The following is a 51,247-nucleotide window of genomic DNA, read 5'->3' as shown; positions in this document are numbered from 1 at the left end:
GCACGGTACTGCGTACCCGACAGACCCGCCGACACCTTCGCAAGCCGCAACGTCGACGACGTCGCACCCGCGACCGGCGCCCACGAACCCGAACCCTTCCTCGACTCCCACCGCACCGACGGCACCGGCGAACCCGAAGCCTTCGCGGTGAACGCGGCCGGAGAGCCGTCCACCACCGACACGCTCTTCGGGCCGGCGGTCACCACCGGGGGCGTGGCACCCGGATCCGGCGCGGCGGTCACCGAGAACGCGGACGACTGCAGCGTGCGGGAGCGGTCCCCCGTTTTCAGACTCCCCGTGAGCAGGCGGAGCGTGTGAGCGGACCCGGGGACCAGCGCGGGCTGGGAGCCGAGCGTCGCACCCGAGTCGGCCCCGGTGCCGTTCGGGACCGGCATGTCGACGGAGAACGCTCCGTTCGCGTCGGCGTCGACGATCCACCAGATCGTCCGGTTCTGATGCGTCGAGGAGTCGAGCCGCGAGTAGGCGCCGTCGTCGATCTTGATCGCCACCCGCGATCCCTGCTCGCCATCGGGATGCAGGAAGCCCTCGCCGCTCACGCGGACCGTGCCGCCGATCTGCGCGGACGACGCGACCGTGACGACGGCCTCGGGCGGGGACTCGATGACCAGAGTGCGGGAGAGCTGCGTCTCCCCATCGCCGAACGTCACCTCGAGCGGCCCCTCCGGCGCGGTCTCGGGAAGCTGCACGCGCGTGAATCCCTCGCGCGAGGTATCCCCGTTGGCATCGAGTCGCCAGGCCTTCTCCGAGGCGCTGATCTGCCCGATCCCGCCGAGCTCGACCGTCTCTCCGCCGATCTCCGCGGTCGCGGTGAGCGTACCGCCCGGTGCGAAGCCGACGGCTCGGAACGTCCAGGTGCCGCCCTGCTGCACGAGCAGGTCCTCGACCCCGCCGGCATGGTCGCCGGGGTTGAAGACGCGAGTCGTGGCGGCCGTGACCGTCACGGCTCCGCTCGACGCAAGGGCCTCGCCGGAGCCGGCGTCGCGCACGATCACCGCGTAGTCACCGCCCGCGACCGCATCTCGTGGAACGGTCAGCTTGCGATAGGTCTGTCCGTCCGGATCGTCGGTGTTGCCATCGGCCCCGATCGCGAATGGCTTCGAGACCACCGTCGCCCCCTCGGCGTCCACCAGATCGACGATCACCTGCGCCCCGGGTGCGAACCCCGAAAGGGTGAACCAGAGGTCGCCGTGCTGCTCGACCTGCTGGGTCGAGAGCGAGACCTCGGGTGCCGGGGCGACGACAGTGAAGCTCAGATTGACGGTGCGGGAGACGTCGGGGCGCAGGCCCTGGTTGCCGACGGTGTTCCCGTACAGCGTTCCGCTGAGCAGCTGCAGGCTGAAGGTGTCCCCCGGCTGCAGGGCCGGCGGGTTCTGGGCGATCTCGGCCGTGGGCCACGGGATCTCGGTCCGCCACTCCCCGTACTCGACCCCGGGCCACGCCTGCTCGTCCCACCATTCCCCCGTGCCGGCGGCCTGGACGATGTCCCAGACGTCGGGGCTCGCGTAGTCCGTGTCGCCGTTCCACGGGTTGACGACCTTCTGGGTGCGGAGGGCGTTGCCCGTGGCGCCGCCCGCCATGAACTTCACGCCGATGATCGACCCCTCGTCGCCCTCTCGGACATCGAACTCCCCGTCGCCGACCGAGTGCCCGGCCTTCGTCGTCCAGTGGGTGCCGGAGAGCGGGATCGGCTCTCCCGCGACCACCTCGGAGTCGTAGGTCACCGTTGCGCCGTCGACGTGGGTGTAGGTCTGCTCGGCCGCCTGCGCGGGAGGAGATGCGAGCGCGTCGGCGGCGACCAGACCGGTCAGCGCGAGTGCCGAGGCGATCAGCAGGGCCAGCGGACGGTGAAGGGGGCGATCGAGCATCGCGGATCCAGGGACATTCATGACAGCAACCTCTCCGAAGCCCCGGTGAGCCGGGGCGACTCGGGCCAACAGCGGCACACGCGGGCGCGAGAATCATTCACACCTGCTCTGAATGAGGGTAGCATAAGCTTCATCTGATCTTAAGCTCGCGTCGGCGTCGTGCTCCGTTCGGCCTCGACGTCCAGCGGTATGACGAGCGGCCTGCCCGTGACCGGATCCGGGATCACCCGGCACGGCAATTCGTAGACGCGCTCGATCAGCTCCTCCGTCACCACCTGCTCGGGCGGACCGCTCGCCTCGATGCGCCCCTCGCGCATCACGATGAGGTGGGTGGCGTAGCGGAAGGCGAGATGGAGCTCGTGCAGCACCAGCACGATCGTGCGCCCCTCGCGCTGCAGACGGCGCGCGAGGTTCAGCACCTCGACCTGGTGGGCGATGTCGAGATAGGTGGTCGGCTCGTCGAGCAGCAGGATCGGCGTCTGCTGCGCGAGCGCCATCGCGATCCAGACCCGCTGGCGCTGCCCGCCCGAGAGCTCGTCGACGTTGCGTTCCGCGAGTCGCTCCACGTTCGCGGCCAGCAGCGCATCGACCACCGCGCGTTCGTCTTCGGGAGTCCACTGCCGCAGGAGGTTCTGGTGCGGATAGCGGCCTCGCGCGACGAGATCGGCCACGGTGATGCCGTCGGGTGCGACGGGCGACTGCGGCAGGAGCCCCAATCTGCGCGCCGCGGCCTTGGGCGAGTAGCTGCGGATCGGTGCGCCGTCGAGCAGCACCTCGCCCCGCTGCAGCGGCAGCATGCGGGCGAGCGCCTTGAGCAGCGTCGATTTGCCGCAGGCGTTCGGGCCGACGATCACCGTGAACTCCCCCTCGGGGATCGCCACGTCGACCCCGTTCAGGATCCTGCGGTCGCCCCCGTAGCCCACCGCGAGGTCCCGGCCGATCAGTCGGCTTCCGTTCGCATTCGGGGTCACAGCCGTTTCCTTTCGATCGCGAGCAGCCACACGAGGTAGAGGCCGCCGAGAGCTCCCGTGACGACGCCCACAGCGAGCTCGGTCGGGGCGAACAGCCGCCGTGCGATGAGGTCCGAGACGAGCACGAGCACCCCTCCCATCAGCGCCGCGCCGAACAGCCCGAGACCCGCCGTGCGCGTGATCCGCCGCACCAGATGCGGCGCCGCCAGCGCGATGAACGCGATCGGGCCGGTCGCGGCGGTGGCCACGGCCATGAGCCCCACCCCCGCGAGTACGAGCACGATGCGCGAACGGCCGACCCGCACGCCGATCCCCGTCGCGGTGTCGTCGCCCAGCGGGAACTGCGAGAGCGGGCCGAACTGCCAGACGACGATCGGCGTGATCGCCGCGATCGCCAGTGCCACCGCGGCAACCTCGGGCCACAGCGTCGAGTTGAGCGACCCGGCCAGCCACTGCGACGCGGTCTGCGCCGCCTCGAGCGGAGCCCGCACCACGAGCAGCGAGTTCACCGCGGCGAGCACCGCACCGACGCCGATGCCCACGAGCACGAGACGGAAGCCCGCCACGCCGCGCCGCCACGACAGCGCGATCACGAGCACCGCCGTCAGCAGCCCGCCCACGACCGCGGCGACCGCGATGGCGAACGTGCTCCCGCCGACGAGGATGATCTGCACGAGCGCGCCCGTGGCCGCCCCCGTCGTGAACCCGATGATGTCCGGGCTGCCCAGCGGATTGCCCGACAGGGTCTGGAAGATCGCGCCGGACATCCCGAGCGCGGCGCCCACCAGCAGTGCGCTCACGGCACGCGGCAGGCGCACCTCGGTCACGAAGTACTGCGCGAGCGGATCGTCCGCGGTTCCTCCCAACGACGCGACCACCTGGCCGAGCGAGATCGGATAGTCCCCGATGAGGATCCCCGCCGCGCCCGCGATGACCGCGCTCAGCAGCAGGAGTCCGTACACCGTCGCGCTGCGCCGCTCGAAGCGGAAGCTCAGGCCGCCGATGCGCAGCGTCGCGTGCCGGCGGCGGAGCGCGCGGAAGATCCCGAGATCCCGGCTCGATGCGTCGGGACGCGCGGCGGTGCTGATCGCCCCTCCCTCGCTCACAGCGCCGCGATCCTTCGCCGCCGGACGATGTACACGAACATCGGCGCGCCGAGGAGCGCGGCCACGATGCCCACCTGGGCCTCCTCGGGCACCACCACGCGCGCGATCACATCGGCGCCCAGCAGCCAGGCGGGCCCCAGCAGCACGGACATCGCCGTGACCCACCGCTGATCCGAGCCGACGAGCAGCCGCGCCGCGAACGGCACCGCGAGGCCGACGAAGCCGATGGGCCCCACGGCCGCCGTCGCGGCTCCGCACAGCAGGGTGATGGCGATCATCGACCATGCGCGGGTGGCCCGCACCCGCACTCCCAGGGCGCGGCCGGTCTCGGTGCCGAGCGCGAGCGCGTTCAGCGCCGGCGCCAGGAGCACCGCGATGAGCAGGCCGCTCAGCACGAACGGGAGGATCGTGAGCAGCACGGGGTACAGCCGTCCCTCGAGCGACCCGGCGACCCAGAAGCGGAACTCGTTGTAGGCGGTCTGATCGGCGAGGATGATCGTGGTGGTCAGCGCCTGCAGCGCCGCGCTGATGGCCACGCCCGCGAGTGCGAGGCGCACGGGCGTGGCAGCCTGGCGGTGGGAGCTGCCGAGCGCATAGACGGCCACCGAGGCGAGAGCCGCCCCCGCGAACGCGAACCACAGGTAGAAGCCGATCCCGCTCACCCCGGTCAGCGCGACGACCAGCACCACCGCCACCGAGGCGCCCGCGTTGATCCCCAGGATCCCCGGGTCCGCAAGGGGGTTCCGGGTGAGCGACTGCATCAGGCCGCCGGCCACACCCAGCGCGGCCCCCACGGCGATCCCGAGCAGCGTGCGCGGAACGCGCAGCTCGTGCAGCACGGTCGACGCGCTCGATGCGTCGGGGGCGAGGAGCAGCCGCCACGTCTCGTCGAGGGGGATGCCCCTCGACCCGACCGAGAGCGAGAGCAGCACCGCGACCACGAGCGCGATCGCCCCTGCGACCAGGGCCCCGGCCTTGACGGACGCCGGCCGGACGAGGTCGGCTCCGACGGGGGGAATCGCCGTCGCCGAGCTCATGCCTCGGACTCTGGGCGAACCGCTCCGCCCTCCGGCGAGGCGGCCGGGCCGGCCTGCGACGCTCCCGCCGCGGCGATCCTGCGGCGATGCAGCAGCGCCCAGACGATCCCGAGGCTGCCCAGCACCAGCGCTCCGCCGAGCACCCCGATCCCCGCCCAGGGCAGTGACGCCGTCGCCGCCGGCGCGGCAGCGGCCTCGACGCGCTGCACATCGCCGCCGGCGCCCTCCTCGACCGTGGTCGTGAGGTCGTCCATGCTTGCCGCCGGCTCCTCGTCGCCCACGTCGAGCTTCAGCTCCCCGCCCTCGGCCGGGGTTTCGCCCTCGCCCTCACCGCCGGCGCCAGCAGTTCCCGCGCCGGTGTCCCCGCCGGTCAGCGCCCCGGCACCGGCGGCCCCGCCGCCGCCCGATCCGCCCGCGACCACGGTGAAGTCGTTGCCGCCCCGACGGGTGTATCCCTCGTAACCGAGCTTCTCACCGGTCTTGGAGTCGAACACATCGCCGGTCGCGAGCATCCGGAGCCAGTGCGCTCCCTGCGGCAGATCGGGCACCACGATCGACCCCGTGGCGTAGCCGTTCGCGTCGAGCGCCTGGGTGGCGTAGACGCAGGCGCCGTGGGAGGTATCGCTGCACGCCGCGCCGTCGTCGATCTTGATGTAGACGGTCTCGTTGGGCGGGTATCCGGAGACTTCGAAGTAGAGCAGGTCGCCCACCGCCACCTCGGCGGGCCACACCCGCGAGCTGGTGCCCGGCGTCTCCGGACCCGGCCCGTCCGGCGGCAGCGCCTGGGCCGCTCCGCCGAGGGAGAGCCCGAGCAGGAGACCCGCCGCGGCCAGGACCGCGGCCGAGAGCCTCCCGACGGCGCGGATTCCCGTGCTCGCACTGGACGTGCGCTGTCGCTTCGTCACTTCTGCATTCCTCTTTCTCTCGTCTCTCGCCACCGCTCAGCTCGGCTCCGCCGATGGCGGCGCCGAGGCCGGGACGGGTCGCTGCGGGCTGCGCAGCACGATCACCGCGGCCGCCGATCCGGTGAGCACCAGCAGCGCCAGGCCGATGAGCACGAGGGTCCAGTCATCCGCGAGCCCGGCGATCCCGGTGACCGCGGCCGGACCGGCGACCGCCGGGACTCCCGCCGCCGCGGAACCGCCGGATGCTCCCCGCTCCCCGCCGTCCGCGGCCACCCAGCCGATCAGCTCGCCGTCCTCGCCCACGAAGGCGAGTCGGTTCCCCCCGCTCGGCAACTGCTCGATGTCGAGCATCACCGTACCGTCCCCACCGACGCGCACCCAGTCGACCGGCACGACTCTGCCGCTTTCCGTGTACAGGAAGAGGAACACCCACTTCCCGTGCACGGACTCGGGGAACGTCACCTCGAGCCCGCCGTCCCGCTCCGCGGCGGTCAGGTCGCCGGCGTTCGCGCGCACGAGATCCTCGTAGGCGTCGACGGGCTGCTCCGGCACGCCGCCGGGCTTGGGTGTGCTCGCCTGCACGGCGCTCGTCGCGAAGCGCACGCCAGCCGGCACGGTACGGGTGCCGTTCTTCGAGCCTCCGGAGTTCGTCGCCGGTTTCTCCGCCGCCGCGACGGTGGCGCGCGTCCACCCGAGCAGCCCGCCGGTGCGATCCTGCACCGAGAGCTTGTTCGTGCCGGCGGGCAGCTGCACCCCGTCCAGCGGCAGCACCGCCCGGCGCTTCGCATCGAGCTCGAACCACTCGGTCTTCCAGGGAAAGCGAGGGCTCGTGCCGTCGTAGACGTTCACGTACACCCAGTCGCCCGGCTTGCCCTTCGGCACCGTCACGAGCCACCGGTCGGCCTGCTGCTCCAGCTGCACCCCACCGCGGACACCCGCGGTGAGGTCCTGCCCGGCGTGCAGCGGTTTCGGCGGCGCGGTCGGCTTGCCCGGCTTCGCGTTCGTGGTGTCGCAGGTCTCGCAGACCACCGTGAACTCGGGGCTCTGCAGCGTGCGCGAGGCCTCCCGCTTGCCGCCGTAGTACGGATCCCCCGCGAGCGTTCCGGTCATGATCCGCAGGGTGTACGACCCTTCGGCGAACCCCGGGTTGGTGTTGCCCCGCGTCGGCACCGGGACGTTCACGTCGAAGCTGCCGTCGTCATCGGCCTCGATCACGTACCAGATCGTCTTGTTGCTCCGGCAGACATCCGCTCGGCAGACGCCGCTCTCCTTGCCGGCCGCCGCGTTGAACACCCGCGCCACCGCGCTGCCCTTGTGGGAGTATGCGCCGTCGTTGATCTTGATGGCGATGTAGGAGCCCTTGCCCGTCACCGAGTTGCACCAGTTCTGGCCGGTGAGCCGGATGCTGCCGCCGATCTTCGCGGCCGGCACCTGCATGCCGGGGGCGAGCCGGTAGCTGGCCTCGGCCGGCTCCGCCGTGCACCCCTTCGTGACCGGCGGCGAGTACGGCAGGCCGTCCACGGTGATGGGCTGCGACGTCCAGTCGCGCTCCACATCGCCGAGGGCGGTCCCGTCGTCGTGCGTGGTCAGCCGCACGGACACGTAGCTCCCGGCGCGCGCCTTCGCGGGCAGCTCGATCCTGGTGGAGAGCACCCCGGCCGCGCGCACGTGAACCCGCTGCCACACGGTCGGGTCGGCGGCCACGGGATGCGGATCGGCCGCCGTGCCGGCGTGGCGGTAGTGGGCCCCGTTCTGATCCTGGAGTCTGATGTCGACGACGGATCCCGCCCGCCCGTCCTTGGTCAGCCACCCCGTTCCGGTGAGCGGGAAGCTGGCGCCCGAATCCGCGGTGGTCGGCACCCACGCGAACGCGGTGTCGTCCTGACCCGGCGACGCGTAGGTCTCATGGGGGTAGATCGGCTTCCGCACCTCGATCGGATCGCTCGGATCCTCCACGACCGTGAAGAACAGGGTCGCTCCGCGCTGCACGTCGGTCGGTTTGCCGAGCAGCGATCCCGAGAGCATCCGGACCGCGTGAGTGGTCCCCGGCGCGAAGCGCTGTGCGAGCTCCTGCTGAGAGAAGCCGCCGCGGCCGTCCTGGGTCTTCGACACCGTCTGCACGGTCGGCCACGGGATGGTCGCCGTCCAGGTGCCGTCCGAACGCGCCTGGACCATGGCATGGGTGCGGCGGTCATCGACCGGGTCGCCGGTGACGGGGTGCTCGACCGGCTGCTTCACGTAGACCGTGTTCGGGTCGCCGGAGTAGAGCGCGTCGAGGAAGAAGTTGACCACCGATCCGGTGCGCCCGTCGGTCGCGCGATAGCCGCTCGTCCCGCTGATCACGATGTCCTCGCCCACGACGACCTTCTCCGGCCCGGAGAAGCAGAACGGCGCCCCCTCGTACCCGGCGGGCCCGTACGACGCGCCGCAGTACTCGCGCACGTTCTCGCGCGGCGTCACCGTCAGCGTCGCCGGGTTCGTGGTCACGCCGTCCGGGTTGCCCGGGTTGCTGAAGCGCGCCCGGTACCGCCAGGCCGCGTCGGTCGCCGTGACGCCCTCGAGCACGAGCACGGCATCGTTCGCGCCCCGGATGGTCTCCCACTCCTCGCCGTCGCTGCTGCGCTCCCAGCGGGTGACGATCTCCGCTCCGGTGGCCTCCGCGACGAAACGCGCCCGCTCTCCGGCCTCCGCGCTCTGCGACGCCGGGTGGGTCCTCACCCCGACCTCGCTGGCGGCGACGGCCAGCTCGGCGGCGCGAGTGGTCGCCCGTCCCGCCGGGTTCGAGAACACCGCGCGGTACTGCGTGCCGGACATCGTCGTCTTCACCTCACGCACCGTCAGCTCGCGGTCGCGCGCTCCCGGGATGTCGCGCCAATCGCCGCCGGGCGTCAGCGACTGCCACTGCACCTCCGGCGCCGGAATGCCCGAGGCCGAAGCGGTGAAGACGGCGGACTCCCCCGCGACGGCGGAGACGTCGCCCGGCTGCAGCGTGATCTCCGGGGCCGCGGCCGGCGCGGTCGGCGCGTCGACCACGGTGAAGCGCACGGAGATACCGCGCTGGTAGTCGCCCTGCAGCTGCGAGCCGCTCAGGATGCGCACGATGTGCTGGCTGCCCGCTCCCCAGTTCTGCGCGAAGAACTCCCGGGTCTGCGTGGTGTTCGTATGATCGGGCCAGGGGATCTCCATGCGCCAGCGGCCGCTCGCATCGGCCTGCACCATGCCGTGGGACCGCGGATCGTCGAAGGTCTCGCCCGTGGCCGGATTGGTGATCGTGCGCGTGCTCTCGAGCGTCGCCGGATCGCCGGAGTAGGCCGCGTCGAGCATGAAGTTGACGACGGAGCCGCGCCGGCCGTCGGTGTGCAGGTACCCCTCGCCCGTGATCACGATCTTCTCGCCCGCCACGATCGCATTCGGCGCCGAGACCGAGAACGACTGCTGCGGGAACCCGACCGGGCCGTACGACTCGCCGGCCACCGAGACCGGCGAGTTCGTGTCGAGGCGTTCGAAGAGCCGCAGCTGCGCGGGACGGCTGGCCGTCGAGCCGGCGTCGTTCGTGAACACCGCGCGGTAGAAGGTGCCGTGGCCGGAGAGGGCGGCGTTCGCGATGGTCAGCGTCTCGGACGTCGCCCCGGCCACGTCGGCCCAGGTGTCGTCATCGGCCTCGCCGTCGGCGAGTGCCGCCGCGGTGCTCTGCCACTGCACCGCGATCCCGTCGCCCGATGCCGTCGCCGTGAACACGGCCGTCCCGCCCTCCCGCACCGTGCTGCCGCTCGGCTGCGTCGTGACGACCGGAGCGGGCACGATCGTGAGCTTCACGGCGTCGGTGATCACCTGGACTCCGTCGGCGTCCGTGAAGACGGCCCGGTACCAGCGGTTCCCCTGATGAGGGCTGCTCCCAGCGCTGAAGGTGAACGTGGGCGTCGTGGCCCGGTCGAGTCCGCTGGCGGTCCAGCCCGTGGGGACGCTCGACGCGCTCAGCGTCGTGCTGCGCTGCCACTGCACGGCGACCGGATCGGCCCCGCCGCTCACCTGCGCCGAGAGCCGCACGCTGGCGCCCTGAGCCGCGCTGACGGGCTGCGGCTGCTCGACCACGGTGAGCGCCGCCGCGGCCGCGGCGAGACGGCTCTCCGGCTGCCGGGCGACCGGCGCATCGTTGGCGGGCGCGTCTGCGCCGTCGCCGTCGTCCGCTCCCGGGACCTGCGGGTCCACGGACTCCTCGGCCTCCGTCGCATCCGCGACCAGCAGCTGCGCCGGATCCGAATGCACCGATGCCCCGTCCGCCCCGGTGAGACGCACGCGGTAGGTGCCGGAGTGCCCGGGCTCCGCCGCGGCGAACACCAGGCGCTCGGTGAGCGCGCTCGGCTGCCCGACCGCGTCGAGCTCCGTCCACGCCGCGGGGTCGGCGGGGTCTCCGTGCTCGCCGAGCCGCTCCCAGTGATAGGAGGCGGCGTTCGCGGCGACGACCACGAGCGCCGCCTCGGCGCCCGCCGCGGCCTCGACGTTCTGGGGCTGCACCGTCACCGCCGGAGGGGGCGCGGCGGCGTCGTTCGGAGCCGCCGCGTCGTCGGCCGGGGCCTGCGATTCCTCGGTCTCGGCGACCGGCTGCTCCACCGACGTGTCGACCGGGTCGGCGACCGGATCGGCGTTCGCATGCGCCGCGGGGACCATCCCCGCGACGAGACCGAGGACCAGCAGCGCGGTGAGCGCGGGCTTCACGGCGATCAGGCGTCGAACGCTCACAGCAGCGCTTCCTCTACCGCGTCGATGATCCCGCGCATGAGCAACGGCCCCCCGGTCGAGGTCCAGAGCGAGCCGTCGACGAGGATCACGTTCCCGTCGCGATAGGCCTTGAGACGGGTGAAGCCGGGAACCCCCTGCGCCTCCGCATAGGCCTGCTCGGCGCCGGAGAGGTCGGCGGTGCCGCCCGCGACCGGGTTGCCGACGCTCGACCCGCCGAGCGTGCCGAAGAACATGTAGTCGGCGTCGGCGTCGTCGAGGTTCTCGAGCGAGATCGGCTCGGAGTGCCCGCGCCCCTCCTTGTCCTGGGCCGGCGGACGGGCCAGCCCGATCGCCTCGAGTGCCATGCCCGGCGGCAGCTCCTTGAGGATGAGGGAGGCGTTCGAGCCCTGCCAGCGCACGATCGAGAAGGTCTTGTCCTCGTACCCCGCGTCGGAGAGGCGATCCTCCACCTCCGCCGCATGCTCGTCGAGATCGGCGAGGATCCGCTCCGCGTCCTCCTGCAGGTTGAGCGCGTTCGCGACGTTGCGGAAGGTCGTCTTCCACTCGGCGCCCGCGTAGCCGACGAAGTACACGGGAGCGATCCGCTCCATGATGGCCACCGACTCGGCGTTGTTGCCGCCGGAGGCGTAGGTGAGGATCAGGTCGGGCTTCAGCTCGGCGATGGCCTCGAAGTTGAACTGCGCCACCGTTCCGACCGCGGGGATGCCCTCCGCGCGATCGAGCAGGTAGTTGGGCATCGTGGTCTGCCCGCGTCCGTTGACCGAGCCGACCGGGGTCACGCCGAGCGCCAGGGCGCCGTCGAGCGTCGGTTCGCTGAGCGTGACGACCCGCTGCGGTTCGACGGGAACCGCCACCGCCTCGTGCTTGACATCCTCGATCACCCGGATGGGCGTGCCGTCCTCGAGGCCGGGTACGCCGTCGGCGATCCCCTCCTCGCCCACCGCCAGGCCGTGCGCCGTGGGGCCGTCCGCGTCCGTCGCCGTGCCGGGCGAAGCCGGGTCACCGGCAGCGCAGCCGCTCAGGATCAGCGCCGCCAGGAGTGCGATCGCCCCCAGTCGTGCACGGGCGCTGAATCGCATACCGGATACCCCTTCTTCACGCCTCCGAGACCCGCCGGCAGGCGCTGCTCGTCCTGCGACTCGGTGCCTCGTGCGGGACGAGCGGCGAGCGGCGGAGAATCGACTTCTCTCTCACATCAGGTCAGAATAAGGATATACATACATACATCTGATGTTCAACGCGGGCCTGGAACGTGCTCGCGCGAGGGGAGCCGACGAACCGATGGTCGCCACGCAGCCGGAGCACGACGCACCGTGCAGCACCGCACCCGGGGCCGGCGACGGCCGCCGCCCGCCGCGCATCCCCCGGCCGGCCCCGGCGCCCCGCTGCGCGAGCCCACTGCTCGCCGAACTCGGAACCCGATTCCGCGCGGCGCGCCCGGGGTCGGATGCGGTCGCCGGGGATCCGCGGCTCGATCACGCCGTCGAGGAGTTCTGGGCCGGTCCCGGCGCGCGCTCGCCGCTGCTCGAGCGCGACGCGGCGGGCCGGCCGATCCTCACCTTCCTGTACCGCTCGCCGAGCGCCCACGGCGTTCTGCTGCTCGTGAACCGGCTCGCCGACGGCACCGACCTCGCCCACTCCGAGCTGGAGCGGCTGCCCGGCACCGACATCTGGCACCTCTCGTACGCGCTCGAACCGGAGTGGCGGGGCTCCTACGGATTCCTGGTGCACCAGGGCCCCGACCCCGCCCCCTGGCGCAGCCCCGAGCCGATCACGCTGCGCGCGCTCTTCCAGCGCGCGCACCCCGATCCGCGCAACCCGCAGCGCTGCCCGAACCGCTCCGGCCACTCGCTCTCCGTGGCCGAGGGGCCCGCCGCTCCGCCCCAGCGCTGGCTCCGCCCGCCCGCCCGCGATGATGTCGGCCCGACCGCGCTGCGCACCGCGACCGGGCCCGACGGCCGCCGCTGCTGGGTCTTCGACCACGGCACGGGCCCGCGCCCGCTGTGGGTGATCCTCGACGGCGAGGTCTGGGCCGAGCAGTTCGATCTCGGCGCGACGCTCGAGGCGATGATCCGAGCGGGTGAGGCACCGCCCCTCAGCGCGATCCTCGTGGATTCCGGCGGGGTCGAGCACCGCTGGGACACGCTGGGCGGCGGGTCATCCTTCGTCGACGAACTCGCCGACGGCTACCTGCCCTGGGCGCGCCGGCTCCTGGACGCTCCCGCGCCCGCCGGACTCTGCGGAGTGGCCGGGCAGAGCCTCGGCGGGGTCGTGGCTCTGCGCTGCGGGCTCGAACGCCCCGACGCCTTCGGGATGGTCCTCTCCCAGTCCGCCTCGCTCTGGCTCGGCGAGCGGACGCTCGAGCGCATCCCGGGGAGCGCGACGGATGCCGAGACGCGCTTCCGGCTGGAAGTGGGCACGCACGAGTGGATGCTGCTCGAGCCGCACCGCGCACTGCACCGGCGCATGACCGCCGTCGGCATCGACGCGGAATGCGTCGAGTACGCCGGCGGGCACGACTACGCCTGGTGGCGGGGTGCACTGCCGGAGGGTCTCGTCGCGCTCGGTCGCTCCTCGCGCACGCACCAGGCGCCGTAGACCCCGCCGGCGCGGCCGCGCCACTCGCCGATCCGCGCTCCGGCCAGCGGGCGCAGAGCCTCGATCAGGTGGACGCGGTCGAGCGTGCCCAGTCCGGCTTTGACGAGCGCCTCCTTGCGGGTCCACAGCATCGCGAAGGCGTCGCCGGGAGTCCGCTGCGCATGCACCCACCTCGCCTCGTCGTCGGTGAGCACCCGGCGGAGCACCGTCGCTCCGGCGCGCTCGACGTCGATGCCGCAGCGGGACCGCGACGCGATGGCCGCGACGCAGCCCCGGGTGTGGCTGAGGCTCACGTGCACCGCTGCACCCTCGATCCGCGGCGCACCGTGGGCGTCGCTGCCGCAGGTCCGGCAACGCTGCGCCAGGACGAGCTCCCCCGCCTCGCACTCGAGCAGTTCTCCGGCGCACTCCCGCACGAGCAGGTGCGCCGCGTCGTAGGCCGCTCGATCGGCTGCGCGCACGATGCGGCTTCGGCGCGCCTCCTCCGCCGCGGTCATCCAGCGGGGCGGAGGACCGGTCCCGGTCCCGGTCCCGGTCCCGGTGCGAGGATCGGGCACCTCGAGGAAGCGGACGACCGTCACGAGACCGCCGCCCGGGCACGATCCGCCGCTGCGCGCCGGCCCGCGCTCCATCTCTCCCGCGCCGCGGCGATCTCGTCGGCGATCACGGACGCCACGCGCCCGGAGGCCGGGCGGCGCACGAGCTCGGCGTGCGAGACTCCGACGGGCACGATGCGCACCTCTCCGGCGACGTGCGCGCGCCAGCCATCCGCGTCGAGATGGGTCTCGCTCCGGGGAGCCGCAGCGGTGATCACGGTGAGCCCGCCGGGCAGGCGAACCGGGGGCGCGGTGCGCACGATCCTCGTCGCCTCGATCACACTCGCGACGCAGCCGTTCAGCAGCGCCGGCGGCAGCGCGGCGAGCGCGCTGCCGGAGCGCCGCAGTCGTTCCACGACCGCGTCCCGCTCCAGGTGCTCGGCCTCGCGCGGGTCGGTCTCGTCCAGGCCGCCGAGCCGCAGCACGCCGACGAGCGCCTCCGACTCGGTCGGCTCGGCGAGATGCTGCCACTGCTCGGCGGGGTACGCGTCGAGCAGCACCACCGCCCCCACTCGCTGCCCCTCGTTGCGCGCCAGCGCCGCGACGGCGTGCGCGGCCATCCCGCCCAGCGACCACCCGGCGACGTGGAACGCACCGCCGCCGACCACTCCGCGGACGGCCGTCAGCTGCCGGCGCGCGAGTGCGGCCAGGTCTGCCACGGGTTCGGGCGCTCCGCGGCCCAGGCCGGGAGCCTGGATCACGTGCACCGGCTGCGAACGCGGCAGCCCGGCGAGCAGGCTCGTATAGCACCAGCCCAGCCCGCCGGCCGGCGGGAGCAGGACGAGCGGGGGGATGTCCTCCGCTCCGGCGCGCAGGGTGAGCACCTCGGCGAGATCCGCGGCGCCGTCCGGCGCATCGCCGCCGCCGGACCCACCCGCACGGTCGAGACGCGCGGCGAGCCCAGCGGCGGTCGGGTGGGCGAAGATCTCCGCCAGGCCGAGTTCGCATCCGAGATCCTGCTCCAGCCGACCGAGCAGCCGCAGCGCCGAGAGGGAATCGCCGCCGAGGTCGAAGAAGCTCGCGTCGACCGGCGCGGCGGGCAGCTCGAGCGTCTCCGCGACGATTCCCGCGATCCGCTGCTCCAGGAGACCCCGCGGACCCGTGCCCGCCTCGGCGACGGCGGGAGGCGGATGCTCCGCGAGCAGCCGCCGCCGGTCGGCCTTGCCGCTGCTGCTGAGCGGAATCCCCGGCACCGGGATCCACCGGCTCGGCACGAACGCCGACGGCAGCACGGCCTCGGCGACCCGTCGCAGTTCGCCCTCCGCGTCGTCGGCGGCTCGCGCCGCAGCGAACCACACGACGAGCCGGTCGTCCGCGAGCCCGGCGACGAGTCCCGTCACGCCCGCCGCCCCTCCCAGCGCGGCCTCGATCTCGCCGAGTTCGACGCGCTGGCCGCGCACCTTCACCTGGTCGTCGGTGCGGCCGGCGTAGAGCAGCGCGCCGTCCGGTCTCCGGCTCGCGAGATCTCCGGTGCGGTAGAGGCGCCCCCAAGAGGTCTCCACGAAGCGCTCGGCCGTCAGCTCGGGCCGGCCGGCGTAGCCGATGGCGAGCTGCTCCCCGCCCAGCCACAGCTCTCCGACGGCGCCGACCGGCACGGGGCGCATCCGAGCGTCCAGAACCAGGCACGAGGTGTTCCAGACCGGTCGCCCGATGGGCACTCCCGCGCCCGCCGCGGTCTCGGTCTCGCCGCACTCCCAGGCGGTCACGTCGACCGCGGCCTCGGTGGGACCGTAGAGGTTCGTCGGGCGCACGCCGAAGCACTCCTCCGATCCGGCGACGAGGTCGGCGGCGAGCGCCTCGCCGCTCATCACGACCGCTCGCACCGGGCCTCTCGCACCCCTCGCGGCGGCCTCGGAATGCTCAGCGGCGATGATCCCCCGGCTGCGCTCGTCGGCCAGGAAGGCGCGCAGCATCGAGGGCACGAAGTGCAGCACGCCCACCCCCTCGGCGACGATCGTGCGGGCCAGCGCGCGCGGATCCCGGTGCTCTCCAGGCGCGGCGATCACTACCGCGCCCCCGGCCTGCAGCGGCCAGAACAGCTCCCAGATCGACACGTCGAACGAGATCGGCGTCTTGTGCAGCACACGTTCCCCGGGGCCCAGCCCGAAGCGGTGCTGCATCCAGGCGAGACGGTTGTCGATGGCCCGGTGCGAGACGAGCACGCCCTTGGGACGGCCGGTCGACCCGGAGGTGAAGATGAGGTAGGCCGCGGCATCGACGTCATCCGGCGGGTCGCCGCGCCACGGCTCTTCCGCGCGCAGCGATCCGACATCGTCGATGACCGCGGCGGCCGCGGCGTCCTCGAGCATCATCGCGATCCTGGTCTGCGGCAGCTCCGGGTCGAGCGGCAGGTACACCGCACCCAGCAGCGCGACCGCGTGCACCGCCTCGAACAGCTCGAATCCGCGCGGCAGGCGGACCCCCACCACGTCCCCCGCTCCGACCCCGCGCGCCCGCAGACCGCCGGCGATGCGGCGCGCCCCCTCGAGCAGCTCCGCGTAGCTGCGGCTCTCCCCTCCGCTGCGCAGGGCGACGGTCTCCGGGACGAGCCCCGCCCGGTCGACGAAGCGGCGGCCGAGGGTGGCGGGGCTCCGGCCGACATGCGTGTCGTTGCAGCCGGCCGTGACATACGCGAACTCGTCGTCGGGCAGCAGCTGGAGATCGGCGACGCGCGCCGGCCCATCGCTCGTCGCCCAGACGTCGATCCAGTGCCGCAGGCGCGCGAGGTGCAGGTCGAGCGACGCCGCGTCGTACAGGTCCGGGTGCGCGTCGAGCTCGAGCCGCACGCGCCGGCCCCGTCCGGGTGCGCCGCGCACCGTGAGGGTCAGGTCCTCGACGGGCCCCGCCGTGATGTTGCGCACCGTGCCGACGGCGGGTCCGAGGGACAGTTCGAGCTCGAACGGGACGAGGTTCACCTGCATGCCGAAGAGGTCGAGCCCCGTCCGTCGCGCGAGCCGGCGGGCCAGCCGCTCCTGGCGCTCGAAAGGGTGCAGGCGCAGCGCCTCCTGTTCGGCGCGGCACGCGGCGAGCACCTCGTGCACGGTTCCCGTGCCCGGGATCACGGCGGGCAGCACGTTCATCGCCGTGCACACGGTGCGCGCGCTGCGCAGGGCGCCGATCCCGGGCAGCGTCCGGTTCATGAGCGGGAGGCCGATCCGGGCGGAGTCGAGGCCCGCGTACCTCGCGACGTAGCTTCCCGCGGCCGCGATCACGAGGTCGGTCCAGCCGCAGCCCAGCGCCCGGGCCCCCGCCGCGATCCGGCGCTGCAGCTCCTCGTCCAGATCGATCTCGCGGCGGAGCGCGCGGTGCGCCGGCTGCAGCGTGCGGCCCGCGAGCGAAGCCTGCCCCGCCATGCGCGCGAGCCGCTCGTCCCAGAACGCCTCGGACCCGTGGGCCCGATGGTCCTCCGCGACGAGGGCGGCGAGCGGGATCCGCTCCCGCGTCTCGCCGGGAGCCTCGCCCGCGTCGAAGAGCTCGGCGATCCGGCGCAGCAGCAGCTGCGCCGCGTAGCCGTCGCAGACGACGTGGTGCGCGGCGTGCCACCACCACGTGCGCGAGCCCGGCAGCCGGATCAGCCCCGTGCGCGTGGTCTCGCCGTCGAGCAGGTCCAGCGGACGCTCCAGGGCGGCCTCGATCATCGCGTCGGCGGCCTCGGGGGTGTCGGCTTCGGCGAGCTCGAGATGCACCGCACCCGCCTCCCGCACCCGCTGAACGGGACCCTCCGCGGTCAGCCGGAACTCGGTCCGGAGCTGCTCGAACTCGTCGTACGCTCGCTCGATCGCGGCAGCCAGGCGGTCCGCGTCGATCTCGCCGTGCAGTTCGACGACCTCCGCCGTCGTGCAGGCGGGGCTCCCGGGGTCGAGCTGCTGCGCGAAGAACAGGCCCTGCTGCGCCGGCGTCAGCGGCAGCCAGGCGGACGCGCTGCCCGGCACCGTGCTCAGCCCGCTTCCACGACGGTCCGCCGGCGCAGCCAGTTCACCGTCGGCGTGCGCACGAACTCCCCGAAGTCGATGTCCACACCGGCGTCCGCCAGCACGTCGAGGAACTCGAAGGCCCGCAGCGAGTCCAGACCGAGTTCGAAGAGGTCGGCATCGGGCGCCGCGAACGCCGCATCCAGCTGCGGTTCGTCGATGAGCCCCCGCATGGCGGTGCGGATCAGGCGGTCGCCGTGCGGCGGCCTGTCCGACGCGACGCCGGAATCGACGCCGGCTCCCTCCGCGCACTCGATCGGCGGGGCGGCGCGCAGCCCGGCCAGCACCTCGTCCGCGGGGACCACCACGCCGCAGCACGCGGCGATCTGCGCGAGTGCGTTCCGATGCTGCTCCGCGCCGAAGTCGGCGACCCCGTCGGCCACGACGAACGGCTGGATCTCGCGCTGGAACGCTTCGAGCGCCGTCGCGGTGATGCCGATGTGCGCGTACACCCCGGTGATGATGAGCTGGTCCCGGCCCGCCCCCAGCAGTCGCTCGGCCAGGTCGCTCCGCGCGAAGGCGCTGTAGCGGTGCTTCGTCAGCACGATGTCGCCGGGCTGCGGCGCGACCTCGGCGACGATCGAGGTGTGCTCGGGGATCCCGCGCATGCCCGGCCCCCAGAGATCGCGCTGCAGACCGCGCTCGCCCGGATCCTGGTCGCCCTGCTGCGCGGTGTAGAACACCGGCGCGCCGATCCGACGCGCCGCCTCGACGATCGCCGCCGTCGCCGCGAGGACCGAGCGCAGGGCCTCGCAGTTCTCCGCGTATGGACGCAGGAAGTAGTGCTGCAGGTCGTGGACGAGCACCGCCGTCCGCGCCGCATCGAGCCGCCAGTCGGCGCGGCTGACCGGCAGGGGCGCGATCGGCGGAGCGTAGTCGATCGTTGCGGGGAGGCTCATGCTGTTTCCTTCAGGCTCTGCGAGAGCAGGCGGCGCAGCTCTCGGCGGCTGTTCTTGCCGACGTGGGTGGCGGGGAGGGTGTCGAGGAAGATCACGCGGTCGGGGATCTTGTAGGAGGCGAGGCCCGTCGTGCGGAGGTGTGCGATGACATCGGGCTGCTCCCCCGCCCGCTCGGGCTGGACGACGAGCACCACGCGCTCGCCCAGATAGGGATCGGGCACCCCGATCACGACCGCATCGCGCACCGCGAAGTGCGCGAGGGCGACGCCCTCGACCTCCTCGATCGAGACCTTCTCTCCGCCGCGGTTCACCTGGTCCTTGTCGCGCCCGGTGACCACGAGGTGCCCGCTCGGCAGGCGGCGTACCAGATCGCCCGTACGGTAGAAGCCGTCCTCCGTGAACGACTCGGCGTCGGCCCGGGGCGAACGGTAGTAGCCGCGGATGGTGTAGGGCCCGCGCACCAGCAGCCGGCCCTCCTCCCCATCGGCCACGTCGTGGTCCTCCGCGTCGACGATGCGGAGCTCGTCGTGCGGGCTGATCGGGCGCCCCTGCGTGGTGAGCACGAGCTCGTCGGCATCCTCGGAGCGGGTGTAGTTGACCAGGCCCTCGGCCATGCCGAAGACCTGCTGCAGCCGTGCTCCGAGCACCCGGCGCACCTCCGGCGCGACGGCGTCGGACAGCCTCGCCCCGCCGACCTGCAGGGTCTCGAGCGTCGAGAGGTCCGGGCCGCGGCGCTGCGCCGCAGAGATCCAGGCCTGGGCGAGCGGCGGTACGAGCGCCGCGGTGGTCACCCCGTGCTCGGCGATGAGGCGGAAGGCCGTCCTCGGGCTCGGGTCGCCCGCGAGCACCACGGTGCCGCCCCGGTGCAGCACGCCGAGGATCCCCGGAGAGCTCATCGGGAAGTTGTGCGCCGCCGGCAGCGCGACCAGCATGCGCGTCGATTCGTCGACGCCGCAGATCTCGGCGCTCGACCGCACCGAGTACAAGTAGTCGGCGTGCGTGCGCGGGATCAGCTTCGACACTCCGGTCGTGCCGCCCGAGAGCTGCAGGAATGCGATGTCCTCGGAGTTCGCGGCGGGCAGCGGGGCACCGTCGACGGCGCCCGCGGGACCCCCCGGCTCGTCGCGCCATCCGTTCACGTCGACCAGCACCGGAGGCGCCACGCCGCTCGGTCGCAGGCGTTCGCACACCGCCGCGTACAGCGCTGCGTGATCCGCCCGGTCCGCGCCGGCCGAGACGACGAGGGCCGCCGCGTCCGCGAGCTCGCAGAACTGCGCCAGCTCGACCTCGCGATGCGTCGGCAGCGCGAAGACCGGCAGCGCGCCCATGCGGAACAGCCCGAGCACCGCCTCGAGGTACTCGACGATGTTCGGCAGCGCCACCACCACCCGGTCGCCGGGGCGCACCCCGATCGCGGAGAAGCGCGCCGCGGCCGCGAGGGCCCGTCCGCGCAGCTCGGCGTAGCTCCACCTGCGCTCATCGCCGCCGCTGTCGGGGCCCACCAGGGCCTGCCGGTCCGCGAAACGAGCGGTGCGCTCCTCGACGAACTCCGCGAACGTCTCGTCGGTCCAGTATCCGAGCCGCCGGTAGTGGTGCCGGAACTCGGCCGGCCACCCCCGTACGGCCGCCGGTCGACTTCTCATACCCCCACCGCCTTCAGCATCGTCGCGAGCTTCGCGCCCGTCTCCCGCAACTCCGATTCGGGATCCGAGCCCGCGACGATGCCCGCGCCCGCGTACAGCCGCAGCCGCTCGCCGTCGAGCACCCCCGCGCGGATCGTGACCGCGAACTCCCCGTCGCCGCTGCCGTCGACCCAGCCGACCGCTCCCGTCAGCGGGCCGCGATCGCTCTCGAGCTGCGCGATCACGTCGAGCGCCGCCGACCGCGGCACCCCGCCGACCGCGGGCGTCGGCTGCAGCAGCTGCGCGAGATGCAGCGCGCTCAAGCCGCGGTCGTCGGGGACGGCGAGCTCGGCGCTGATCCGAGTGCCCAGGTGGTGGAGCGTGTCGGTCGATACGAGGCGGGGCCGCGCATCCGCCTCGACCGCGACGCAGACGCGGGAGAGCGCGGTCACGATCTCGTCGACCACGAAGGCGTGCTCGGCGAGATCCTTCGCCGACCGCTGCAGCAGTTCGGCCCGCCGCCGGTCCTCCTCGGGATCGGCCGCCCGCGGAACGGACCCGGCGAGCGGCACGCTGAGCAGCCGCTTCCCGCTGCGCCGCACCAGCAGTTCCGGGCTCGCGCCGATCAGCTGCGCCGGCACCGGGCCGCCCTCGAGCGGCAGACCGAAGACGTACCGGCCGGGGCGATCCCGCAGCAGCCCGCGCAGCACCGCGACCGGGCTCAGCGGCGGCGTGCTGGTCACCTCGACACCGCGTCCCAGCACCACCTTCTGCAGAGCTCCGGCATCGATCCGGTCGAGGGCGAAGCGCACGTTCGCGGTGTACTCCTCGGGAGTCGGGCGCTCCATGATCTCGTGCGTGGCCGGCGGACCGCTCGGCGAAGCCGGCTCGGGCAGCGGCGCGGGGTTCACCACGTGCGCGACGGCCGGTCCGTGCGGTTCGAAGGCGATGGCCGCGATCGCGCACTCGTCGGGCCGCAGCGCACCGACGATCTCGGACGCCCACTCGCCCCCGCTGCCGGTCGAGGTCCGCCTCGCCGATCCCGCGACGGTCCGCTCGCCCGCGAAGAGCACCGGCGCCGACGGCAGTGCCGCGCTCACAGCGACGCCCCGCCGTCGACGGTGATCCGCTGCAGCGTGATGTGGCGCGCGGCGTCCGAGAGCAGGAAGCAGACCAGGCCCGCGACATCGTCCGCGGCGCCGATCCTGCCGAGCGGGATCCCCACCCGGTAGGACTCGGGGTCGCCGTGGATCGCGGTCCGCGCGCCGAGTTCGGGATCGGGCCACAGCGTGCGCTGCATCGGGGTGTCGGTCGATCCCGGCTCGACGACGTTGCAGCGGACGCCCCGAGCGGCGAGCTCGAGGCCCGCGCACCTCGTCAGCGCCGACGCGGCGGCCTTCGAGGCGGCGTAGGCGAGCATGCCCGTGCGCGGCACGTGCGCCGCGTTCGAGCTCACCACCACGATCGCCCCGCCGTCCCGCAACCGCGGAGCGGCCTCCTGCAGCACGGTGAAGACACCGGTGACGTTGACATCGAGGTGCCGCTGCCAGGCCTCCCGCGTCGTGTCGCCGAGACCGCCCGGTTCGAGTACGCCCGCCGCGGAGACCAGCCCGTCGAGGCGTCCGAACGCCTCTACGGCGCGCCCCATCGCGGACGCGACCCCGGCGGCCTCGGAGACGTCGACGGGCAGGGCCAGCGCTTCGGGGGACCCGGCGCGCGCCAGCTCGGCGACGACGCCGGCGAGCCGATCCGCGTCCCGGTCCATCGCGGCCACCGCGCATCCCGCCGCCGCCAGGTGCAATGCCGCCGAACGCCCGATGCCCGATGCGGCGCCGGTGACCACCACGGCGCGGGGCGCAGATTCCGTTTTCATCGGATGAATATTAGCATGCCCTTATTCACACCTGATGAGGCAGGTGACGGACCCCCGTCCGAACGGGTGAGCGGTGCGCTCAGATCGCGCGCAGCACCTGGTCGAGCACCCGGTCCACCGGCTGGTCCCGGCGGAAGAGCAGCCAGTCGAGGCAGGCGCCGGCGAGCGCACCGAAGAACGCCGCCCCGGCGATCTCCGTGATCTCCTCGGCGGCACGGCCCGCATCCGAGGAACCGTCGCGGGAGCCGACCCGCGCCGACTCGGCGTCGCGCAGCACGTCTCGGAAGCGCACCACCACCGAGGACCGGGCAAGCTCCATCGCACCGGCCCAGGCGCGGTCGGTGCGGAACACCTCCGAGGCCATCAGCTTCGCGAGGTCGAGGTTGCTCCGCAGCGTCTCGAGCGTCGCCGCGGCGACCGCCCGCGGAGCCTCGTCCGGCTCCACGCCCTCGCGCGCCGCATCGATCGCCGCCGCCAGCCGCTCGAAGCCGTCGCGGATCACCTCCTCGAAGATCGCGTCCTTCGAGGCGAAGTTGTAGTAGAGGCTGCCCTTGGCCACGCCCGCGGCCTCGGCGATCTGATCCATCGAGGCGCCGCTGATCCCGTGCTGCGCCGCGACGCGCACCGCCGCCTCGGTGATGAGCCGCTTCGTGTTCACCCGTGCCATGGTCCTATCCTCTCCTACCGCTCCCCTCGCTGCGCGCCCCTCCCCGAGCATTCTCCGCCCGAGTGCAGCGGAGTGAGTCCCGAGTGGCTGCTTCCTCACCGCCGCGACGCCGCATCAGCACCCGGTCGTCCTGCGCGATTCCTCATCACGGGACTCCCGCCTCCCCCGCTCAGATCGCGAGCTCGGGGTGCAGCCGCTGGATCGTCCACACCTTCTGGCGCCGCGCCGCCACCGCGCTGATCGCGAGCGATCCGACCAGCACCGCGAGCATCACCGCGAGCGAGATCCAGAACCGCCCGTCGAGACCGCCGCCGATCAGCTGCCGCAGGCCGTCGACCACGTACGAGGCCGGCATGAACGGGTGCAGCGCCTGGAAGAACGCGGGCGTGGTCTCGACCGGGTAGGTGCCGCCCGACGAGGACAGCATGAGCATGAGCAGCACGAGACTCACCACACGACCGGTCGCGGTGCCGAGCAGGGCGATGAACATCTGCTGCAGCGCCAGGAAGGCGAGGGTCACGAGCAGCATGAACGCCGCCATGCCCATCCAGTGCGCCGGCCGCATGCCGATCCCGAACACCAGCACGAGCATCATGATCGCCACCTGTCCCACGCCGATGAGCGCGGCCGGCCAGAAGCCGGTGAGCACCGAGCGCAGGCCCGAGGTGTTCGAAGCCAGGGGGCGACGGGGCAGCGGGCGGAGGATCAACCACGTGATGAGCGCCCCGACGAAGGAGGCGAGCGCGATGAAGAACGGGGCGAAGCCCTCCCCGAAGCCCTGCACCGCGTTCTCGGTGTGCTCGTCGAGCTGCACCGGGGCGGCCATCGTCTCGGCGATGCCGACGCGCTGGCCGGGCGCAAAGGAGGGTGCCTCCTCCGCGCCGTCGGCGAGCCTGCCCGCGAAGGTGCCGGCGCCGTCGTGGACCTTGCCGGCGCCCGTCGCGAGCTCTCCCGACTTCTCGCTCGCCTGCTGCGCCCCCGCGTCGAGTCGCGCCGCGCCCTCCGCCAGCCGGCCGGAGCCGGCGGCGAGCCGCTCCGCACCCTCGGACGCGGTGGCGACGCCGCTCGCGAGCGCGCCGCTCCCGTCGGCCACTGTCTGCGCGCCGTTGGACAGCGAGGTGAGACCCTCGGCGAGCCGGCCGCTGCCCGCGTAGGCGGATCCGGTCTTGTCGTGGAGCGTGTCGGCACCGGCCGAGACCTGCGCCGCCCCCTTCGCGAGGTCGCCCGCGCTGCCGCTGAGCTGCGCGATCCCGCTCTCGAGCCGGCCCGCGCCGTCCGCGAGCTGCACGGAGCTGTCGGAGGCGGTCTGCGCCGAGGTGTCGAGCGCGGCCGCGCCCTCCGCGACCGCCGCCGCGCCCTCGTGCAGGCTCGAGGCGCCCGTGCTCAGCTGGGTCGCGCCGGCCGCGAGGGCCTGGATCGAGGTGCCCTGGGACTGCAGCGCGGCGTCGAGCTGGGCCAGTGTCATCTCGGGATGCTCGGCGGCCAGCTGAGCGATGCTCGCGGCGCCGGCCGACACCTGCGCCGCACCGCCGCTCAGCGTCTCCGCTCCCGTGGACAGATCGGCGACCCCGGTGTGCAGGGCGCTCGCCCCCTGCGCGAGCTGCCCGAGTCCTCCCGAGAGCGCCGTCATCCCGTCGGAGAGGGCGGTCGCGCCGGTCGCGAGATCGGCGGCGCCGTCTGAGATCTTCCGGGTGCCGTCGGCGACCGTCGCGGTGCCGCTCGACACCTGCTCGGCGCCGTCGTCCAGCTGCCCGAGCCCGTCGCGCAGCGCCCCCGACTTCGCGGCGGCCTCGCCGGCGCCCGCGGCGAGCGAGCCGCTGCCCTCGGCGAGCCGCGCGCTGCCGTCGCGCGCGCCCTCGAGTCCCTCCGCGAGCCGGTGCGTGCCGCTCGTGAGCTCGGGCGCCGTGGCCACCAGCTGGGCCGTTCCATCCGCGAGCTCCCCCAGGCCCGCGCTCAGCCCGGCGCTGCCGTCGGCGACGGCAGCGGTGCCCGATTCGAGGCGGTCCGCCGCTTCCGCGGCGTCGCGCGTGCCGTCGCTCAGCTTCTCGACGCCCACGAGCACCTGCTCGGCGGCCGTCCGCGTCGCGGTCTCGGCGACGGCGTCGCGCAGCTGCACCATGGCCTGCTTGCCCAGCGTCGACGCGAGGAAGGAGTTGTTGTCGTTGTAGACGACCTCGATCTCGCCGGCCCTCGGGTCATCCTGGAGGCCTGCGAGCGCGCTCGAGAAGCCGCTCGGGATCGTCACGGAGAAGTAGACGTCGCCGTCTGCCACCGCCTGCGCCGCCTCGGCGGCGTCGAGCGGACGCCAGTCGAGGTCCTGCCCCTCCTCGAGCTGCTCGACCACGTCGTCCCCCGCGGCGAGCACATCGCCATCGGGCTTCTCGGCCGGCTCGTCGAGGTTGACGACGGCGACGGGCAGCCGGTTCAGATTGTCGGTCGGGGCCCAGAACGCCCAGAGGTAGAGTGCGCCGTAGATGAGCGGGATGACGAGGAGCACGACGAGCGCGACCTTGGGCAGCGCGCCCTCGCGGAAGCGCTTCAGCTCGGTGCTGCGGGTGAACAGTGACATGGTGGTTCCTTTGCGCGCCGGGTGGGCGGTCAGAGTGAGATGAGCGCCGGGCGGTGCTCGGCGAAGAGGGCGAGATCGCCCGGATCGCTCGTGGCGAGGGCGATCCGGATCCCCCGGGCGGCGAGGTCGTTCAGGCGTCCTGCGACGAGGGCGCGTTCCGCGGGGTCGCGCAGCGCGTCGAAGTCGTCGATCGCGAGCAGTTCGGGTTCCTCGATGAGCGCGAGCGAGATGCGCACGAGCATCTCCTCGGCCGGGGTGAGCTCGCGCACCGGCGTCGCGGGATCCGGCTGCTCGTACTCCCCGAATGCTGCGCCGAGCAGTTCGCCGGCCAGCACGGGGGTCATGCGGGGTGTGCGCCGGTACCAGGGCATGGCCCACGCCAGGCGCTCGCGCAGCGTGGCCCCGAGGGTGACGGCCGGTTCGAGCGCATCGATCTCGGCGAAGCCGGCGATGCCGGTGCGACGTCGGATCTCCGCGGGCTTCGTCGCGCCGAGCGTCACGAGGGATCCCGCACTCGGCCGCATGCGGCCCGCGATCGCGAGCAGCAGCGAGGTGCGGCCGGTGCCACGGGATCCCTGCACCACGGTGACGGGCCGGTCGCTGCGCACGGTGAGCGGGCCGAAGACGGGGCCGCGGGATCCGCGCACCTCGGCGTCACGCAGCTCGATGACGGCGGCGGCCGGTTCGGCGGCGGCCGACGTCGAGCCCGCGGCTGCGGCGCTTCCCGCTGCGACTGCCCCTGCACTGCTCGCCGCCGCGGCGCCGACGGTCTCCGCTCCCGGCGAGCCCACCGCACTCGAGCGGCTGCCGCCGGAGCGCCGACGCGGGGTCCCCACGACCTCGGTCGCCGCCTCGTCGGCGCGGTCCATCTGCGCAGTGCTCACGTACTCTCCTCGTTCGGATGCGGGGCGGCTCCTCGATCGGATGCCGCCTCCGCCGTTTCTTATACTGACTAGTCAGTCTAAAACTCTTCTGGCGAACCGTCAACTCGCACCCTCGAGCCGCGCCGGCCCCCGCACCCCGGGAGCGCGTCGCCCGCCCGCAGGGGCGCGGATTGCTCAAAGGGCGACGCGAAGCGTCGGCCCGCAATCCGCGCTGCCGCCACCGCGGCAGGGCGGCGGCATCGCCGCGCGAAGCTCCGCTTCGCCTCGAGCGGCTGGCCCACGCTCCGCGCTCCGCGCGTCGCCCGCCCGCAGGGGCGCGGGCGGCGGCATCGCCGCGCGAAGCTCCGCTTCGCCTCGAGCGGCTGGCCGGGGAATAGATCCGGGAAGCGGGTGTTCTATTTACATGCAAGCGCATATAATTGGCGCCAGACGCGAAACGACAGCACCCGCTGCAGAACGGAGCACACCATGGAATTCGGGATCTTCTCGGTCAGCGACGTGACCCGGGACCCGGTCAGCGGCGAGACCCCCAGCGAGGCCGAGCGCATCCAGGGGCTCGCCCGCATCGCCGTGCACGCCGAGGAGGTGGGCCTCGACGTCTTCGCCATCGGCGAGCACCACAACCCGCCCTTCTTCTCGTCGAGCCCCACCACGTTCCTCGCCTACATCGCGGCCCAGACGAAGACGCTGAAGCTCTCCACCAGCACCACGCTCATCACGACCAACGACCCCGTGCGCATCGCCGAGGAGTACGCGATGCTGCAGCACCTGGCGCAGGGCCGCATGGACCTCATGCTCGGCCGCGGCAACACCGCGCCCGTCTACCCGTGGTTCGGCAAGGACATCCGCAGCGCGCTCCCCCTCGCGCTCGACAACTACAACCTGCTGCACCGGCTGTGGCGCGAGGACGTCGTCGACTACGACGGCAACTTCCGCACCCCGCTGCAGGGCTTCACGAGCACCCCGCGCCCGCTCGACGACGTGCCCCCGTTCGTGTGGCACGGCTCGATCCGCACGCCGGAGATCGCCGAGCAGGCGGCCTACTACGGCGACGGCTTCTTCGCGAACCACCTCTTCGCGCCGTCCGAGCACTTCCTGCGCCTCGTGCGCTTCTACCGCGAGCGCTACGAGCACTACGGCCACGGCACGCAGAAGCAGGCGATCGTCGGCCTCGGCGGCCAGGCGTTCATCGCGAAGAAGTCGCAGGACGCGGTGGATCGCTTCCGCCCGTACTTCGACGAGGCCCCGGTCTACGGCCACGGCCCCCGGCTCGAGGACTTCACCAGCCAGACGCCGCTCACGGTCGGCAGCCCGCAGGAGGTCATCGACAAGACCCTCGGCTTCCGCGAGGTCTTCGGCGACTACCAGCGCCAGATGTTCCTCGTCGACCACGCGGGTCTGCCCCTGAAGACGGTGCTCGAGCAGCTCGACCTGCTGGGCGAGGAGGTGATTCCGGTGCTGCGCCGGGAGATGGCGAAGGATCGGGATCCCGAGGTGCCCGAGAGCCCCACGCACGCGTCGCTCGTGCAGGCCAAGTACGGCGACGAGCCGCCGCGCCAGCCGCGTCCGCGGGCCAACCGCGGTGATAACGTGACGGGCGGATCGCCCTACCTCGATTCGTCGACGAAGAGCGGCGCGGCCTTCGGGCTCTAGGGCCGTCGGCGGTGCGGGCCGCGAACCGCGGCCCGCACCCAGATCGCAAGCAGAAGGAACGACCATGAACACACGCACCGACATCAGGCTCGCCAACGAGGCCTGGGAGGCGGTGATGACCGCGCACGCCGCACTCATGGGAATCTTCGCCGCGGAGGGGATGTGGAGCGAGGTCAACATGCGCGAGTACGACGTGCTCTACACGCTCGCGAAGGGCGGGGATCCGATGCGGATCTGCGAGATCCAGGACGGCGTGCTGCTCAGCCAGCCCGCGCTCTCGCGCATGATCGACCGGCTCGCGAGCCGCGGCCTCGTGCACCGGGAGGCCGACGCGGAGGACGGGCGCGCCGTGCGCGTCTCCCTCACCGAGGACGGCTCGCGCGTGCAGCGCGAGGTGGGCCGAGCCCACGCGAAGAGCGTGGGCCGCGAGCTCGGATCCGCGTTCACCCCGGACGAGATGCGGGAGCTGCAGCGGCTCTGCCGCAAGCTCGTAGAGTAGGGCCCCCCATCGATTCTCCAGAAAGCACGACAGCACATGAACGCACCATTCGACGGAAACATTCAGCACGCGGACTCCGAGCCGGTGCAGGGCGCCGGGCCCCGCACCCTCGCGGTGGTCAGCGCCGGCACGAGCGACCCCTCGACCACCACCATGCTCGCGATGCGGGTGGCCGACCGGGCCGCGGCGCTCGCCGCGCAGCGCGGCTTCGAGCTGCGCGTGCGCGTCATCGACCTCCGAGCCCTGGCCGGGGACGTCACGACCGCCCTGGTCGCGCAGCACGTCTCCCCCGAGCTGCAGCGCGCGAGCGACATCCTGCGCGACGCCGACGCCCTCGTCGTGTCGACGCCCGTCTACAAGGCCGGCCCGAGCGGACTGTTCACCTCGTTCTTCCAGGTGCTCGACAACGACCTGCTCATCGGCACCCCGGTGGTCCTGGCTGCGACGGCCGGCAGCGCGCGCCACGCGCTCGTGGTCGACGATCAGCTGCGCGGGCTCTTCGCGTACCTGCGCACCATCACGGTGCCCACCTCGCTCTTCGCGGCCCCCGACGACTGGAACAGCGGCGACTTCGGCAGGCGCATCGAGCGCGCGGCCGGCGAGCTCGTCGCGCTCGTCTCCGGCGGATTCCGCTCGGCGGTGCGCGGCGATTCCTGGGGCAGCTACCAGCACTCCTACGGCAGCGCCGGCGGCACGGAGCTCGGCATCGACCTCGAGTCCGACCTCATGCGCCTCGCCACCGGCGGACGCTGATCCCCGTCGGTCCGCCGCCACCGCGCCTTCGCGCCGACGACGGACCGACGGAGGCTCCTACGCCGCGTCGCCCTCGCCGATGATGGCGGCCTCCTGCTGCGCGCTCTCGTGCGGACGTCCGATGTGGGCGAGGAAGCGGCCCGCGCAGGCCAGCACCGCGATCGAGACCGCGATCGACGCCGCGCCGAGCCAGTACGGCGCCGGCGCGCCGAGGGCGGCCGCCACGGGTCCCGCGACGGCCGGGGCGATCGCGCCCCCGATGAAGCGCACGCCAGAGTAGGTGGACGAAGCCACGTTGCGGGGCAGTTCGGTGGCCTCCATCACGGCCTCCGTCAGCGCGGTGTTCATCACGCCGAGCAGCAGGCCGCTCGCCACGACCACCGCGATGAGGCCCGGGAGCGAGTCCACGAGCACCGCGAGGAGCGCGAGGCAGATCGCCAGCCCGCCCAGCATCGTGAAGAGCACGGGCCGCAGTCCGAAGCGCCGGGTGAGCATCGGCGCGACCAGCACCGAGGTGATCGCGAGTGCGAGGCCCCAGCCGAAGAAGACGAGGCCCAGCTCATGGGCGCCGAACTCCCGCACACCCGAAGCCGCCGCCGCGGCCTCCATGGGGTACGGGCTGTAGGCGAGCAGCACGAAGAAGCCGAAGTTGTAGAAGACCGCCACCGCCGCGAGCGAGAGCAGCGCCGGGTGCCGGAGCGCGCGGAAGCTCGCGAGGATCGAGGGGCGGTGCGCCCGCGCGGCCCTGCGCGTCTCGGCGTCCTCCGTCGGGGTGCGCAGCAGCACCAGGATCGCCAGCAGCGCGATCGCCATCAGCGCGGCCGTGCCGAAGAACGGGCCGCGCCAGGAGACGGATCCGAGCGCGCCGCCGACGAGGGGTCCCACGGCCATGCCGATGCCCAGGGCGGCCTCGTAGAGCACGATCGCCTGGCGGGATCCGCCGCTCGCCGCACCCACGATCGCGGCGAGCGCGGTGGAGATGAAGAGCGCGTTGCCGAGACCCCAGCCGGCGCGGAAGCCGATGATCTCGCCGACCGTGCCGGAGGCCCCCGCCAGCGCCGCGAACACCACGATCAGCACGAGACCGGCCACGAGCGTCCAGCGGACCCCGATGAGCCCGGAGACCCAGCTCGTGAAGAACATCGCGATGCCCGTGATGAAGAGGTAGCTCGTGAAGAGCAGCATGGTCTGTCCGGGGGACGCCCCGAGCTCGTGACTGATCGCGGGCAGGATCGGATCGACGAGGCCGATGCCCATGAAGGAGATGGCGCAGGCGAAGGCGATCGCCCACACCGCGGTGGGCTGGCGCAGGATCGACGCCCGCGGCGCCGGCGTGCGCGTTCCCGCGGGGGGCGCGGCGGGAACGCCGGGCGCGGTCTCCCCGCGCGCAGCCGCCGCGGGATCTGCGGCGACGCGGATGGATCCGGTGTCGGGTCGGGGTTCGGTGACGGTGGACGTGATGACTCCTCGGTGGTCGTGTCGGTTTCCGGGCGGTGTGCGCGGATCAGCCTCGCGGATCCTCGATCCGCTCGCTGAGCTGCTGCATGAGCTCGGCGGCGCGGGCGAGAGTGGCGCGGTCGAAGGCCGAGAGCGCGGAGAGGTGCGGGCGCACGCGCTCCGCCGCGGCCCTCCGGTAGCCGTCGAGGGCGGCACGGCCGTCCTCGGTCGCACTCACGAGCGTGGCCCTGCCGTCGGAGGGATCGGGGCGCCGGGCCACCCACCCCTCACTCTCCAGCCGCTGCACGAGGCCGGTCATGGACGGCTGCGCCACGCGCTGCCCCTGCGCGAGATCGCTGATGCGCGCCGGGCCGGACTGCTCCAGCTCGGCGAGCACGCGCCAGGCGATGAGCGAGTACGCATTCCCCGGCACACGACCGGCGATTCGCGAGAACCGTCCGGCGACCCGCGTCAGCTCGAGCGCAATCAAATCGCTCTCCGATGCGTTTAGCGCCTTCTCTTCGCTCACGTCATCAGATAATAGCACCATATACATCGTGACACTATGCATATTCCGCCTATGCGCTGAATGACGTCACCCGCGGCGATCGCCGCCGCGATGCGCGAGCACTCACGCCCTGCTGCTCGCCCGCCGCATCTCCGACATCTTCTCCGGCGACCGGCCGCGATTCCCGCTTCGACGTGCCCTGAATCTCCCGCACACGCCGAAGGGCCCCGATCCCGAGCACCGGAGGGTGCGGGATCAGGGCCCTTGGGCCGCCGGGTCTCGGCGCAGCGGGCTACGCCCCCGTGTAGTACCCGTCCGCGACGTCGAGCGCCGCGTCGATGATGTCGAGGCCACGCACCAGATCCTCCTCGCCGATGATCAGCGGAGGGGCGATCTGCAGCCGGTTGAAGTGCACGAACGGGAAGAGCCCGCCGGCCTTGCACGCGGCGACCACCGCGTTCATCGGGGCTGCGGCCTCGCCCGCGGCGTTGTAGGGCACGAGCGGTTCGCGGGTCTCACGATCCACCACGAGATCCATCGCCCAGAACAGCCCGAGGCCGCGGAACTCGCCGACCGAGCGATGCTTGGCGGCGAGCTCGGCCAGGCGCGGTTCGACGACGCGCGAACCGAGATCCCGCACCCGCTCGAGGATCCGCTCGTCCTCGAAGATGTCGAAGGTCGCGACACCCGCGGCGCACGCGAGCGGGTGGCCGGAGTAGGTGAGACCGCCCGGGAAGGCGCGGTCGCCGAAGGTCTCGTGGATCGCCTCGGAGATGACGACGCCGCCGAGGGGCACGTATCCCGAGTTCACGCCCTTCGCGAAGGTCACCAGGTCGGGCCGCACGTCGAAGCCCTGGTAGGCGAACCACTCCCCGGTGCGGCCGAAGCCCACCATGACCTCGTCGGCGATCAGCACGATGCCGTACTTGTCGCAGAGCGCGCGCACGCCGGGCAGGTAGCCGGGCGTCGGCACGAGCACGCCGTTGGTGCCGGTGACCGTCTCGAGGATGATCGCGGCGATCGTGTCGGGCCCCTCGAGCTGGATCGTGTGCTCGAGGTGCGCGAGCGCACGCTCGGTCTCCTGCTCGGGACTCTCGGAGAAGAACTCGGAGCGGTACTGGTAGGGACCGAAGAAGTGCACGACTCCCGCGTCGAGCACGCCGTTCGCCCAGCGGCGGGGATCGCCCGTGGCCGTGATGGCGGTCGCGGTCGAGCCGTGGTACGAGCGGTAGCGCGCGAGCACCTTCTGGCGCCCGGTGTGGTGGCGCGCCATGCGCACCGCGTACTCGTTGGCCTCGGCGCCGCCGTTGGTGAAGAACACCGAGCGGGCGCCCTCGAAGGAGTGCTCGACGATGCGCTTCGCGAGCTCGCCGCGCACGTCGTTCGCGATCGACGGCTGGATGGTCGCGAGACGACCAGCCTGATCCTGGATCGCCCGCACGAGACCCGGGTGCTGATGCCCCAGGTTCAGATTGACGAGCTGCGACGAGAAGTCGAGGAACTCGTTGCCGTCGTAGTCCCAGAACCGCGCGCCCTCGCCCTTGGCGATGGGCAGCGGATCGATCTTGTTCTGCGCCGACCACGAGTGGAAGACGTACTGGCGGTCGTTCTCGCGCACCTCGCGCTGCGCTTCGGAGTCGCCGAAGCTCTGCTCGGCGCCGTTCAGGTCGATGAAGTCGGTCATGCTGTAATTCTCTCTCGGAATTGAGGATCTGTGCGGCCTGCCGGCCGGTTGAGCGGAGCGGAGTCGGGACCCGGGGCACCGGGTCCCGACTCCGCTCGGTGGGCGGACGCGTGTCCGCGCCGCGCTCCGACGACGGAGAAGGATCAGCTGTTGCTGGGGAAGCCGAGGTCGACCTTGGACTGGTCCGGCTTGGGCCAGCGGGTGGTCACGACCTTCGAACGGGTGTAGAAGTGGATCGACTCGGGGCCGTAGATGTGCGCGTCCCCGAAGAGCGAGTCCTTCCAGCCGCCGAAGGAGAACGAGCCGACGGGCACGGGGATCGGCACGTTGATGCCGACCATGCCGGCCTCCACCTCGAACTCGAACTGGCGGGCGACGCCGCCGTCGCGGGTGAAGATGGCGGTGCCGTTGCCGAACTGGTGCTCGTTGATCAGCTGCACGCCCTCCTCGTAGGTGTCGACGCGCACCACCGCGAGCACCGGGCCGAAGATCTCCTCGCGGTAGACCTTGCTGTCGGTCTTGACGTGATCGAGCAGCGAGACGCCGGTGAAGAAGCCGTCTCCCTCGAACTGCGTCTCGCGGCCGTCGACGACCACGGTCGCGCCCTCGGCCTCGGCTCCGGCGACGTAGGACTCGACGCGCTCCTTGGCCTCGCGGGTGATGAGCGGCCCCATCTCGGAGGCCGGGTCGGTGCCGTCGCCGATCGTGAGCACGCGCATGCGGTCCGCGATCTTCTGCACGAGCTCGTCGCCCACGCCGCCCACGGCGACCACGACGGAGACGGCCATGCAGCGCTCGCCGGCCGAGCCGTAGGCCGCCGAGACCGCGGCGTCGGCCGCGCCGTCCAGATCGGCGTCGGGCATCACGATCATGTGGTTCTTCGCGCCGCCGAGGGCCTGCACGCGCTTGCCGTTCGCCGCAGCGCGCTCGTAGATGTACTTGGCAATGGGGGTCGAGCCGACGAAGCTGATGGCCTTGACGTCGCGGCTGTCGAGCAGGGTGTCGACCGCCACCTTGTCGCCGTTGACGACGTTGAGCACGCCGTCGGGCAGGCCGGCCTCGCGGAAGAGATCGGCGATGAAGATCGAGGCGGAGGGGTCGCGCTCGGACGGCTTGAGCACCACCGTGTTGCCGCAGGCGATCGCCGAGGCGATCATCCAGAGCGGCACCATGACCGGGAAGTTGAACGGCGTGATGGCGGCCACCACACCCACCGGCTGCTTGATGGAGTGCACATCCACGCCGGTCGAGACCTGCTCGTCGCGCTCGCCCTTCAGCAGGTGCAGCAGGCCGGACGCGAACTCGACGTTCTCGAGCCCGCGCGCGATCTCGCCCGCGGCGTCGGAGAGCACCTTGCCGTGCTCGCTCGTGACGATGGCGGCGAGCTCCGGGGTGCGCTGCTTGAGCAGCTGGCGCAGGTTGAAGAAGACGTCGGCGCGCTTGGTGAGGCTGGTCTTCCGCCACATCGGCAGCGCGGCCTTCGCCGCGGCGATGGCCTCCTCCACGGTCGCGGCCGACGCGATCGCCAGCTCGTGCTGCTGCTCGCCCGTGGCCGGGTTGTAGACCGGCTGGGTGCGCTCGGCCGCGGTGATCTTCTCTCCGCCGATGACGTGGGGAATGAGTGCCATCCGATAGTCCTCTCAAATCGATCAATATGTTCGGGATCGCATGACCCCGGCGCATCCCAGTATTTCAGCGGACCAGGAACCCCACCACCGGCACAGTATCGTGAAGTTCACGGTTTCCCGTACACTCTGTACGACGGATGGACACGTGCCGACGGGAGGTGGCGCAGATGACTCACGCGCAGGGACGCATCGCGGTGCGCGACGTGCTCGAACTGCCCGAGATGCGCGCGGGCGAGCCCGAGCTCGTCGCCGGAGCCGACGGACTCGGGCGGGAGGCGCGCTGGGCGCACGTGGTCGCGGGCACCGGCGCCGCCCAGCTGCTGGACGGCGGCGAGCTCGTGCTCACCACCGGCGCGGGCTGGCCCCACGACGATGCAGACCTCGGCACCGTCTCCCGCAGGCTCGTCGAAGCCGACCCCGCGGGGGTGATCCTCGAACTCGGCCGCAACTTCGACACCGCGCCGGCGCCGTTGGCCGCGGCGTGCGAGGAGCACGGCATCCCGCTGATCGCGCTGCACCGCGAGGTGCGCTTCGTGCAGATCACGCAGCGCATCCACCAGCGGGTGCTCGCCGACCAGCACGAGGCCCTCGCGGCCCGCGCCGAGGTCCACGCGATGCTGACGGAGCTCGGTCTCAACCGCAGTCCCGTCGACTACGTGATCGAGCGGCTCGCCGACACGATCGGCGCGCCCGTGGTGCTCGAGGACTCCGCTCGGCGCGTCGTCGCGTGGTCGGGATCCGCGAGCCCCGAGCACGTGCTCGCGGAGTGGGCCGAGGCGCCGCGTACCGCGGCGTCCGGCGACGGGGATCGCGTACCGGTCGAGGCGCAGGGGCGCCGGTGGGGTCACCTCACCGCCCTGCCGGGTCCGCCGCATCCCGCGGGCCGCCGCACCGTGCTCGAGCTCGGGGCATTCGCCCTCGCGCTCGGCCGCCTCGCCGACCCCGACGGCGAGCAGTGGCTGCAGCTCAGCTCGAAGCACCTGTTCGACGTGCTGCTCGGCGGCCGCTACCGGCGGGCCGACGAGCTGGCGGTGCAGCTCGCGGCGGGCGGCCTGCCGGTCGAGGGCCGCACGCTGCTGGGGGCCACACTGCGGGGCGCGGGCGACTTCGGAACGGCGGCGGCCGGGCACGACGCGCCGCTCGAGCGGGCCGTCCTCGAGACCGCCCTCCGCCGCGCGGTCGCGCCCGAGGGGCGGGTGATCCTCGCCCCCGACACGGGCGCGGCCGGAGCCCCGGGCAGCGGTGCCGCGACCGGCGGAGACCGCCCGATCCTGCTCGCCCTGCTCTCGTTCCCGCCCGGCGACCCCCGCGTCGCGACTGCCGGCGACGCGGTGCCGCCGCTCGCGGCGCGGCTCTCGCACGAGCTCGACATGCTGCTCCCCGAGACCACGCCGGCCTCGTGGCGCGCGCACCTCGGTCTCGGCGCGACCGGCACGCGGGTGCGCTCGCTGATCACCTCGCTCGAGCAGGTGCGCGCGGCCGGCGTGCTGGATCCCGCGGCCACGGCGGGACGGGTGACCGTGCAGCAGGCCGAGCGGCAGCCGCTCGCCTACCTCGTGCGCGGTCTCTCCGCCGCACCGGAGGTGCAGGAGTTCGCGGCCGACGCGCTCGCCCCGCTGCTCGAGCACGACGCCGCGACGGGGGCCGGGCACAGCGGCGATCTGCTGCGGGTGCTGCGCGCCTATCTGGAGCATCCGACCAACCGCTCGCTGGCGGCCCGGAGAGCGCGGCTGTCGCGCTCCGTCTTCTACCAGCGCATCGCACTCATCGAAGAGCTGCTCGGGGTCGACCTCGCCGACGGCTCCGTGATCGCCACGCTCACGGTCGCCCTGCTCGCCCGAGGGTGAGCCCGGCTCTCACGAGCCGTCCGAGCTCCAGAGGCCCGGATAGTGGTGGCCGAGCTCGATCACCAGCCGGCGCAGCGCCGGCAGCGAGAGACCGATCACGCAGCTCGGGGCGCCCTCGATCCGCTCGATGAACGCGCCCGCGAGGCCGTCGATGGCGAATCCGCCCGCCAGCTCCAGCGGCTCCCCCGTGGCGACGTAGGCCGCGAGCTCCGCATCGGCGAGATCGGCCGAGAGCGTCACCAGCGCCGTGTCGACCGCGCCCGCGGCGCCGCGCATCTCGCCTCCCGTGTGGTCGATGAGCCAGTGCCCGGAGTGCAGCGCGCCGGTGCTCCCCCGGTGCTGCTTGGCTCGGTCCAGCGCCACCTCGGGCAGGTGCGGCTTGCCCAGGATCTCGCCGTCGAGCAGGAACATCGAGTCGCCGCCGAGCACGAGCCCGTCGATCTCGTGCCCGTGGCGCCGCACCACGTCCTCGGCCTTGAGGCGACCGAGGTACTCCGTGAACTCGGGGGCCGTGAGCGGGCGGCCGAGCTCGGCCTCGCGCGACGCGATCTCCGAGTCCTCGTCGACCTCGGGGGAGAAGCAGATCGGCTCGATGCCGGCGCCCCGCAGCACGGAGAGGCGGGCCGGGGAGGTGGAGGCGAGGTACAGGCGCATAGGGGCGAGTCTACGCGGGATCGGCGACCCACCCCGCCGGGTCTGGCGCCGCACTCGGGCGGGTGGGATGATGGGGGGATGGGGCATCTCGTCTACGCAGCATCGGTCGAATATCCGGTCGAAGACCGCGCACTGGCTCACCTCAAGGTGGCGGTCGGCATGAAGCTGCGCCGCCAGGAGAGCTTCTTCCTGAGCTGGACCAACCCGGTCGAGCGCGGCAGCGGCCGCGTCTCGCTCTGGCTCTCGCCGTCGATCCCGCTCATCTTCCGGTTCTCGGGCTCCCGGACACCCGAGCTCAACGAGACCTGGATCGAGGTGCTCGGCGAGCTGTCGAACACCCCGCGCGGTTTGGTCCTCATCACCGAGAAGGAAGCGGAGGCCTACGCGGCGCAACGCGCCGCGGGCTGACCAGTCCACCATCGTCCACGCACCCCTGAGGAGGCATCCCGTGGGATACCTGCACTACGGCCCGTCGCAGATCTTCCGCTTCGACGACCGCGCGCTCACCCACCTGCGCACCGTCATCATGACGAAGCTGCTGCAGCAGGAGAGCCTGCTGTTCACCTGGAACGACGCCGGGATCCAGCGCAGCATCTGGCTGCAGCCCGCGATCCCCCTGCAGTTCGAGTTCGAGTCGGCCGATACCCCGGCGCTCAACCGGGCCTGGGTGGAGGAGCTCACCGTGACGGCCAACGCACCCGCAGGCCTGCGCCTGCTGCCCGAACCCCCTGATCCGGCGCGCTGATCGGGGGCCTGCTCCCCTCTACACCGCGCGGCGCCGCGCCCGCAAGCCCCTTACCCGGCCCGCTCGGCACGCCGTACCGTTGAGGCGAGAAGGACGGATCTTCCGTCCCCGAAGGTAAGGAGTTCCCATGGGCATCCTCGCGTTTCTGATTCTCGGTCTCATCGCCGGCGCCATCGCGAAGGCGATTCTGCCCGGCCGCCAGGGCGGCGGCTGGATCGCCACGCTGATCCTCGGCGTGGTCGGCGCCATCGTCGGCGGCTGGCTGGGCTCTCTGCTCTTCGGAGCGGACATCGGCGAGTTCTTCTCGCTCGAGACCTGGCTGCTCGCCATCGGCGGATCCATCGTCGTGCTGCTGATCTACGGCCTCATCGTGGGCCGCAGCCGGCGCGACGCCTAGGAGCCGTGCGCGTGATGGGAGAATGGGGGACATGTCATCACGCGCACCGTCCTCCTCCCCGCTCGAGATCGGGGAGACGATCGAGCTCGATATCACGGGGATCGCCCACGGCGGCGTGAGTATCGCCCGCCACGACGGGCGCGTGGTCTTCGTGGCCGATGCGATCCCGGGCGAGCGCGTGCGCGCCCGCGTCACGGACGCCAAGAAGAAGTCGTTCGCGCGGGCCGCCGTGGTCGAGGTGCTCGACGCATCCGGGGATCGGCGACCGCACGTGTGGGCCGAGGCCGCAGTCGAGCGCGCCCCCGAGGATCGGGCCGGCGGCGCCGAGTTCGGGCACATCGCGCTCGAGCGTCAGCGCAGCCTGAAGGCCGAGGTGCTCGCCGATGCGATGCGACGCTTCGGAGGAGTCGAATTCGCGGCGGCCGACGACGAGGATCTCGGCGAGGCGCTCGCCGAGTTCGTCGAGCCCGCCCCGGGCGATGCCGAGGCCGGCGGGCTGGGCTACCGCACGCGCGTGCGCCTGCACGTGGATCCCGAGACGGGCGCCGTCGGCCCCTACGCTGCGCGCAGCCGCCGCGTGATCCCGGTCTCCTCGCTGCCGCTCGCCACCGAGGGCATCCATCAGATCGCGCCCCTCGACGAGGCGATGCCCGGGGTCGCCACCGTCGACCTCGTCGATCCGGCCGCCGACGATTCCCGGATGCTGCTGGGGCTCGCCGGCGAGAAGACGCGCGCGGGCGAGAACGACACGATTCGCGAGCTGGTCGAGGATCGCGGTTTCCTCGTGCGCGCCGGCGGGTTCTGGCAGGTGCACCGCGAGGCGCCCGCGGTGCTGTTCACGGCGGTGCGCGACGCCGTCGCCGACCTCGTCGACGACGGCCGCTTCGACCCCGCAGCCGGCAATCTCGACCTCTACGGCGGGGTCGGCCTGCTGGCGGCCGCCATGGCGGAGGCGGCGGGGCCGGGCCTCAAGGTGACCACCGTCGAGGCCGAGAGCGGTGCGACCGACGGCGCCGCCGAGAACCTCTCCGAGCTGGTCGGGGCGCTCGCGGTCACCACTCGGGTCGATCGCCACCTCGGCGAGCTGCTGCGGGCGTCGGCTCCGGTGCGGGATCGGCTGCGCCGCGGCACGGTCGTGCTGGATCCGCCGCGCTCGGGCGCGGGCGGCGAGGTGATGGGGCAGCTGGTCGAGCTCGCCCCCGCCAACGTCGTCTACGTGGCCTGCGACCCCGTGGCGCTGGCCCGGGACACGAAGACCCTGCGCGACGCGGGCTACGAGCTCACCGGCCTGCGCGCCTTCGACATCTTCCCGCACACGCACCACTTCGAGTCGCTGGCGGTCTTCCAGCGGGACTGACCGGTCCGGCGGGACTGACCGGTCCCGCGGGACTGATCGGTCCGGCGGGGTGGATCTCCAGCACGACGGTGCCGCGGCGCCGCCGATCGGTCCGTCTCCGCACCTCCGCGCGCGAAGCGATTCACCCGCACCTTCGCGCGCCACTAGTTGTCGCCAAACGGCGCGCGAGGCAGCAGCTACTGGCGCGCGAAAGGTGCGCGATCCGGAGCCGATCTTCGGGCGTCAGTTGTTGTTGCCAAACCGCACGTGAGGCAGCAACTACTGGCGCGCGCACGGGGCGCTGGGGACTTCCGCAACCGCGGGTCAGGGCGCCTTCACTCGCACGACACCCGTCATCTCGGGGTGGACCGAGCAGAGGTAGGGGAACTCGCCGGCCTCTTCGAAGAGGTGCGTGTAGCTGCCCGCGGTCATGAGCTCGCTCACGAAGCTTCCGTCGTCGGCGACGACGTCATGCTCCGCCGGCCCCTCGAACACCCAGCGCACCGCCTGGCCCGGGGCGATCTCCACCTCGGGAGGGTCGTAGGCGTTGTCGAAGGCCCGCACCGTCACCGCGGCCTTCGCCTCGTCGTCGGACGGCACGACCTCGGGCTTGCCGGGCGCGCACCCCGCGAGCGAGGTCGCGGCCCCGATCCCGAGCATGCCCGCGATGCCGGTCACCAGGCTGCGCCGAGAGATCCCGTTCCGCATTCGTCGGCCCCTGCGCTCAGTGCTGATGCAGCGCGCGGGCCGCATCGGTGATCGCGCCCGTCATCGACGGGTACACCGCGAACGCCGAGGCGACCTGGTCGACCGTGAGCCGGTGCTCGACGGCGAGCGCGAGCGAGAAGATGAGCTCGCTCGCGCGGTGCGCGACGATGACGCCTCCGATCACGGTGCCCGAGGCCTTCCACGCGAAGAGCTTCACGAAGCCGTCGGTGAAGCCGATCATCTTCGCGCGGGGGTTCACGCTGAGCGGCACCGTGTGGGTGACGTGCTGCGCCAGCCCCGAGGCGTCCGCGAGCGTGCGCTCGTTCCAGCCGACGGTCGCGATCTCCGGGTAGGTGAAGACGTTCGCGGCGACGTTGCGCAGGTCGATCGGACGCACGAAGTCGCCGAGGGCGTGCATGATCGCGGTGCGGCCCTGCATCGAGGCGACCGATGCGAGCGGGAAGAAGTCGGTGCAGTCGCCTGCCGCGTAGACGGAGGGCACCGCGGTGCGGGCCACCTTGTTGACCCGGATGTGGCCGCTGTCGGTGAGCTCGACGCCCGCCTCCTCGAGCCCCAGCCCGTCGGTGTTCGGGATCGATCCGACCGCCATGAGGCAGTGCGACGCCTCGACGGTGCGCCCGTCGGACAGCGTCACGAGCACGCCGTTCTCGGTGCGCACCACCGAGTCGGCGCGCGACTTCGACATCACGTGCATGCCGAGGCGCTTGAACTCGCGCTCGATGACGGCGGCGGCGTCGGGATCCTCGCCCGGCAGCACCTGCTCACGGCTCGACACCAGGGTCACCTCGGCGCCGAGGGTGCGGTACGCGTTGGCGAACTCGGCTCCGGTGACACCCGAGCCGACGACCACGAGATGCTCGGGGATCGCCGGAAGATCGTAGAGCTGCTTCCAGGTGAGGATGCGCTCTCCGTCGGGCTTCGCCGAGTCGAGCTCGCGCGGACTGGAGCCGACGGCCACCACGATGGTGTCCGCCTCGATCCGGTCGAAGTCGGTGCCGCCGGAGGCGGCGGTCGACACGAGCACCGCGTTCGGGCCGTCGAGGCGGCCCTCTCCCTGCACCACGCGCACTCCCGCGTCCTCGAGCGAGCGCAGCATGTCGACGGACTGCGCGCCCGCCATGGCCAGCAGTCGCTTGTTCACGGCCGCGAGGTTCACCGCGATCTCGGGCCGCACCGGCTTGCCGTGGGCGCCGGGCACGAAGGCCTGCACGCCGAGGCGGCCGGCATCGCGCACCGCCTGCACTCCGCCGGCTGTCGCGATGAGGCTCTTCGAGGGCACGACATCGGTGAGCACGGCGGCGCCGCCCACACCCGCGCGCTCGATCAGGGTGACCTCGGCACCCAGCTGGGCGCCCGCGAGCGCCGCCTCGTATCCGCCGGGGCCGCCACCGAGCACCGCGATGCGGTGCTTCCGTTCATACGCTTTCGCCATGCCCTCAAGTCTAGGAGGTCGCGGCGACGCCTCAGTGCTTGCGCGGGCAGGAATTGCGGCAGGCGTTCTGGCAGTAACCGGGCCAGCGCTTCTCGAGCCGACGGTCGAGCGAGGTCCAGTAGCTCTGCATCACCGAGCTGGTGCGCGCGCCCATCCACAGCTGGATGTTGCGCACGGCCTCGCTGTCCGCCCAGAGCCACTCGTCGAACCAGGCGTCGACGGCGTTCGCGAGTGCCTCGCCGCGGCGTCGGCCCAGGCCGGGACGCGGGCTCGTCTCGCGCTGCTCGCGGCAGAGCCAGGTGACCCCGACGTGCGGGGGCGCGGGAAGCGGCTCGATCTGCATCTCGGCGAACACCTCGATGAACACCCGCCCATACGACTCCTCGGGGAGTCCGCGCAGCCACTCGCGCAGCTCCGTCAGATCGGAGGCATCGCCGGCGGCGAGCACGCAGTCGATCCCGGCGGGATCGACCACCGAGACGATCTGGGGATCGCCGGCCGGGTCGGGAGTCGTGGAGTCAGGCATGGTCACGCCTACATCTTAGGGCATCCTTACCTTCGTCGGTTGATCTCTCGGCTGATGATCAGCTACCGGCGGGACCCGCTGTCTCCGCCACCGGACGCAAAGGTTCCGATTCACGTATCCGGATGCGCCTAAGATCAACGGACAGGGGGTGACCGCGCCGGTATGGATGCGCCGCGGCGCCGGAGGACGAGGAAGTTTGGAAGGACCAGCGCTCATGACGAGGACCGAAGTCGCCCACAGCACTGCCGCGGAGACGCGCGGCACGATCGCCGGCGGCGACGCGTTCCGCGGATCCGCGAGCTCGTCCTCCTCGGGCACGGCGGCGCTGGAGCGCGATCCGGGCATGCCGTCGAGCACCTGGCGGCTGCGGAGCGACGCGTGGGAGTACCTGCGCTTCGCGGTGAAGCGCATCGCTCTGGGCAGCGATGACGGCACCGACAACGACGGGGTGCTCTCGCGCGACGGCGAGGTCTTCCGCTCGCTGCGCGCGCTCGAGACCATCGAGCTCTACTGGGCCGGATTCGGACAGCGCTACGTGCGCGCCATCCGCGACCTGCTGATCGAGGGCGAGTACCAGACGGCGCTCGACCGCATCGGCCGGGTGGTCAACCGGCTGCGCGGCAGCTCGGTGCCCGATGAGCCGCGCGACGAGCAGATGGAGGAGGCCGAGCGGGCCGAACTGCAGGACGACGCCGATCCCCGGCCGCGTTTCGAGGTGCTGGTGGTCGACGAGACCACCGAAGCCGATCGCGACGCGCTCGCCGCCGAGGCCCTGAAGATGCGGGCCCCGGCCGACTCCTTCATCTACGACTTCGTCGTCGTGCCCTCGGCCGAGGATGCGATCGCGGCGGTACTCACCAACCCCAAGATCCTCGCCTGCGTGGTGCGGCCGGGCTTCAGCGACCGCACCAAGCAGCCCCTCAGCCGCGAGCTCCAGGAGACCATCGAGTTCGCCAAGGCCGCGGCGGGCACGCACCCCGCCTCCTCGCGCAGCTCGCTCGCCTCGGTGCAGCGCGTGCTGGGCCTCGCCGACGCGCTCGCGGACCTGCGCCCGGAGCTCGACCTCTACCTCGTCGCCGGTGCGCACATCGAGGAGCTGGCGGGGGTGCTCACGCGCCGCTTCCGTCGTGTGTTCCGCCGCGAGGATCAGCTGGAGCTGCACCTGACCCTGCTGCGCCGCATCTCCCACCTCTACGACACCCCCTTCTTCTCCGCGATCCAGTACCACGCCCGCCGCCCGGTCGGCGTGTTCCACGCGCTGCCCGTCGCCCGCGGCGGCTCGGTCGTGAACTCGAAGTGGATCAAGGACCTCGCCGACTTCTACGGCCTCAACCTGCTGCTGGCCGAGACCAGCGCCACCTCCGGCGGCCTCGACTCCCTGCTCGCCCCCACCGGAGCCATCAAGAAGGCGCAGGATCTCGCGGCGCGCGCGTTCGGCGCGAAGCACTCCTTCTTCGTCACCAACGGCACCTCCACCGCGAACAAGATCGTGCACCAGGCGCTCGTCGCCCCCGGCGACGTGGTGCTCGTCGACCGCAACTGCCACAAGTCGCACCATCACGCCATGATGCTCACGGGCGGCCGCCCCGCCTACCTGGAGGCGTACCCGCTCAACGACTTCGCCTTCTACGGCGCCGTGCCGCTCAGCCGCATCAAGCAGATGCTGCTCGACTACCGCGCCGCCGGCCGGCTCGACGAGGTGCGCATGGTGACGCTCACCAACTGCACCTTCGACGGCATCGTCTACGACCCCGAGCGCGTCATGGCCGAGTGCCTCGCCATCAAACCCGACCTCGTGTTCCTGTGGGACGAGGCCTGGTTCGCCTTCGCCGCCTTCCACCCCGTCACCCGCCGCCGCACCGCGATGGCCTCCGCCAAGAACCTCGAGGCGAAGCTCAAGACCCCCGCCCACGCCGCCGCGCACCGCGAGCAGCAGCAGCGGCTCTTCAACACCGACGGCACCCCCGAGTCAGACGAGGCGTGGCTCCAGGAGCGGCTCATCCCGAGCCCCGACGCCCGCATCCGCGTCTACGCGACGCACTCCACCCACAAGACCCTCACCGCGCTGCGCCAGGGCTCCATGATCCACGTCTACGACCAGGACTGGGTGCGCGAGGCCGAGGAGCCCTTCCACGAGGCGTTCATGACACACACCTCGACCTCCCCGAACTACCAGATCCTCGCCTCCCTCGACCTCGGCCGCAGGCAGGTCGAGCTCGAGGGCTTCGAGCTCGTGCAGCGCCAGCTCGACCTCGCGACGAGCCTCGCGCAGGCCATCGCCCGCCACCCGCTGCTGCGCCGCACCTACCGCGTGCTGTCGGCCACCGAGCTCATCCCCGCCGAGCATCGCGAGGTGCTGCGCCCCATGCCGCTGCGCGACGGCCTCTCCACCATGTGGCGGGCCTGGGCCGGCGACGAGTTCGTCATCGACCCCAGCCGCATCACCGTCGAGATCACCCGCACCGGCGTCGACGGCGACACCTTCAAGCACGAGTACCTCATGAACCGGTACGGGATCCAGGTCAACAAGACCAGCCGCAACACCGTGCTCTTCATGACGAACATCGGCACCACCCGCAGCGCCATCGCCTATCTCATCGAGGTGCTCGTGAAGCTCGCCGAACGCTTCGAGGAGGAGCAGGCGCAGCTCGACCCCGACCTGCCCACCACCCCGGAGCAGGAGATGCCGCCCCTGCCCGACTTCAGCTACTTCGCACCCGACTACGCCTCCGACGCGGGGCTGCCCGACGGCGACATCCGCCCCGCCTTCTTCCTCGGGCAGAAGCGCGGCGCCGTCGAGCACGTCCCCCTCGACGAACTCCGCCAACGCGTCGCCCGCGGCGAGGAGCCCGTCTCCGCCGGCTTCGTCACCCCCTACCCGCCCGGCTTCCCCGTGCTCGTCCCCGGCCAGGTCGTCACCGCCGGAGTGCTCGACTTCATGGCCCGGCTCGACACCCGCGAGATCCACGGCTACGACCCCAGACGCGGCTACCGCATCCTCCGCACGGACTAGAACCCGCACCCGTCGCTCATCGCGCCCGTCGCGCACCGCGCGCTCACTAAGCTGGATCCCATGACCGAGCCGCTCGATCCGAACGCCCTCGCCGCAGACGCCGCGGCGGCCATCGCACGCCTCACGGGGGTGGAGCGCCACGACATCGGCCTCACGCTCGGCAGCGGCTGGGGCCGGGCCGCCGACGTGATCGGCGAGACCGTCGCCGTGATCCCCGCCGAGGAAGTGCCCGGCTTCCACGTCTCGGGCGTGCCTGGCCACTCGGGTACGCTGCGCTCGATCCGGCTCGCGAGCGGCAGGCACGCGCTCGTGATCGGGGCTCGCACGCACTTCTACGAGGGTCGCGGGGTGCGCGCCGTGGTGCACGGCGTGCGCACCGCCGCCGCGACGGGCGCGGGAGTCATGATCCTCACCAACGGCGCGGGCGGCATCGACCCCGCGTTCAAGGCCGGCGAGCCCGTGCTGATCAGCGATCATCTCAACCTCACCGCGGCATCCCCGGTCGAGGGCGCGAACTTCGTCGACCTCACCGACCTCTACGCGGCCCGGCTGCGCGACATCGCGCGCGAAGTGGAGCCGTCACTGCAGCAGGGCGTCTACGTGCAGCTCCCCGGCCCGCACTACGAGACCCCCGCCGAGATCCACTACCTGCGCACCATCGGCGGGCAGATCGTCGGCATGTCGACCGCGCTCGAGGCGATCGCGGCGCGGCAGGCGGGTATGGAGGTGCTCGGCCTCTCGCTCATCACGAACCCCGCGGCGGGCATGGGCGAGGATCCGCTCAGCCACGAGGAGGTGCTCGCCGAGGGCAAGGCGGCCGAGCCCCGCCTCGCCGAACTGCTCTCCCGCGTCGTCGCGCGGCTGTAGGGTCGACCCCGGGGTGCCCCCGCGCCGTACGTTCGTATGACCCCGCCCCGAGATTCGGTGAGAACGTCTGCCGCGGCGGGCAAGCCCTGCTGGGTAGGCTGAGAGCCGGCGCTCTCCGCGCCCGCCCCCAGCTCGAAGGAGAGAACATGCAGTCGGTCGATGTCGTCGTGATCGGGGCCGGATTCGCGGGGCTCGTCGCCTCGCGCGAGCTCGGCAGCGCGGGGCTCGACGTGCTGACGCTCGAAGCGCGGGACCGCATCGGCGGCCGCACCTGGACCGACCACCGGCTGGGCCACGAACTCGAGATGGGCGCCAACTGGGTGCACTGGGTGCAGCCGCACGTGTGGGCCGAGATGACCCGCTACGGCCGTGGGATCGTGCGCAGCCCCCGCGCCGACGAGGCCTACTGGCACGGCGCCGACGGCACCCCGCGCAAGGGCACCCTCGAGGAGTTCATGGCGCTGATCGACGAGGGCCAGCAGCTCGTCATCGACGACGTGCGCGAGGCGATGCCGCGGGGCGTCGAACCCACCACCGGCACGATCCGCGAGCTCGATCGTCTCAGCATCCAGGACCGCTTCGACGCGCTCGACCTCGATCCCGAAGCCCGTGCGGCCAACGAGTCGGTGTGGGTGGGTCACGTGAACGCCCCGCTCGACCAGGTGGGGATCTCGAGCGCGCTGCGCTGGGTCTCCGCCACCGGCGGGCACTGGCAGCTCATGCACGAGGCCTCGGCCACCTACCGGGTGGTCGACGGCATGCGCGGATTCACCGACGCGCTGGCCGCCGACATCCCCGGAGAGATCCGGCTGGACACGACCGTGGTGTCGGTGACGCAGGGCGGCGCGGGATCCGACGCGCACGCGATCGTCGAAACCGCCGACGGCGAGCGGATCCGCGCCCGCCGGGTGGTCAGCACGCTGCCCGCCAACGCGATCGCCGGCATCCGCTTCGAGCCCACGCTGCCCGAGGTCTGGCAGCGGCTGAGCTCCGAGACCGTCGCTTCGCAGGGCACCAAGGTCTGGCTGCGGGCGAAGGGGCACCTGCCCCGGTTCTTCGCCTACGCGAGCCAGCACCACCCGCTCTCCGTGCTCAAGGCCGAGTTCTACGAGACCGACGAGCAGGGCGACTACACGATCCTCGTCGCCTTCGGCCCCGACCACACCCGCATCGACCTCGACGACCTCGCGGGTGTGCAGGCGGCGGTCGACGCCTTCCGCCCCGGCATCGAGATCACCGAGGTCACGGCGCACGACTGGATGACCGACCCGCTCTCGCGCAACACCTGGATGACGCACCGGCCCGGTCAGCTCACGCGCGATCTCGCCGAGCTGCAGCAGCCCGCGGGCGCCCTGCACTTCGCCACCACCGACAACGCGGATCTGTGGGGCGGCTTCATCGACGGGGCGATCGAGTCGGGCCTGCGCGAAGCGCGCAGAGTCGCCGAAGCCCTCCGCTGATCCCACGCCCTCGCCGACGCGCGTCCTCCACGACCCCACGCGCCTCATAAACGCGCGTCAGTAGTTGTCACCAAAGCTGAGGTTTGGCGACAACTACTGACGCGCGAAAGAGAGGGCGGCGCGAAAGACGGGTACGGCTTCGGGCAGAACGGACCCGCGTGGACGCGAGCAGAACGGACCCGCACGAACGCGAGCAGCGCGGACCGCACGAACGCGGGCCGGGCGGGTCTCGCCGCCGGCGCTCAGGCGGCGTGGACGACGCGGCCGTCGACCACCGTGAGCCGGATCGGCACCTCGGGCAGCTCGTCGGGCGTCGCGTCGACCGGATCGGCGCCCCACACCGTGAGATCCGCGACCGCGCCGACCGCGAGCGCACCGCGATCCTCGTGCCCGCGCGCCCGCGCCGGCCACAGCGTGTACGCCAGCAGCGCCTCCTCGCCGGAGAGCCGCTGCTCGGGTTCGAAGACGGGTGCCGCGGAATCGCCCGGCGTGCGCCGGCCCCGGGCCCAGGCCATGCCGAGCCGCGGATCGTACTGCGCCACGGGCCAGTCCGAGCCGAGCACGAGCGTCGTGCCGGAGTCGAGCACGTCCCGCACCCGGTAGCCGGTCGCGTCGCGGCCGGGGCCCAGGCGCACCGTCCAGTTGTCGCTGTGATCGGCCGCGCGCCACTGCATGTGCAGCGGCTGCATGGAGGCCGTGACCCCGCTGCCGCGCAGCTGCTCGACATCGGCGTCCGAGAGCACCTCGAGGTGCTCAATCGAGTGGAACGGCAGGCCCTCGCGCGGGGACAGCGTCGCGTAGACGTCGAGCACGCGGCTCACGGCGTAGTCGCCGACGGCGTGCGTGGCGATGAGCATGCCGGCCTCGTGGTAGGCGCGCACCACCTCGGCGTAGCGCTCCCACGACGGCCAGAACGAGACCCGGCCGTCGCCGCACGCGTCGACCGAGTGCAACCAGGCCGTGCCCGTGTCGATCACCCCATCGCTGAAGAGCTTGATCGCACCCGTCCGCCACAGGTGGCCGCGCCGATCCCTGGCGGCGATCACGCGCGCCACGTCGTCGTCGGTGTCGCCCACGGCGTGCCAGTGGTGCACGGTGACGCGGTGATCCAGCTCGCCCCGCTGCTCCAGCTCGGCGAGCAGTTCGACCGTGCGGTCCCGGCCGTCCATGATCGCGCCGCCGGTGAGCCCCGTCGCCGCCAGCCGCCGGAACATGTCGCGCAGGGCGTCGCGCTCCTCGTCGTGCGAGGGCTTGGGTGCGGCGTCGAAGAGCAGGTTGTAGGCGGTCGGCTCGCGCAGTTCGCCCGTCGGCACGCCGGCATCGTCGATCACGATCTCGCTCGCGTCGGCGAACTCCCGCGCTCCGGTGATCCCCGCAGCAGCCAGCGCGGGAGCCGTGGCGAGGCCCGTGTGCAGGTCGTAGCAGATGAGCGCGACGGGACGGCCCGGCGCGGCGTCCTCGAGCAGGTCGCCGCGCAGTCCGGTCTCCTCGAAGGGCTCGTACTCCAGGTTCCAGCCGCGCAGCCAGGCGCCCTCGGGCAGACGCGCGTGCTCGTCGGCGATCGCCGCGCGCAGCTGCTCCACGGTCTCGAGCCCGCCCAGGTCGATGCCCGCGGTGACCTCCGCAGCCCAGTGCGGGTGTGTGTGCGAGTCGAAGAGGCCGGGCGTGACGGTCGCGCCGGCGACGTCGCGCACCGGAATGCCCGCGGCCTCCGCCTCGGCGCGGACCGCGGCGTCGCCGCCGAGCGCCGTGATGCGGCCCGCCCGGACCAGGATCGCGGTGGCGTCGCCGCCCTCGCCGGTGTTCGTGCGCAGCCGTGCTCCGACGATCGCGAGATCGCCTCCGAGATGCTCGGTCATGTTCGAGTCCTTTCCTTTCCCGCCCGTTCCACGGGCCGGTGAATCAGCAGAGGGTCATTCCCGGGCTTCGTCCTTCCGCGCCCGGCGCGCTCCGGCCGGTGCGGAGCGCGCCGGCTCGCCCGACCAGCGTACGACGGCTCAATGCCGGCCGATCGCGTCGAAGCGCGTGCGGGGCACGGGATCGGTCCCGAAGCGGTGCGGATCCCAGCGGCGCTGGTACTCCGGATCGCCCGGGCCCCCGGCTACGAGATCGGCGAGGTACTCCCCCATGAACGCCGCGTACTTGAAGCCCTCACCGGAATCGCCGCAGGCGAGCACGACCGCGTCGTGGGTGCGGCCGACGATGAAGTCTCCGTCGCCGGAGTCGGTCCAGGTGCATACCTGGGCCGCGAGGGGGTGCGGCCGGATCGCCGTGAGCTCGCGCGCGACGCGGGCCCGGATCGCCTCGGTGCGGGCGGGGTCCGGGGAGCGGTCGAGATCCTCGCCGAGGGTGCCGCCGGCGAGCGGGCGCAGGGGCCGATCGAGACCCGCCTTGTATCCCGAGAACCCGTCCGGCATCGCGTAGATGCCCGGGGCGTCGCCGCGGGGGCAGTCCACCAGGCCGGGCAGATCGGGGGCCGGCCGGCTCGACGCGGGATCCCCGAAGTACACCACCTGCTCGATGTACGGGGTGAGCGGCAGCGCGATGCCGAGCCCCGTCAGCAGTTCGGCGGTGCCCGGGCCCGCGGCCACCAGGACCTGATCGGCGTCGAGCGCATCGCCCTCCGCGAGCACGACGCGCGCGGATCCGGCGCGCGGCTCGATGCTCACGACCCGCGTCTGCGGCCGATACTCCCCGCCCGCGGCCTCGAACGCTCGAAGGGCGCCGCGCAGCAGCCGATCCGCGAAGACCACACCGGCCTGCTCGACGAACAGCGCGGGCCTCCCGTCCGGTCGCAGCCCGGGGAACCGGTCGCCGACGCCGTCCGCGTCGACGCGCTCGTATCGCTGCTCGATCGAGTCGAGCGCCTCGGCGACCGATGGCAGGGAGAGGTCATCGCGCCAGAGCAGCCCGGTGCGGCGGAACACGGGTTCGCCGAGGCGCGCACTCAGCCGCTCCATGGCCGAGAGCGTGCCGAGCATGGCGCGGGCCCGCCACACCTGCGTGTCGGCGAGCCGCCACAGCCGCGAAGTGCCGCCGTTCGAGGCGTACGGCCCGCCCGGCTCGAAACGCTCGAGCAGCGTCACGCTCCAGCCCCGATCCTGCAGCTGCAGCGCAGCCGGCAGGCCCCAGGCCCCGCCGCCCACCACGATCGCCCGTCGCCCGGTCATGTCAGGCTCCGCGCTCAGTCGTCGATGGTGGTGTAGTGCTTGCGCAGGGGCTCGTGCACGCGCCAGACGCCCTTCCAGCCGGAGGGCATCACCATGACGTCGCCGGGGCCGAACTCCTCGGGATCCTGTCCATCGACCTCGATCGTGACGCGGCCCGAGAGGATCGTGCAGATCTCGGTGTAGCCGTTGCGCTCCGCGGTGAAGTCGCCCGGGGTGCACTCCCAGAGGCCGGTGTCGATGCGGCCGTTCGACCAGGTGCTCGCAGCGGCCTCGGTGAGCCCGGGCGTGGTGGCCGTGGGCTTCGGGGCGTGCGCGCCGAGGTCGGCCGCCGCGGTGCCGTGGGCCGCGTGGGTGGGGATGGTGGTGGTCATGGGTGTCCTTTCTTCGTGCTCCCGGGGTGGAGGTCCGGGTTGCGGTTTGTGTTCGCTCGACCAGGAGGAGGGGCGGGGGGTCAGTGGCGTCCGGTGACCACATCGGCGAGATGCGCGATCGGGGACGTCTTCACCCGACCCGCAAGCTCCGCCCGATCCGCGATCCCGTACGCCGCATACAGGCCCTTCGTCGCGATCCACCTGAGGGGTTCGG

The 51,247-nt window shown here is 72.5% G+C and carries 39 protein-coding genes; 12 read left to right on the top strand and 27 right to left on the bottom strand.

Translation table 11 applies throughout. The features are described from left to right. The 7 genes from ACWKZU_RS14915 to ACWKZU_RS14885 all read right to left on the bottom strand — a co-directional run. Positions 1-1,907 (bottom strand): immunoglobulin domain-containing protein (locus tag ACWKZU_RS14915; protein WP_449283122.1); only part of this gene is annotated, 1,907 nt, incomplete at its 3' end. Positions 1,908-2,026: 119 nt separating this feature from the next. Continuing rightward, positions 2,027-2,857 carry an ABC transporter ATP-binding protein gene (locus tag ACWKZU_RS14910; protein WP_449283121.1) on the bottom strand — a complete coding sequence of 277 codons (831 nt, stop codon included), beginning with the start codon at positions 2,855-2,857 and terminating at the stop codon, positions 2,027-2,029. Beyond that, a complete protein-coding gene (locus ACWKZU_RS14905) occupies positions 2,854-3,963 on the bottom strand; it encodes a FecCD family ABC transporter permease (protein ID WP_449283120.1) in 1,110 nt (369 codons plus the stop codon). The genes ACWKZU_RS14910 and ACWKZU_RS14905 overlap by 4 nt, the downstream gene beginning before the upstream one ends. Further along, positions 3,960-5,000, bottom strand: coding sequence for a FecCD family ABC transporter permease (locus ACWKZU_RS14900; protein ID WP_449283119.1), 1,041 nt, complete (start codon positions 4,998-5,000; stop codon positions 3,960-3,962). Before ACWKZU_RS14900 ends, ACWKZU_RS14905 begins: the two co-directional genes overlap by 4 nt. Then, on the bottom strand, positions 4,997-5,905 hold the full coding sequence (locus ACWKZU_RS14895) for a hypothetical protein (RefSeq protein ID WP_449283118.1): 909 nt from the start codon (positions 5,903-5,905) through the stop codon (positions 4,997-4,999). The genes ACWKZU_RS14900 and ACWKZU_RS14895 overlap by 4 nt, the downstream gene beginning before the upstream one ends. Before the next feature lie 36 nt (positions 5,906-5,941). After that, on the bottom strand, positions 5,942-10,645 hold the full coding sequence (locus ACWKZU_RS14890; RefSeq protein ID WP_449283117.1) for a hypothetical protein: 4,704 nt from the start codon (positions 10,643-10,645) through the stop codon (positions 5,942-5,944). After that, on the bottom strand, positions 10,642-11,724 hold the full coding sequence (locus tag ACWKZU_RS14885) for an iron-siderophore ABC transporter substrate-binding protein (RefSeq protein WP_449283116.1): 1,083 nt from the start codon (positions 11,722-11,724) through the stop codon (positions 10,642-10,644). Before ACWKZU_RS14885 ends, ACWKZU_RS14890 begins: the two co-directional genes overlap by 4 nt. 202 nt (positions 11,725-11,926) lie before the next feature. Here ACWKZU_RS14885 and ACWKZU_RS14880 point away from each other — a divergent pair, with 202 nt between their 5' ends. Next, positions 11,927-13,243, top strand: coding sequence for an enterochelin esterase domain-containing protein (locus tag ACWKZU_RS14880; RefSeq protein ID WP_449283115.1), 1,317 nt, complete (start codon positions 11,927-11,929; stop codon positions 13,241-13,243). Here the strand turns inward: ACWKZU_RS14880 and ACWKZU_RS14875 are convergent. From ACWKZU_RS14875 to ACWKZU_RS14835, 9 genes are all read right to left on the bottom strand, one after another. Then, positions 13,165-13,824, bottom strand: coding sequence for a 4'-phosphopantetheinyl transferase family protein (locus ACWKZU_RS14875; RefSeq protein WP_449283114.1), 660 nt, complete (start codon positions 13,822-13,824; stop codon positions 13,165-13,167). The two genes, ACWKZU_RS14880 and ACWKZU_RS14875, sit on opposite strands and share 79 nt — an antisense overlap. After that, positions 13,821-17,771, bottom strand: a complete 3,951-nt coding sequence (locus tag ACWKZU_RS14870; RefSeq protein WP_449283113.1) for an amino acid adenylation domain-containing protein — start codon at positions 17,769-17,771, stop codon at positions 13,821-13,823. The genes ACWKZU_RS14875 and ACWKZU_RS14870 overlap by 4 nt, the downstream gene beginning before the upstream one ends. 5 nt (positions 17,772-17,776) lie before the next feature. Next, positions 17,777-18,709 carry an isochorismatase family protein gene (locus ACWKZU_RS14865; protein WP_449283112.1) on the bottom strand — a complete coding sequence of 311 codons (933 nt, stop codon included), beginning with the start codon at positions 18,707-18,709 and terminating at the stop codon, positions 17,777-17,779. Further along, positions 18,706-20,352, bottom strand: a complete 1,647-nt coding sequence (locus ACWKZU_RS14860) for a (2,3-dihydroxybenzoyl)adenylate synthase (protein ID WP_449283111.1) — start codon at positions 20,350-20,352, stop codon at positions 18,706-18,708. Before ACWKZU_RS14860 ends, ACWKZU_RS14865 begins: the two co-directional genes overlap by 4 nt. Next, positions 20,349-21,431 (bottom strand): isochorismate synthase, encoded by a 1,083-nt coding sequence (locus tag ACWKZU_RS14855; protein ID WP_449283110.1) that lies wholly within the window; start codon positions 21,429-21,431, stop codon positions 20,349-20,351. The genes ACWKZU_RS14860 and ACWKZU_RS14855 overlap by 4 nt, the downstream gene beginning before the upstream one ends. Beyond that, positions 21,428-22,204, bottom strand: coding sequence for an SDR family oxidoreductase (locus ACWKZU_RS14850; protein WP_449283109.1), 777 nt, complete (start codon positions 22,202-22,204; stop codon positions 21,428-21,430). Before ACWKZU_RS14850 ends, ACWKZU_RS14855 begins: the two co-directional genes overlap by 4 nt. A gap of 79 nt (positions 22,205-22,283) precedes the next feature. Continuing rightward, positions 22,284-22,871 (bottom strand): TetR/AcrR family transcriptional regulator, encoded by a 588-nt coding sequence (locus tag ACWKZU_RS14845; protein ID WP_449283108.1) that lies wholly within the window; start codon positions 22,869-22,871, stop codon positions 22,284-22,286. Between the two features lie 169 nt (positions 22,872-23,040). After that, entirely contained in the window at positions 23,041-25,440 is a 2,400-nt protein-coding gene (locus ACWKZU_RS14840) for a YhgE/Pip family protein (RefSeq protein ID WP_449283107.1), read from the bottom strand. A gap of 29 nt (positions 25,441-25,469) precedes the next feature. Beyond that, on the bottom strand, positions 25,470-26,324 hold the full coding sequence (locus tag ACWKZU_RS14835) for an ATP-binding cassette domain-containing protein (protein ID WP_449283106.1): 855 nt from the start codon (positions 26,322-26,324) through the stop codon (positions 25,470-25,472). A 468-nt stretch (positions 26,325-26,792) separates the two neighbouring features. Here ACWKZU_RS14835 and ACWKZU_RS14830 point away from each other — a divergent pair, with 468 nt between their 5' ends. The 3 genes from ACWKZU_RS14830 to ACWKZU_RS14820 all read left to right on the top strand — a co-directional run bounded on the left by ACWKZU_RS14830 (position 26,793) and on the right by ACWKZU_RS14820 (position 29,229). After that, positions 26,793-27,977, top strand: coding sequence for an LLM class flavin-dependent oxidoreductase (locus tag ACWKZU_RS14830; protein ID WP_449283105.1), 1,185 nt, complete (start codon positions 26,793-26,795; stop codon positions 27,975-27,977). A 64-nt stretch (positions 27,978-28,041) separates the two neighbouring features. Beyond that, complete coding sequence (locus ACWKZU_RS14825; RefSeq protein ID WP_449283104.1) at positions 28,042-28,476, top strand: MarR family winged helix-turn-helix transcriptional regulator; 435 nt, start codon at positions 28,042-28,044, stop codon at positions 28,474-28,476. A 36-nt stretch (positions 28,477-28,512) separates the two neighbouring features. After that, the gene (locus ACWKZU_RS14820; RefSeq protein ID WP_449283103.1) at positions 28,513-29,229 is read left to right on the top strand and encodes a CE1759 family FMN reductase; all 717 of its coding nucleotides are present in this window, start codon (positions 28,513-28,515) and stop codon (positions 29,227-29,229) included. A gap of 57 nt (positions 29,230-29,286) precedes the next feature. Here ACWKZU_RS14820 and ACWKZU_RS14815 read toward each other — a convergent pair whose 3' ends face one another. From ACWKZU_RS14815 to ACWKZU_RS14800, 4 genes are all read right to left on the bottom strand, one after another. Next, the gene (locus ACWKZU_RS14815) at positions 29,287-30,522 is read right to left on the bottom strand and encodes an MFS transporter (RefSeq protein ID WP_449283102.1); all 1,236 of its coding nucleotides are present in this window, start codon (positions 30,520-30,522) and stop codon (positions 29,287-29,289) included. A 211-nt stretch (positions 30,523-30,733) separates the two neighbouring features. Beyond that, complete coding sequence (locus ACWKZU_RS14810; RefSeq protein ID WP_449283101.1) at positions 30,734-31,195, bottom strand: MarR family winged helix-turn-helix transcriptional regulator; 462 nt, start codon at positions 31,193-31,195, stop codon at positions 30,734-30,736. A gap of 271 nt (positions 31,196-31,466) precedes the next feature. Continuing rightward, positions 31,467-32,858 (bottom strand): aminotransferase class III-fold pyridoxal phosphate-dependent enzyme, encoded by a 1,392-nt coding sequence (locus tag ACWKZU_RS14805; RefSeq protein ID WP_449283100.1) that lies wholly within the window; start codon positions 32,856-32,858, stop codon positions 31,467-31,469. Positions 32,859-33,001: 143 nt separating this feature from the next. Next, positions 33,002-34,486: a CoA-acylating methylmalonate-semialdehyde dehydrogenase gene (locus ACWKZU_RS14800; RefSeq protein ID WP_449283099.1), complete on the bottom strand. Its 1,485-nt coding sequence runs from the start codon at positions 34,484-34,486 to the stop codon at positions 33,002-33,004. Between the two features lie 167 nt (positions 34,487-34,653). Between ACWKZU_RS14800 and ACWKZU_RS14795 the strand changes: the two genes are divergently transcribed. Continuing rightward, positions 34,654-36,333, top strand: coding sequence for a PucR family transcriptional regulator (locus ACWKZU_RS14795; RefSeq protein ID WP_449283098.1), 1,680 nt, complete (start codon positions 34,654-34,656; stop codon positions 36,331-36,333). Between the two features lie 9 nt (positions 36,334-36,342). On the opposite strand, the gene ACWKZU_RS14790 is transcribed toward ACWKZU_RS14795, so the two are convergent. Beyond that, positions 36,343-36,987, bottom strand: a complete 645-nt coding sequence (locus ACWKZU_RS14790; RefSeq protein ID WP_449283097.1) for a Maf family protein — start codon at positions 36,985-36,987, stop codon at positions 36,343-36,345. Between the two features lie 78 nt (positions 36,988-37,065). Between ACWKZU_RS14790 and ACWKZU_RS14785 the strand changes: the two genes are divergently transcribed. From ACWKZU_RS14785 to ACWKZU_RS14770, 4 genes are all read left to right on the top strand, one after another. Continuing rightward, entirely contained in the window at positions 37,066-37,395 is a 330-nt protein-coding gene (locus ACWKZU_RS14785) for a DUF7882 family protein (RefSeq protein ID WP_449283096.1), read from the top strand. Positions 37,396-37,435: 40 nt separating this feature from the next. Then, entirely contained in the window at positions 37,436-37,732 is a 297-nt protein-coding gene (locus tag ACWKZU_RS14780) for a DUF7882 family protein (RefSeq protein WP_449283095.1), read from the top strand. 127 nt (positions 37,733-37,859) lie between these two features. Further along, positions 37,860-38,129 carry a GlsB/YeaQ/YmgE family stress response membrane protein gene (locus ACWKZU_RS14775; protein WP_449283094.1) on the top strand — a complete coding sequence of 90 codons (270 nt, stop codon included), beginning with the start codon at positions 37,860-37,862 and terminating at the stop codon, positions 38,127-38,129. Positions 38,130-38,160: 31 nt separating this feature from the next. Beyond that, the gene (locus tag ACWKZU_RS14770; RefSeq protein WP_449283093.1) at positions 38,161-39,486 is read left to right on the top strand and encodes a class I SAM-dependent RNA methyltransferase; all 1,326 of its coding nucleotides are present in this window, start codon (positions 38,161-38,163) and stop codon (positions 39,484-39,486) included. 303 nt (positions 39,487-39,789) lie between these two features. On the opposite strand, the gene ACWKZU_RS14765 is transcribed toward ACWKZU_RS14770, so the two are convergent. The 3 genes from ACWKZU_RS14765 to ACWKZU_RS14755 are packed head-to-tail and all read right to left on the bottom strand — an operon-like array spanning position 39,790 to position 42,152. Continuing rightward, positions 39,790-40,173 (bottom strand): cupredoxin domain-containing protein, encoded by a 384-nt coding sequence (locus ACWKZU_RS14765; RefSeq protein WP_449283092.1) that lies wholly within the window; start codon positions 40,171-40,173, stop codon positions 39,790-39,792. A 16-nt stretch (positions 40,174-40,189) separates the two neighbouring features. Continuing rightward, on the bottom strand, positions 40,190-41,626 hold the full coding sequence (locus ACWKZU_RS14760) for an NAD(P)H-quinone dehydrogenase (RefSeq protein ID WP_449283091.1): 1,437 nt from the start codon (positions 41,624-41,626) through the stop codon (positions 40,190-40,192). A gap of 31 nt (positions 41,627-41,657) precedes the next feature. Beyond that, entirely contained in the window at positions 41,658-42,152 is a 495-nt protein-coding gene (locus ACWKZU_RS14755; RefSeq protein ID WP_449283123.1) for an SIP domain-containing protein, read from the bottom strand. A gap of 214 nt (positions 42,153-42,366) precedes the next feature. Here ACWKZU_RS14755 and ACWKZU_RS14750 point away from each other — a divergent pair, with 214 nt between their 5' ends. From ACWKZU_RS14750 to ACWKZU_RS14740, 3 genes are all read left to right on the top strand, one after another. Next, positions 42,367-45,165: an aminotransferase class I/II-fold pyridoxal phosphate-dependent enzyme gene (locus ACWKZU_RS14750; protein ID WP_449283090.1), complete on the top strand. Its 2,799-nt coding sequence runs from the start codon at positions 42,367-42,369 to the stop codon at positions 45,163-45,165. Positions 45,166-45,225: 60 nt separating this feature from the next. Next, positions 45,226-46,032, top strand: a complete 807-nt coding sequence (locus ACWKZU_RS14745; RefSeq protein ID WP_449283089.1) for a purine-nucleoside phosphorylase — start codon at positions 45,226-45,228, stop codon at positions 46,030-46,032. Positions 46,033-46,178: 146 nt separating this feature from the next. Further along, positions 46,179-47,492, top strand: a complete 1,314-nt coding sequence (locus ACWKZU_RS14740; protein WP_449283088.1) for a flavin monoamine oxidase family protein — start codon at positions 46,179-46,181, stop codon at positions 47,490-47,492. A gap of 242 nt (positions 47,493-47,734) precedes the next feature. On the opposite strand, the gene ACWKZU_RS14735 is transcribed toward ACWKZU_RS14740, so the two are convergent. From ACWKZU_RS14735 to ACWKZU_RS14725, 3 genes are all read right to left on the bottom strand, one after another. Beyond that, positions 47,735-49,351, bottom strand: a complete 1,617-nt coding sequence (locus tag ACWKZU_RS14735; protein ID WP_449283087.1) for an amidohydrolase — start codon at positions 49,349-49,351, stop codon at positions 47,735-47,737. 138 nt (positions 49,352-49,489) lie between these two features. Continuing rightward, positions 49,490-50,662: an NAD(P)/FAD-dependent oxidoreductase gene (locus ACWKZU_RS14730; protein ID WP_449283086.1), complete on the bottom strand. Its 1,173-nt coding sequence runs from the start codon at positions 50,660-50,662 to the stop codon at positions 49,490-49,492. 14 nt (positions 50,663-50,676) lie between these two features. Then, complete coding sequence (locus tag ACWKZU_RS14725) at positions 50,677-51,033, bottom strand: cupin domain-containing protein (RefSeq protein ID WP_449283085.1); 357 nt, start codon at positions 51,031-51,033, stop codon at positions 50,677-50,679. Between the last annotated feature and the right edge of the window lie 214 nt (positions 51,034-51,247).

Source organism: Leucobacter sp. (assembly GCF_053528595.1).
The sequence above is the reverse complement of the archived record's forward strand: the minus strand, read 5'-3'. Positions and strand labels throughout refer to the sequence as shown.

Coding starts and splice junctions, on each gene's coding strand:
- ACWKZU_RS14830 (WP_449283105.1), top strand. CDS start 26,793: ATGGAATTCGGGATCTTCTCGGTCAGCGACGTGACCCGGGACCCGGTC.
- ACWKZU_RS14755 (WP_449283123.1), bottom strand. CDS start 42,152: ATGCCTGACTCCACGACTCCCGACCCGGCCGGCGATCCCCAGATCGTC.
- ACWKZU_RS14775 (WP_449283094.1), top strand. CDS start 37,860: ATGGGCATCCTCGCGTTTCTGATTCTCGGTCTCATCGCCGGCGCCATC.
- ACWKZU_RS14760 (WP_449283091.1), bottom strand. CDS start 41,626: ATGGCGAAAGCGTATGAACGGAAGCACCGCATCGCGGTGCTCGGTGGC.
- ACWKZU_RS14865 (WP_449283112.1), bottom strand. CDS start 18,709: ATGAGCCTCCCCGCAACGATCGACTACGCTCCGCCGATCGCGCCCCTG.
- ACWKZU_RS14860 (WP_449283111.1), bottom strand. CDS start 20,352: ATGAGAAGTCGACCGGCGGCCGTACGGGGGTGGCCGGCCGAGTTCCGG.
- ACWKZU_RS14790 (WP_449283097.1), bottom strand. CDS start 36,987: ATGCGCCTGTACCTCGCCTCCACCTCCCCGGCCCGCCTCTCCGTGCTG.
- ACWKZU_RS14805 (WP_449283100.1), bottom strand. CDS start 32,858: ATGACCGACTTCATCGACCTGAACGGCGCCGAGCAGAGCTTCGGCGAC.
- ACWKZU_RS14750 (WP_449283090.1), top strand. CDS start 42,367: ATGACGAGGACCGAAGTCGCCCACAGCACTGCCGCGGAGACGCGCGGC.
- ACWKZU_RS14745 (WP_449283089.1), top strand. CDS start 45,226: ATGACCGAGCCGCTCGATCCGAACGCCCTCGCCGCAGACGCCGCGGCG.
- ACWKZU_RS14735 (WP_449283087.1), bottom strand. CDS start 49,351: ATGACCGAGCATCTCGGAGGCGATCTCGCGATCGTCGGAGCACGGCTG.
- ACWKZU_RS14885 (WP_449283116.1), bottom strand. CDS start 11,724: ATGCGATTCAGCGCCCGTGCACGACTGGGGGCGATCGCACTCCTGGCG.
- ACWKZU_RS14800 (WP_449283099.1), bottom strand. CDS start 34,486: ATGGCACTCATTCCCCACGTCATCGGCGGAGAGAAGATCACCGCGGCC.
- ACWKZU_RS14740 (WP_449283088.1), top strand. CDS start 46,179: ATGCAGTCGGTCGATGTCGTCGTGATCGGGGCCGGATTCGCGGGGCTC.
- ACWKZU_RS14850 (WP_449283109.1), bottom strand. CDS start 22,204: ATGAAAACGGAATCTGCGCCCCGCGCCGTGGTGGTCACCGGCGCCGCA.
- ACWKZU_RS14840 (WP_449283107.1), bottom strand. CDS start 25,440: ATGTCACTGTTCACCCGCAGCACCGAGCTGAAGCGCTTCCGCGAGGGC.
- ACWKZU_RS14770 (WP_449283093.1), top strand. CDS start 38,161: ATGTCATCACGCGCACCGTCCTCCTCCCCGCTCGAGATCGGGGAGACG.
- ACWKZU_RS14765 (WP_449283092.1), bottom strand. CDS start 40,173: ATGCGGAACGGGATCTCTCGGCGCAGCCTGGTGACCGGCATCGCGGGC.
- ACWKZU_RS14900 (WP_449283119.1), bottom strand. CDS start 5,000: ATGAGCTCGGCGACGGCGATTCCCCCCGTCGGAGCCGACCTCGTCCGG.
- ACWKZU_RS14845 (WP_449283108.1), bottom strand. CDS start 22,871: ATGGCACGGGTGAACACGAAGCGGCTCATCACCGAGGCGGCGGTGCGC.
- ACWKZU_RS14730 (WP_449283086.1), bottom strand. CDS start 50,662: ATGACCGGGCGACGGGCGATCGTGGTGGGCGGCGGGGCCTGGGGCCTG.
- ACWKZU_RS14795 (WP_449283098.1), top strand. CDS start 34,654: ATGACTCACGCGCAGGGACGCATCGCGGTGCGCGACGTGCTCGAACTG.
- ACWKZU_RS14880 (WP_449283115.1), top strand. CDS start 11,927: ATGGTCGCCACGCAGCCGGAGCACGACGCACCGTGCAGCACCGCACCC.
- ACWKZU_RS14820 (WP_449283103.1), top strand. CDS start 28,513: ATGAACGCACCATTCGACGGAAACATTCAGCACGCGGACTCCGAGCCG.
- ACWKZU_RS14725 (WP_449283085.1), bottom strand. CDS start 51,033: ATGACCACCACCATCCCCACCCACGCGGCCCACGGCACCGCGGCGGCC.
- ACWKZU_RS14825 (WP_449283104.1), top strand. CDS start 28,042: ATGAACACACGCACCGACATCAGGCTCGCCAACGAGGCCTGGGAGGCG.
- ACWKZU_RS14785 (WP_449283096.1), top strand. CDS start 37,066: ATGGGGCATCTCGTCTACGCAGCATCGGTCGAATATCCGGTCGAAGAC.